The organism is Litchfieldella rifensis, from assembly GCF_042646605.1.
In the GTDB taxonomy this organism is placed as follows: domain Bacteria; phylum Pseudomonadota; class Gammaproteobacteria; order Pseudomonadales; family Halomonadaceae; genus Litchfieldella; species Litchfieldella rifensis.
This window is the reverse complement of sequence record NZ_JBHRUG010000017.1, coordinates 1-55,895: the sequence shown is the minus strand read 5'-3', so window position 1 is coordinate 55,895 and position 55,895 is coordinate 1. Positions and strand designations below refer to the sequence as shown.

The following is a 55,895-nucleotide window of genomic DNA, read 5'->3' as shown; positions in this document are numbered from 1 at the left end:
TTGATACTCGGCAAGCGCCGGCGCCACCTGCAGTGCCTGACGACGCCATTGGGAATCGACCGGGCCCACCGGCACCGGGTTGTCGACAGACTCGCCGAAGGTCCACAGTCCTCCGTGCACGCCCGAAGGCAACAGGGTCACCAGCAACTCCAGGGCACTGGCACTGAGCTGATCGGGATCATTGTCCTTCATGCTTCCCGAGACATCGAAGATCACGCGAACATCCGGATGCGAGGAACTTGCTGGCTGCGCAAGCAGCAAGGGAGACGACAACAGCAATAGGCAGCACAGGCCCAACCTCACGATGACGCGCATGGCATCCCCTTACCCGATTACCGGCTCACGGCGTTTACCGGTCGCCGGTTTGTCCGCCCGTCTTGGGGCCCGTTCCTTCTTGGCCCCATTGCCATCATTGTCGCCGCGGCGCCGCCACAACACCCACAAGGCTACGCCGGTCGCCGCTCCGATGGCCACGCCCACCAGTAGAAAGGTCATGGCCGAGGCAAAGGCCCCTCCCTCATGCTGGAGAAAGGAGACCCCCGCCACAACCACTGCCGGCGCCAGGCCGGTATAGAACTCGCCCTCTTCCAGTAACGGCAACGAGAAGCGGGCTGGCATCCACAAGCTTCCGGCCACCATCCCGGTAATCACCAGACGCGGCAAAAACGGCAGGAAACGAATTCCCAGGTAGCCAGTAACCAGTACTACCAGCGACAATAGGACATACGTCAACCAAAGTAACGGTATCGAATCGGAAATCAACATGCATGTCTCCTGGTGCGCGTTTTCAATCACGCCCGTTTTCAGACGAACTTCAATGAATATGGTACACCGCAGCACATGAAAGCACAGCCGCCCAGTGTCAACGCCGCCCCTTCCAGCACCGCGTCGCCCGCCGAGGCCTTCCGCCGCCCGCAAGACCCGGACTGGCACTGGCTGGAGCAACGCGACGACCAACAGGTAGAGGCCTTCCTCAAGGCGGCCAATGCCCAGTTCGATCGCTGGTTCACGCCCCTGGAGCCGCTGGTTGAAACCCTGTATCAGGGACACCTGGCGCGCCGCGAATTGGCCGTCACCGGCCTGCCGACGCCGCTGGATCACTATACCTACTGGAGTGAGACCGCCGCGGACGCCGACTACCCCCGGTGGTGGCGTCACCCCCTTGGCGACCCCTCGGCGGCAACCTGCTTTCTCGATCTCCAGGCGCGGGCCGCCGAGCACCATTATCTCGAACTTGGCGACATGACCATATCGCCCAACGAACAGTGGCTGGCGTGGACCGAAGACACCAATGGCGACGAATACTTCGACCTGTACCTCAAGCACCTGCCCGATGGCGAACCGCGCAAACTACTCGGCGACATCGGGCCGGAGCTGACCTGGGCCGAGGACAATCGCAGCCTGCTGTTGACTCGCTATGATGCGACCCAGCGGCCGGATAGCATCTGGCGACTAAGCATCGACGCCGACCCGGTATCGCCGGTGCTGATGTTCAAAGAGGCCGACCCGGAATTCTGGGTAGGACTGGGCAAGACTCGCTCCCGAGCCTGGCTGGTACTCGAGACCGCCTCCAAGGACACCTCGGAATGTCACTTGGTCCCCGCACAAGCACCGGCGACATTGCCGCGTTGCGTTCGGCCCCGCGAGAACGGCGTGGAATATGCTATCGAGCATCGTCCCGGCTATTTCTATGTGCTGCACAATCGCAAGGCGCCCCACTTCCAGCTCGATATCGCCAGGCAAGACACGCCAGACGACTGGCAACCACTGATCGCCCATCGTCGTGAGCACACCCTGGAAGGCGTAGACGCCTTCGATTGGGGATTGGTGATTACCGAGCGCGACCACAACGAAGCCCAAGTGCACCTACGCGTAATCGAACTCGACGCCGCCCACCGCTTGCTGCGCGATGAGCGACTGCCGCTGCCGGAAGCCCCCTGCAGCCTGATGCTTGGCGATGCGCCGCATTTCGATGAGCGCCGCTTGCGCCTGCGGGAGGAGTCCTTCACCTTGCCGGTGCGCTGGATCGAACATGATCTCGACAGCGGTGAGCGTCGCCTGCTCAAGGTGCAGCCGATCCATGGCGACCTGCAGCCAGAGCAACTCGTCTGCCGACGGCTGTGGGCCACTTCGCACGATGGCGAACGCATTCCCGTCTCGGTGGTGGCGCGTACCGACCTGCTCGGGCAACGGCCGCTACCCACGCTCCTGTATGGTTATGGCGCCTATGGTGAAGTGCTCGACCCCTGGTTCTCGGTGGCACGACTGGAACTCCTGTCACGCGGCGTGGCCTTCGCCGTGGCCCATGTGCGTGGCGGTGGCGACCGCGGCGAGCCGTGGTACCTGGCCGGGAAACTCGAACACAAGGAAAACAGCTTCCGCGATTTTCTCGCCGCTCGCGACGCCCTGGTCGAGGCCGGTCTCGCCGATGACGCACGCATCGCCGCCTATGGTGCCAGCGCTGGCGGCCTGTTGGTGGGTGCCAGCCTCAACCTGGCGCCGCAAGCCTTCTGCGCCGCGGTACTCGACGTCCCCTTCGTCGACGTGTTGCGCACCATGGAAAATCCCGACCTGCCGCTGACCACCGCCGAATACACCGAATGGGGCAATCCCAGCGAGCCCGCGGTACGTCGGCGCCTGCGCGCGTATTCACCGCTGGATAACCTGGCGAATCTTCCCTACCCCAGCGTATTCCTGCAGGGCAGTTGGCATGACTCGCGCGTCCCCTACTGGGAACCCGCCAAGCTTTACGCCCGCCTCTCCGAACTGGCCAGCGCCCGAGGCCCGGCACTGCTGCGAACCGACATGGCTGCCGGGCACGGCGGTGCTTCCGGCCGCTTCAAGGCGTGGCACGACAATGCACGCCAGGACGCCTTCATCCTGTGGGCGCTGGGTCTGGCAGAAACGTGATCGATACGAGGGGGGGAACTCGCCCTAGTCGATAGGCAGGATCGCGATGATATGATCTTCCAACTCGTCGTCGGGAACGTCGCGCTCCGACACGGCATAACTGGCTACGCTGATGCCGGCACGATGCACACTGGCTGGATCGCCGGAAATCAGCGGATGCCACCGCGCCAGCCGACGCCCCTCATGCAGGCGACGATAGGCGCAGGACTTGGGCAACCAGCGAAACTCATCGATACGCTCGGGTGTCAGGCGGATACAGCCCGGCACCTTGGCGAACCGGTTCGCATAATCGCTGCAGCGGCAGCTCCGGGTATCCAGTAACTGGCAGGCGACATCGAGGGTCGCCACCTCACCGCTGTCTTCGTCCTCGAACTTCAGGAGACAGCACTGGCCGCAGCCATCGCACAGCGCCTCCCACTCCTCGTTCGTCAGTTCATCGAGGGAGAAGCGCTCCCAGAAACGCTCACGCATCTCAATAGCGACTCTCGGTCGGCGTCCGATACAAATCCAGCAGATACGCCTCCTTTCCCGGCGGCATCTGCAAGTAGTACCCCTTCTCGTCTATCGATGCCATGACATCCGCTGCCTTGGCCCGCGCCAGCCGCTTGTCCGGGGTCAGAATCAAGGTCATCAAGGACTGGGGCTCGCCGAATCCTTCGAGCAGAGCCTCAGGCACATCCACCAGGCCGTGGCGCTTGTCCACATACAGATACATCTCGTCCTTGCGTGGGCTCTTGAAGATTTCGCACAACAACTTGTCAGCGGCGGTTCGGCTCATGACGTTTCTACCTGTTCAAGGGCCTGCTGCAAGGGGGCTGCCAGCCTCTCACCGCGCCAGCCGCGCGGCAAGGGCAACGAGCGGCGTTCGAGATGCGCGGTGACCACGGCCTCCAGCTCACGCCGCCGCAGCAACAGCTCCGGAGCCACGCCGAGTTGTTCTGCCTCATCGTTGACGACTTGCTTGAGGGCCTTGAGCCGCTTCTTGAAGGGACCGCTCATCGGCGACGGCATTGCCGGCGGCAACTCGTCAGCGTCGAGATGGCGGGCCTCTTTCACCAGGGTCAGCAGGGTATCGCCCTCGCGCTTGACCAAGGGGGGTTTCAGACCCTCGATGGCGGCCAATTCATAACGATTTTCCGGCATTCGCTCGGCAATGGCATACAACAGCTTGTCACTGATCAGCCAACCACGCGGCCGATCCCGCCGTCGCGCCTCGCCCTCGCGCCAGGTCGTCAGGCGCCGGTAGGCCTCGATCTGGCGGGGACCAAGCCGCCATAACTGGCGATGGCGACGGTACCACTGGCCATCGCTATCGTCGTCGCGCCCAGCCTGAGCGAGCAGCTCCTTGCAGTCGGCCTCTAGCCAGTGCAGGCGGCCTCGGGCCTCGAGAGCGTCGCGCTGGGCATGCCAAACTTCCAGCAAATAGATCACGTCCAGCGCTGCATAGCGACATTGCGCCTCGGACAGCGGCCGCTCCAGCCAGTTGGAACGTGTTTCGTCCTTGGGCAGCGTCTCACCGATCCAGTGCTCGACCAGGCGTTGATAGCCCATGGCTGGATCCTCGCCCAATAGTCCCTGGGCGACCTGGGTATCCACCAGGGGCGACACCTGCACGCCGGCCCAGCTGGCAATCACCTCCAGATCCTCGCTGGAAGCATGCAACAGCTTCAAGGGACCGCCAGCGAGCAGGGTACGCAATGCCGGTGTGGCCGCTAGCGCCTGGGGATCGACCAGATACACCGCCCCGCCCGCATACAGCTGCAACAGGGCGGGCACCGGATGAAACGTCGATTCACGGAAGAACTCGGTATCCAGTGCCACGGTCTCGGCCGCAGCCAGCTCGGCGCAGGCAGCATCGAGAGCGGCGGGCGTATCGATCCAATGGATTTCGGGGTCTAAAGACATAGGGGATTCCGGCTAGGGCGAGAAATAATGGCTGAAACGAGCAAGGCAGGATCACTCACCGGTGAAAGGCAGACGGCCATTGAAGGCGCGGCTCAACGTGCCGCCATCGACATATTCGAGCTCGCCACCCATGGGTACCCCATAGGCTAGCCGCGACAGGCGCAGGCGACTGCCCGTCAACTGCATGGCAATGTAATGGGCCGTGGCTTCGCCCTCGACAGTCGGGTTGGTGGCAAGGATCACCTCCTCGATTCCCCCCTCGTCGAGGCGCGCTTCCAATTGGTCGAGGCCGATATCCTCGGGACCGATGCCATCCAGCGGCGACAGGTGCCCATGCAGTACGAAGTACTGTCCCTGATAACCGCCGGCTTCCTCGATCGCCAGCATATCGGCGGGCGATTCCACCACACACAGCAGACGCTCATCACGGCGCGTGCTGCGACATAGCAGGCACAGCTCCTCTTCGGTCAGCGTACGGCAACGCTGGCAATAGCCGACCTCTTCCAGGGCCTCGGCCATGATGTGCGCCAAGCGTCGACCACCCTCACGATCGCGCTCCAGCAGGTGCAATGCCATGCGCTGGGCGGTCTTGGGACCGACCCCGGGCAATACCCGCAGCGACTCAAGCAGGCGGTCGACGAGAGGAGAAAAGCTCATATCCAAGGCTCTGAATGAAAAGTCGGCGAACGATGATCGGACACGGCAAAAAAGCGGACAACCTGCGTCAGTGCCTAGAAGGGCATCTTGAAACCCGGCGGCAGATTGAGCCCGGCGGTCGCCTCTTCCATCTTGGCCCGCGAATTGGCTTCGACCTTGCGCACCGCATCGTTGACCGCGGCGGCCAGCAGGTCTTCGAGCAACTCCTTGTCTTCTTCCATGACGCTGGGATCGATGTCGACACGGCTGACATCATGACGCCCGTTCATGGTCACCTTGATCATGCCCGCACCAGCTTCACCGGTGACCTCGGCACGCGCGACCTCTTCCTGAGCGCGCTGCATCTTTTCCTGCATTTCCTGGGCCTGTTTCATCAGGTTGCCCATTCCACCCTTCATCATGATGTCACCTCGTGGATCGACTTGGAAAGCTTGTGTAAACCGGCTGGACGTCCCTAACCGGCCCGGTTGTGAGGCGTCACGGTGCGCGTGAGCAGGCGGGCACCGAAGGCATGCTGCAATTGTTGGATATGCGGGTCCTCCTGCAACGCTTCAACCGCCTGGGCATGTCGCTCGGCCGTGTGGCGGTCGGCGCGCGCCTTGGGCGTCTCGACTCCGGCCGGCAGTTCGCCATCGACGATCGACAACCGCCGTACGACACCCACACTCGCCAGCGCCTTCTGCACCCGCTCGACATGCACCTCGGCATTCATGGCGGCCTGCGAGGGATCGAGACGCAGCGACAGCAATGTGCCGTCATCCCTATCGACCACACAATGCGCGGCCAGGTTGCGTGTCAGGCCACCCAGTTCCAGGCGTTCGAACAGCTCGAGCCAGGCGGCGTGATCGAACTCGCCCTGTTGGGCCGGCGCTGCAGCAGGCTCGTCGGCTGCTGCCGCAAGGGGTTCGGCAGGCGGCATTGCGGTATCGGGCTGTGGCTCGACCACCGCCCGAGGCTCGGCCTCCTCCGGCATTGCCGGCGTCGGCGGTGATTCCCATGGGGGTGGTTCCTCCGACACGGCGGGCTCGTCAGCGACAGGGGCCACCACCGCCTCAGTGGCGTCTGGCGGCGCCGCTTCCGGAGACGAACCCGGCGCCCCCTCTGCCTCGCCAGACGACGCTCCCCCGCGGGGTGTCGCCTTCAGCGGCAATGGCGTCTGCGCCGGCTTGGGAACGCCCTGAGGGCGGAAGGCCAGCATGCGCAGCAGAGTCATCTCCAGTGCCGTGCGTGCATCCGGCGCATGGTCCATATCGCCACGCCCCTGCAGGCCGATCTGGTAATAGAGCTGAACATCCTCGGCGGTGAAACGCGCGGCCAGCGCCAGTAACGTGTCACGATCGCCGTGGCCATTGTCCAGGGCATCCGGCACCATCTGGGCAACCGCCAGCCGGTGCAGCACGCCAACCAGGTCATCGAGCACCCCGGCAAAGTCCGGACCCTGCTCGGCCAGCGCCGCGACCTCGGCCAACACCCGGCTAGCATCCACCTCGGCCAAGGCCTCGATCAGCGCCAGCAGATGACGATGATCTAGCGTTCCCAGCATCGCCGCCACATCGCGATGGCGTACTTCGCCCTGACCGAAGGCGATGGCCTGATCGGTCAGGCTCATGGCATCGCGCATCGAGCCATCGGCCGCCTTGCCAAGCAGCCACAGGGCACTCTCGTCGAAAGGCACGCTTTCGGCGTTCAGCACCTTGCTCAGGTGCTCGACGATACGCTCCGGCGGCATGTTCTTGAGCGAAAACTGCAAGCAGCGCGACAGCACGGTGACCGGCAACTTCTGCGGATCGGTGGTCGCCAGCAGGAACTTCACATGCGGCGGCGGCTCTTCCAGCGTCTTGAGCAGGGCGTTGAAGCTGTGGGTGGAGAGCATATGCACCTCATCGATGAGGTACACCTTGAAGCGGCCCTGGGTCGGGGCGTACTGCACGTTGTCGAGCAGCTCGCGGGTATCCTCGACCTTGGTGCGCGACGCGGCATCGACCTCGATCAGGTCGACGAAACGGCCGGCGTCGATCGCGCGGCAGCTATCACACTGCCCGCAGGGTGTCGAGGTCACGGCGCTGTCGTCGTCACCCTTGGCCGTGCAGTTCAGGCACTTGGCGAGGATTCGCGCCAGGGTGGTCTTACCCACGCCCCGGGTACCGGTGAACAGATAGGCATGATGCAGCCGTCCCTGGTCGAGCGCATTGACCAGTGCACGCTGGACGTGATCCTGCCCAACCAGTTCATGGAAGGTGCGCGGCCGCCATTTGCGGGCCAGTACCTGATAGCTCATGCAGCGCGGGATCCTTGCAGCGGGATGACAGGCGTCCAGACCGGAGACAAGCCGGCGCCAAACGATAACCCATTATACTAGCGGCTGGGGGCAAGGGCGAAAAGCGGCCACCGGCCTTGCCTGCTTTTTCATGCCCCACCTTCGGCTTGTTCGATGCACTGTCGCACCGCTACCGCCAGCGCGACGGCATTGGCCAGATGGTGGCGAGAGGATCGGCACCGACCCTGCCACCATCTGGCCAAGTCGTTACCGCACAGGAAATAGAGAATAGCAGCCTGACAAAACGAAGTCGCCCGGCACGCGCTGACTTACGCATACTTACCTCCCCGACCACCACAGGGAGAGTCAGCTGAGGCAGGACGCACTACGGGACTATCTGGACGTTGTGGTATTTCCGCGCCAATGAGCGTGGTTCTGGAGAAGGAACAAACCAGAGATTAAAGACAGAGGGAGGATACCTAGAATGGAGGCGGCCCCCGACAGCCACATCCCGGCACACGCATCCACCACTACCGTTGCTCCCTTCCGGGCCTGGCGGGGTTTGCGGTTTCGCGTTGCGGGAGGACCGACGAGGACCACCATCACGATGTCGGCGGGGCGCGATGCCCGCTGCCGAGCCACTCGGCGAACCATTGCGGCAAATGGCTTGTCTCGAGTGCGAGCGCACTATAACAGCGGGCCTCCGCCCTAGCAAGCCCGCCCTCCCCTGGCTGGCCACCCGGGTAGCTACGCTATGCTTAAGGCTGTACGGTTAGTCTAACCAATCATCAATCGGAAGGTGCCACCATGAAAAAGGATCCAAGCAAGGGCTATATCGCCCTGCTCGGCTGGAGCCTGAACGCGGTCGAGGCCGCGGAGAATTTCGACCGGCGCTACGTGGTCGTCGCTCCCGACTGGGCGCAGGAATATTGCGAAACACACGATATTCCCTATGTGTCATGGAATTTCGAACGTCTCAACGACCGTTCCATGGAAATCGCCGAAACACTCAAGGACATGGGGGTGAACGTCGCCATCCCCCTGTTCGAGGAAACCGTGGAGTGGGCCGGCGCCATCAACTCCGTGCTGCTCGACAAACCACGGCTCTATGGCCAGTCGCTGCTGCTGCGTGACAAGGCGCTGATGAAGCGACGTGCCCAGCTCGGCGGGATTCGTGTAGGGATCTTCGAGGAAGCGCATGACCACGGGGATGTGATCCGCTTTCTCAAACGCGTCAACCAGACCCTGCTCAAGCTCGATGGCGACCCCAACGACCCCATCCACCTCAAGGCCTTCGACAAGGCCGGGTGCCTGGGCCATCGGGTGATCCGCACGCCCGACGAGGTGGATACCATCCCCGATGAGGAATTCCCGGTGTTGATGGAGTCGCATCTGGACGGCTGGGAATTCGCCGTGGAAGCCTGGATCCATGACGGCAAGATCCGCTTCCTGAACATTTCCGAGTATGTGACCCTGGGTTATTCGGTGTTCGTACCGGCAACGCCGGAACTGGAGCGATACCGCCCACAGATCACCGCGCAGATCGAGAAGCTGATCAAGGCGTTCGACATCGACTTCGGTTTCATTCACCCCGAATACTTCGTCACCAGCGACGGCGAGATGTACTTCGGCGAGGTCGCCTACCGGCCACCCGGCTTCAAGGTCTTCGAATTGCTCGAACGCGCTTACGGCTTCAACGCCTACCAGGGCCTGATCCTGTCGTTCGACCCCAAGACCACCGAGGAAGAGATCACCACGTTCTTCCCCACGGAAGTCGTCGATGCCAAGGGGCATGCCGGCTGTTTCGGCGTCTATCCGCGCCGGCGTGTGGTCAGTCGCCTGGAAATGCCCGAAGAGACCGAAGATCATCCCTACTTCGAGTCCCACGAGCTGACCCCACCGCTCGAGGAAACCGTCACCAAGCGGACCGCGTTCGGCACCCACTGGGGGTTGCTGTATTTCTTCGGCGACGACCCCCACACGCTGCGCGACCTGCTGAAACATCAGGAAGAACTCGACTTCTATGTATAATCCCCGTTAAGCCCAAGGGGATAAGGAGTCTGCGTGACTATCGAAGACGGCCAACATGGTAACCAGGACAGCAAGCTGGGCATGTTGCTGCCCAAGCTGGACGAGGCCACTGAGATCCTCGCGCAAGCCCAGGATTTCGCCAAGCCGCTCAAGACTCGCCGGGTGCTGGACACCGCCCGGCGTGTCCTGTTGCAGGACGGCGGAGCCGCCGCCCTGCAGGCACGGGCGCCAACGCTGGAGGCGGCGGGCATCTTCCAGGGATCCGACTGGGCCTTTCCGCAGATCCTGATTCCGACGCTGACGACCCACTCGCTGAAGAGCGCCGATGCCGACACCGTAGTGCTCGAAGCCCTGAGCGAGCTGCGCATGCTGGCGGTGGCCAATGGCGACTATATTCACCCGCTGATCTCCGCCGAGCAGGCCCATCACTACCTAACCCAGGTACTGGCCATCAACCTCGAGCTGCTGTTCATGCCACCCAGCGAGGCGGAGCGCGAGACCCAGGGTCGCCTGGCTCAGGTGCCCCGTTCCCTGTTCAAGCATCTGGCCGAGCAAATCGGCTACGAGCATGTCATCGACCGACTGATCGACGAGATCTGGCGCATCCTGCAACAGCGCCCGATTCAGGTCGAACCGGTCAAGCGGATGATCACCCAGATCGCCATCTGCCGAACCAACCCCGACATCGACCTGGGCACCAGCGGCCAGGGCGCGGACCGCCTGATCAGCAGCCTCTACGGCGCGACCCAGGCCTCCCGCGAGGATCCGGGTGTGGATGTCTATCGCGAACGCCTGGAATCGATGGACAGTGGCGCCCTGCAGTACGAGGCCACCGGGTTCGCCCGCGCCATGCACGATACCGGCCTGGTATCGCCCTACCATGCGGTGTTGCTACGTTACCTGCTCGACCACGGCGACCACCTGCTGTCGGAAGCCTTGGGGCTCTCGTCCACCGGTCGTGACTGCCTGCTGTGCTATCGCCAACTGATCCAGGCGCTGATCGAGGAAGCCGTGCATCCCGCCTCGGCCCAGGCGGTCTACGGTCTGGCCTTGATGCTCGAGCGCGGCATTCTCTACCAACCGCCGGTCGCCCCGGCGATGTGGCGCCAGGTTGCCTTGCCACTGTCGGAGTGGTCGCAGCTACGCCTGCGACTCGCCTATGGCGATGCCGTGACTCCCAAGGCCAGGCTGCTGGAAGGCGTGCTATGCATGCTCGGTTTGCCACTGGGCGTGGGCCAGGGCAACAATCCCACCTGCCAGTCGGCACGCGCATTGTCGATGTGGGCCTACAACGACCCCGATTACCTGCTGCAGATGGTGGCCTGGGCGGCCCGCGACGACGAGATCATCATGCACTTCGAGGGCATGCCGCTCTCCTCGATGGCCAGCCTGTCGGGAGTGTCCAAGGAGTTGCCCATGGATCTGGACCCGGTGTCGCTGCTGGTGGTCCCGCATCTCGACCGCATCTATGCCGAGATGGGCCGCCGCTGCATTGGCCGCGAGGGCGACCCGCATCGCTGGGTCAACCCCGAGTTCCATGGCTGGTGGTCCGGGCGCGGCTTTCGCATCAATGTCGATGTCGCCACCGGTCAACTGCACGAACTCGAGGACTTTCTGCGTCATTTCTATGCCAGTTACCACCCCTTCTACAATGGCAATCAGCCACTGATACATCCCCAGCCGGCGGGCATCGCGGTGACCGACAGTGCGGCCCGCTTCATCGGCTGGCATGCCATCACACTGCTGCGGGTCACGCTCGACCCCAGTGATGTCATGCGTGCCTACTTCTTCAACCCCAACAACGACAGCGGCCAGGACTGGGGCGACGGCCTCAAGGTCAGCACCGCCGGCAACGGCGAACGCTTCGGGGAAGCCTCGCTGCCGTTCGAGCAGTTCGCCTCACGACTCTACATCTTCCACTACGACCCGCTGGAACACGGCGAGCTGGCCAACGTGCCACAGGAAGAGCTCGACCGGGTCATCGGCTATGTTCATCGCAGTTGGGGCGCCGACCGGGTCCCCCCCACCGACCTGCAGGCCGATCCCGGCCCGAAACGCTGAGCCACGGCTCAGCGTTTCGGCGACGGCTCGGGACGACGTATGTCGGGATAGCGGCGCTGCAGGTAGCGGGCCCAGAACGGGGCGAACAGCATCAGCGCAATCATGCGCAGAAGGTGGTGAAAGGCGACGAAGATGGGGTCGATTTCCAGCGCCACGGCCAGGATCGCCATCTCGCCGATGCCGCCCGGGGCCAGCGCCAGCAACGCCACGTCACGGGGAACGCCGAGTAACTGGTGAATGAGTTCGGCGAATACCGCCAGCACGCCCAGTGCCACCAACGTTGCCACCACGGCCTGAAACAGATACTTGCCGAAGCGCCCGCGCGACAGGCCCTTGAAACGCGAGCCGATGGCACTGCCCAGCACCCACAGCATCAGGTTCATTCCCCAGTCGGGCAACTGCAGGCTGGCGATATCGAACCCGGAGAGCAGCGCCGTGAAGGCCAGCGGCGCCAACAGCGTCGGGCTGGGCAACTTCAGCAAACGCCCCAAAGGCATGAGCAACGGCAACGCCAACAGCAACCACGGATCCTGCAGCGTCCGCATCACGGCCTCGCCATCCGTGGCCTCGCCCTCATAAGCCCAGAACAGCGGCGGCAGGATCAACACCACCAGCACGATGCGCAGCGACTGGGCGATGGCGATCCGTTGCGGTTCACCTCCACACCTGTCGCCCAACATGATCATCGCCGTCATCGCCCCGGGGGCAGACGCAAACCAGGCGCTTACCGGGTCGAAGCCGCAGCGCCGATACCACGCCACCGCCGCGGACGTGGACACCGCCACCCCGAGCAGGAGAAGCGCCGCCGAAAGCGGCCAGTCGAGCACCCGCTCGGCCAGTCGCGGTGTCACCTGGCTGCCCAGCACCATGCCCAGCACACCCAGGAAGACCTCCCGCAACGGCTCCGGCACCCGCACATCATGGCCACGCGCCGAGGCGATCAGATTCGCCACCAAGGGTCCCAGCATCCATGCCAACGGCATGCCGGTCATCTGGAAGATCACGCCACCCACGGCACCGACCGCCAATGCCCTGCCCAATGCCCATGCCGTGGTGTGGTTCACGCCTCGCTCCTTGATTACCCTGCTAACGGCTTCATTATGCCATGCGGGTCATTCTCTGTCCGGGTGCACCGCCTCCCCCAGCATGACACTGGGCAAATCGCTATAATGCGTCTCTTCGCCGCTACCTGTTCTCCCTTGCGCATGCTTCGACTCGACCAACTGCTCGTCACCCAGGGCCTGGCCCGCTCCCGTACCCGCGCGCAGCGGCTGATCCGCCATGGCCGGGTGAGCCTGGCCGACAGCGGTCGGGTGCTGACCAAGCCCGGCGAGAAATGGCCCGACGACGTGCGCCTGGCGGTGACGGAGGATCCCGAAGAGCGCTACGTGTCCCGCGCCGGGCTCAAGCTCGAGGCATTGTTGGAAAGCCTTACCCTGCGCCTGGACGGCAAAGTGGTGCTGGACGTGGGGCAATCGACGGGGGGCTTCACCGACTGCGCCCTGCGCTTCGGGGCTCGCCACGTGATAGGGGTCGAGGTCGGCCACGCGCAGCTCGATCCCGAGCTGCGTGGCGACCCGCGCGTGACCTGCCTGGAAGGACTCAATGCCCGGGCCATGGCCAACGACGACAGGTTACGCCACGCCCTCGCCGATCATGCTCCCGACGGACTCGACCTCGCGGTGATGGACGTATCCTTCATTTCCCAGACCCTGATCCTGCCTGAGCTGGCACGCCTGCTGCCGCCGGGTGGCGAGCTGCTGTCGTTGATCAAACCGCAATTCGAGGTCGGCCCCGGCAAGGTCAACGAGCGCGGAATCGTCACCGACCCGGCGCTCTACGCCGAGGTCGAGTCGCGGCTCCGCGCCTGCTGCAGCGAGCATGGCCTGACGATTCTCATCTGGCGTGACAGCCCCATCCTCGGTGGTGACGGCAACCGCGAATTCCTGCTTCACGCCCGCCGCCGCTAAGCGGCCTCGTCACGGCAAACGTGCTGCCGCATCACGTCCCGGTGGCGGCAGACGGCCCGGGCTTCGACATCACCTGCACCGCCTGACCCTCGGAATTATGCAGCCACACATCCAACTGGTTGAAGGCCATCTCCACGCCATGCTCGCGGAACAGTTCGTCAATTCTCAAGTTGATTTCATCGACGGCATAAAGCCGGTCGGCCAGGGCATCGACGAAGATGCGCAGCTCAAAGTTCAAGGTGCTCGCCCCATAGCTCATGAAGAACACCTGCGGTTCGGGATCGGCCAGCACCCGCGAGTTCTCGTCGGCAGCCTGGCGCAACAGCCGATGCACCAACGCCAGATTCGAGCCATAGGCCACGCCGATGTTGAGCACCACGCGCGTGACGTTGTCGGTCAGCGACCAGTTGATCAACTGGTCGGTGACGAAGGTCTTGTTGGGGATGATGATCTCCTTGCGGTCGAAATCGATCACCGTGGTGGCACGAATGCGGATACGGCTGACCGTGCCATGCAGGTTGCCCAGGGTGATCGTATCGCCGATACGCACCGGTCGCTCGAAGAGAATGATCAGCCCCGAGACGAAATTGGCGAAGATCTCCTGCAGGCCGAAGCCCAGGCCGACACCCAATGCCGCAACCAGCCATTGCAGCTTGCCCCACGAGACTCCCAGCGTCGCCAGCGCCACTACCACCCCGGTTCCCACGATGGTGTAGGACAATAGCGAGGAAATGGCATAGGCGCTCCCCTGCTTGAGGGTCAGGCGTGACAGCACCATGACTTCCAGCAGGCCCGGCAGGTTGCGCGCCATGATCAGCGTCAGGGCGATGATGACCATGGCGGTAAAGATATCGGCCACGCTCACCGCCGTGGAGAGCATGTCTTCGCCTTCACCGCGCGTCCCCTCCCAGACCGCCACCTGATCGAGATAGCCCAGCACCGCCAGCAAGTCGGCCCACACCAGGTACAGCACCACGCTGAAGCCGAGGAACAGGATCAGCTTGGACAGCCGTAGCGACTGCTGGTTGACCTGCTCCATGTCCAGGGGCGGCTCCTCGACCACTTCCAAGCCCCCTTCCGCCCCTTCCTGCACCTGGGCACGGCGGCGCGCCAGGGCACGACGATAGGCCAGGCGGCGCGCCGCCACCGCCAACCCCCGCACCACCGTGGCCTCGACCAGCACCCATAGCCCCAGCAGATACACCGTGACGATAAAGCGCTCCACCAGACTCAGGGCGGTATATTCATAGCCCAGCGCGATCAGCAGCAACAACATCAATGGCACCGTGGCCAGCGCGAGGCCGAGCAGCAGCCGGAACAGCTTGACACCGAAATAGGGCGTGTGGGCAAGGATCAGGCGCACCATCACCGTGCTCATCGCCACCAGCCCCACGGTCATCAGCAGCAGCGACAACGGGCGCTCAGCCAGGGTGGCACCCGCGTCCTGGGTCAGGCGACTGATCGACAGTACCGGAATCAGTGCCACTCCCAGCCACAGCAATAGCCAGCGCAGCCTCGCCACATAGCCGGCCGGCCAGGTGAAATGCTTGGTCGCCACACCATCGCGGACCAGCAGCCGCCGGCAGAAGGCGATGACCGCCCAGGCCAGCGCCAATTGCCACACCGCTTGCCCCAGCGGCTCGGCAACGCCGTCGCCGCCGAGCACCAGTGCCGTGCCCATGGCCGCCAGTGCCAGCGGGCCCGGTATCGCCAGCAACAGGTTGAGACCGATCGCCAGCGGGGTATGGCGCTGCGAATCGCGCTTGAGCCGCCCGACTTCCGAATGCAGCGTCTGCAACTGCGCCTGGATGCGCCGCCGACATCCCAGCAGGGCGATGGCAAACAGCAGCACCGGCACTCCCCAGCCGGCCGCCGATCGTGGCCACTGCCACAAGCTGGCCATCGACTCTCGCCACTCTCCCTCGATCAGGTGCAGTCGAAACGTGGTCGGCAATTGACGTAGCCAGGACATGTCCAGCGGCCGCCCATTGGCCACCCAGAACAACTGCTCGTCGATGATGGTGCGCAGCTCACGGCTTATCTCCAGCAACTGTTGCTGGTTGAGTTGCAGATCGATCGACGCCGTCAGCAAGTCGCCGTATTCCTGTTCGAGCTGGTCGACCAACTCGCGGCGCGAATGATAGAGACGTTGCAGCGAATCGATCAGTCCCGGCGTGACCTCGACGCCGGCCTCCTCCAGACGCTGGCTGGCGAGTCGCTCGGCATTGCGCAGGCTGTCGCGCTGGCGGCCGAGATCGAACTGCTTGAGGCGCAGGTCGGCAATCTCTTCCTGCAGGTCTCGCCGGGCATCGACCCGCGGCAGAGCCTGCTGCTGCTCACGCAGGATCCGCGACAGCAGCAGGCTGCCGCGAATGGCATCGATCTGCTCGGTGAGGCTGCGCTGCAACTGGCGCACCCGGTCGAGTTCGCTGCGCACTTCGATCCCCTGGCGTACCAACGCATTGGTACGATCAGTGGCCCGCAGCAGTTCCAGGCTCAAATCGCGGTTGATCTGCTGGGCACGCAGGACCACAGGATGCCCGGCGGCGATCAGCGGATCGTCACGGGCGGCGTCGGCGATGGCCTGCTCCGATTGCAGGCGACGCTGGCGGTCGACCACGCTTTGCAACAGCGACAGGCGAGTCTCTTCCTCTTGCAGTTGGCGGTTGAGCAAATCTCGGCGCTGCATGGCCAGTTCACGCAGACGGGTATTTCCGATCAGCTCACGCTGGTGATAACGCAACTCCAGTTCGGCCAATTGCTGCTTCGCGCGCAAGGCCATCATGGCCGGGTCGTCCAGGCGCTTGGATTGACGCTCGGCGTCTTCCAGTTCACGCCGGTGTTGCTCCAGGCGTTGCATGGTCTCGGCGATCGATTGCTGGGCCCGCTCGGGTAACGTCTGGGTGGCGATCAGGCTGGCATTGACCCCTGCCTGCTGATCCTGCAAGCGCTGCAGGGTCATCAACGACTCCTGCTGCCGCGCCTCCAACTCCTCGAGCGGCAAACCGTCCAGGTCTGCCGCCGACAAGGTCGACGGCTGCTCCTCCAGGCGCCACAACTCGCGTTCCAGACGCAGCAGCTCGTCGGGAGCCTGCTGCACCTGTTGCTCCAACTCGGCAAGGCGCTGCTCGAGGGCATCGCGCTCATCGAGGGCGGCCAGCGTCGCCCCCAAGGCTTCCAAGTCGCGCGTTTGTGTTTCGTCCAGCGGCGCTTCGGCGGCCTGCAGCGCCTGAAGCCTTGCCGCTACCTCGCTACGCTCCGGCAAGGGCACCTCTTGTGCCTGCCCCCCCAAGCTCACCGACCACAGCAGCCACGACCCCAGCAGCCACACCGCCCATCGCCGCCATGATCCCGCCCGCCCGTGGCTACCATATGTGCTCATCGTGTCGCTTCTGCCCCATCGCCTCGCCGCCGATCCGCGGCCATGGCGGCGATTGTCAATCCAGCGTGGCGGCTTGGCAATCACTGGAGAGGCTTTTGTCGCAATGATTGACTTAAGCTGGCGGCATGGTAGAAACGGCCTCTGATGATTTTTTCCCTACCAAGGTGGTGTTGCACATGACATCGGCTAAATTCGCCATCCTCTACGGGCTTGTGCTCCTGAGCTTGACACAAGCACCCGGCGTCATGGCAATCGACTCAACCGATCAGGACGATCTGACTCCGGCTGAACGAGAAGCCATTGAAGCGCGCATCGAAGCGTTGACCACCGAGCTGGAAGATCTGCGTGATCAACTGGCGCAGGCCGACGAGGAAGCCCCCAGCAACGCCGTTCTGGAAGAAGCCGAAGAGCGGCGCGAACTCGAGCGTGAATCGAGCCTCAATCCCTTTGCGATCACGGCCTATCGTCGCAATTACTTGATGCCCTGGAGCTACAACGCCAACCCCAATGGCGAGGATTTCCGCGAAATCTCGGGAGACGACGTGGCCGACAACGCCGAGGTCAAGTTCCAGTTCAGTGCCAAATTCAGCCTGGTCGAGGACATGTTCGGCGACAATGGCGACCTATTCTTCGCCTATACCCAGCGGAGCTGGTGGCAGGCCTACAACTCCGATAACTCGGCCCCCTTCCGCGAAACCAACTTCGAACCGGAAGTCTTCGTCAGCTTCGACAACGACCTGACGCTGTTCGGCTGGACCAATACCCAGAACCGGATCGCCTTCAATCATCAGTCCAACGGCAAGTCTGGCGAACTGTCGCGCAGTTGGAACCGGATCTATGCCGAAACCATCTTCCAGCGTGGCGACTGGGCGGTGAGCGTGGCGCCACACTGGCGGGTTCCGGAGTCGGAGGGTGATGACGACAATCCCGACATCGAGCGTTTCATGGGCTATGGCGACATCAGCATCGCCCGGCGCATCAACGACGACCACGAAGCCAGCCTGCTGGTACGAGGGAACCCCAGCGCCGGCAACATGGGCACCCAGCTCGACTATTCCTGGCCGATGTTCGGCAACGTGCGAGGCTATGTACAGTACTACTATGGCTACGGGGAAAGCCTGATCGACTACGATCACCGCAACAATCGCCTGAGCCTGGGCTTCAGCCTGAACCCCCTTTTCTCCGGCAGCCAAGCTCAACGCTGAGATGCCTGCTTGATAGTAAGGCGATGTGGACGCCTGCTATGCTGATGACGTCATTCATCGTCAGAGGAAGACCTAGATGGCAAACCGCAAACCGAGTACCGAAGCCAACACCGAGCAGCTCAAGGCCGATCTGCGACACCTCTCCCATACCGTCGAGGAGCTGGTAAAGGCGACTGCCGACGACTCGCGGAGCAACATCAAGGAAATGCGCGAGCGCGCCCAGCAGCGCCTGCATGATACCCGCGAGCGCCTCGAGGCGCGTGGCGAGAAGCTCTACGGAGAAGCCCGTGACAGCGTTCGCGAACAGGTCGATGCCTGTGATAAATACGTTCACGACAATCCCTGGACCAGCGTCGGTATCGGCGCCATCGTAGGCGTCGTGATCGGCATGCTGATCGGGCGTCGTTGATGAGTGATAGCCAGGGACCGGCGGAGCGCCTGTTCGGTGCCACCAAGCGACTGATCACCAGTTTGATCAGCACCGGCGAGACGCGACTGCGTCTCGCCGTGCTGGAACTGGAAGAGGAACGAGCCCGGCTGATCACGCTGCTGCTGCTGGCGGGGTTGGGCCTGATCCTGCTGTTGCTGGGACTGGCCATGATCACCTTGCTCGTGGTGGTGATCTTCTGGGACAGCAACCGTTTGATGGCCATTGGCATCGCTGCCGGCGTGCTGTTGGGTAGCGGGGCCGGCCTGGTGCTCTGGGTTCGTCGGCTGGCCAGCCGTCCCACGCTCTTGAAGAGCACCCTCAAGCACCTCGCGACCGACCGCGAGATATTGGAGAGGCGCGATGAATCGTGACCGCGCTCCCCGCCTGTCGGCGAGTCAGCAACGTGCCCAGCGCAAGGCCGCACTGGAAATACGCATCGAGCAACAGCGCATCGACATGCTGGTCGCGTCCAATCGCTGGCGCGAAGCCAGCAGCGGCATCGACAGCGCCTGGCACGGCCTGATGCGCTTCAAGGTTCCACTCGCGGCCATCGGCAGTATCGTGCTGCTAAGCAGCGTTCGCCATCCTCGTACGCTACTGCGCAGGGGAAGACGCCTCGCCACTGGCATCCTGCTGTTGCGTCGCGCCCAGCGATTGCTACTGGGACATCGCTGAAGAAGCTTTATCTGATAGACTTTGTCTGAAAAGTCGACGAGCGAAGGCCAGGCCAGGCAAAAATCAGAGAAAAGGCGGAGTTTACGGGTTGTAAATGAGCATTTTGATCTTGATTTTTAACACCGCATGGGCGAGCGCAGGCAGTTTTCAGACAAAGTCCAGGAGCTTTCATGTCAATCGCTATTGCCTTGCACCTACTGGCCTCGACGATCTGGGTCGGCGGCATGTTCTTCGCCTACGTGGCCCTGCGCCCGGTGACCGTCGATCTGCTCGAACCGCCCGTGCGCCTGACACTATGGGCCAGGGTCTTCGAGCGTTTTTTCCCTTGGGTATGGGCCGCCGTCATCCTGTTACTGGGTACCGGGCTGTGGATGACCTTCGCCGTATTCGGCGGCATGGCCACAGTCGGTCTGCATGTGCACCTGATGCTGGCGCTGGGGGTGGTGATGATGCTGATCTTCCTGCATATCTATTTCGCCCCCTACCGCAAGCTCTCCAAAGCGGTGGACACGGAGGACTGGCCGGCCGGCGCAACACAGCTTGGCCAGATTCGCCGGCTGATCGGCATCAACCTGATCCTCGGACTGCTGGTGGTGGTGATCGCCTCCGGCGGGCGCTATCTCATGTAATCGTGGTTGGCTGCACACCTTCCCCATTCACGTGCTTTCTGCCGGCCTGATCTGTGGCTCGCAACGCACAGGGAAGTTGACGGAGTTGGCGATGAAACACAGATCATGAGCATAATCGTGTAGCGTCTTGGCCAACGCGATATCGTCACCGGCACGAATAGTGATACTTGGCTTGAGGACAACGCTGGTGAAGTGTCCGCTGCCGTCATGCATCAGCTCCATTGTGCCGGATGCCTCATCCACATACTCCGTGACCACGATCCTGGCGTCAGCACACAGGTGAAGGTACCACAGCATATGACAGGTGGAGAGGGAGACAACCAGGAGCTCCTCGGGGTTGTAACGCCCGGGATCGCCCTGGAAGGCGGGATCCGCAGACCCCAGCAGCACAGGCTTTCCAGCGATGGTAATCTCATGGTTCCTGGAATAGTCATGGTAGCCGCTCGTGCCGGTACCAACGTTTCCTGTCCACTCGACGCGAATCTCGTAAGCGTGTTCGTTTTCTCCTTTCATCGCTCCGGTGCTCCTGTCACGTTCGTTTTCGTTTGCCAATGCAAAATCGACCACCAACGTCGCCAGCGGTCGCGTTACTGCCTGTGCGTCCAGAGCTCGTACAGTGCTACCGGCTCATGCTCGCCCTTGTCATCCACATGGTAGTGCTCAAATCGATGAAGATCGCCCTGGCCCCTGCCAATCCGTGACATCACAATGCTTGGCCGCAGGCAACGCCCGAGGCCCAGGCCCACTGGAAATTGTAGCCGCCGAGTTCGCCGGTCACGTCGAGCACCTCACCGATGAAGCGCAGTGGCGGCAGGCCGTGCACTTCGAAGGTCTTCGACGAGATCGCACGGGTATCGACGCCGCCCATGGTGACCTCGGCGGTGCGCCAACCCTCGGTGCCGGCCGGCTTGATCCGCCACTGGTTCAAGCGTGCTTGCCATTCGCCGAGCCGGGCATTGGAAAGCTCGGCCAGCAGCGGGTCCTCGCCATACCATTCGCCCAGCGACTGGGCCAGGCGCTTGGGCAGGCGCTCACTCAGCCAGGTGGAAAGCTTGCGCTTGGGGGTTTCGCGGCGCGCGGCCGCCAGCGCATCGAACGCTTCACCGTCGGGAAGCAAGTCGATCTCGAGTTCGTCACCGGGCTGCCAGTAACTGGAAATCTGCAACATCCCCGGGCCGGACAACCCACGGTGGGTGAACAGCATCGGCTCGCGATAGCGCCCGTCACGGCAACTGACGGCGATATCGCAAGCGACCCCGGCCAGGTCAGCGACACGTGCCTTCCAGCTAGAGGTCAGGGTAAAGGGCGCCAGGGCGGCGCGAGTCTCGGTGACCTCGAGCCCGAACTGGCGGGCGATGTCGTAGCCGAAACCGGTGGCGCCCATGGTCGGGATCGACAGCCCTCCCGTGGCGATGACCACGGCTCCCGCCTCGATACGGCCTCGCGAGGTATGCAAGCACATCCCCTCGCCATAACGCTCGAGCGACTCGACCGATGTCTTCAGACGGATCTCGACGCCTGCCCAGTCGCACTCGGTGAGCAGCATGGCGACGATATCCTTGGCCGATTCGGCACAAAACAACTGCCCCGGGGTCTTCTCGACGAACTCGATCGCATGGCGCTCGACCAGCTCGACGAAATGCTCCGGGCGGTAACGCTTCAGCGCCGAGATGCAGAAAGCGGGATTGGCTGAGAAGAAATTGGCGGGAGTGGTGCTGAGATTGGTGAAGTTACAGCGCCCGCCGCCGGACATCAGGATCTTCTTGCCGGCCTTGTTGGCGTGATCCAGCACCAGCACTCGCCGGCCGGCATAGCCGGCCGTGAGCGCGCACATCAGCCCGGCGGCACCGGCGCCGATCACGACCACATCGGGTTGGGGTGTCATGCAGCGTCACCATCGGAATCGTCGCGAAGGGCGGCAATTCTACCAGAGTGGCGGGCATCCACCAGCCGCGCGCATGACAAGAATTCATTCGATACCGCATTGGCAAATGTAGAATTGCCTACTACTATCGAAGTAACGCTTTGTAAAAAAATGGCAGAAAGGGAGGAGATCACGCACATGCTTTTGCATGTTCCAAGTGATCAATCCTGCTTGATATTTCCATCCTAGTGACAAATACTACACAATCAGAAACACAGTGACAACTAAAATAACAAATTCAGGACGTACATGACCAAGCATCCATTGGCTCTACAACACTTAACGCTAATAAAAGAGCAACAAAAATAATAAGTTGCATAAAAACATGAGGGAACCGCGGGGGATCATCTGCATGAAGATTCATGACTATGTGCTTGTTGTGGTTAGAAACCTTCGGGAAACCTGTGATGACGATTACGTGAATGTCCTGCGACAACAGGGTTATCACGTCGAGGTGATCCCGGCCGGGCAGGATCCCATCCCGGTCATGGAAGCCCGCCCCCCCATCGCGGCGTGCTTCCAGTTCGACTATCCCGATCTGCAGGGGCTGGCGGACCTGCGAGAGGCCAAGAAACGCACCTCCTCGATCCCGTTGCTGATGATCACCCAGGCCCATTCCGAGCACCTGGCCGTTTGGGCCTTCCGCGCTCGGGTCTGGGACTACTTCGTCCACCCCATCGACATGCCGCGTTTCCTGGCGGTCTTCGAGACCCTGCGCAGCGTACGCTTGCCAGGCCAGGCGGCCGCGTCCGGCAAGAATGCGCTCGATCTCCAGAACACGATTCCTCCCGAGGCCCGCCTGCGCTGTCCGGCTCCCGGTGGCCAGCAGTCACAGCTCGACCGTGCCCTGGCCTATCTCGATCAGAACCTGCACCGCAAGATCGCGCAGTCGGAAGTCGCCGAGAGCTGTGGGCTGAGCACCTTTCAGTTCAGTCGCCTGTTCAAGCGCCTGACCGGCGACACCTTCCAGGAATACCTGCTACATCGGCGCATTGCCGAGGCCATGCGCCTGCTCGCCAATCCCAAGGTGTCGATCACCGATGTCTGCTTTACCGTGGGCTTTCGCGATCTGTCCTATTTCACCCGCACCTTCCAGCGCTATGTCGGGCAGCCCCCTTCCCGCTACCGGCTGAGCATGGCCGAATCGGCAGCGCAATCATCAAGCAAACCCGCGATACCCACCCCGGCCCCCGGCATGAGCCCCGAGGCCCGCATCGACAAGGCAGAAACGAGCTTAAGCCCTTCCAGTTGATTAAGGTGCTCAGGCTCTTGCCATCATCTCGTGTTGGCTGATTTCGTGAATGTTGGGCCATCGTAGGCAGGCCCCGTCATCTGACGGGGCCTGCCTTCTTCCCGATCCCATCGCCGATCGTTAATCCACCAGCACCGGGATCTCGGCCAGAATCCCGAAATTCTCGCCACCGGTATTCCCCTTGGGCTCATGGTAGGAACAACTGGGCAGGAAATAGATGCTCTTCTGCCGCCAGCCATCATTGTCGAAATAGGCCGGACTGCCATCGCCTCCGTTGATATTGAACTCGTCGACGAAATTGTCCCAGCGCGTTACCCCACTGGGGTCGCTATCGCTCCAGGTACCCGGCGATACGCCGTCACTATCGTCGGGAGGAAGATCCATCTGCCAGGGGGCGTCATCGTCGATCTTGTTGGCCTGATCGACGATCCATACGATATTGAGATTCACCGCCCCAACCAGCGGATTGCTGGGCGCGATACCGCTCTCGCAGTCGACTACCGGCAGCGTCAGACTCCAGGGCTCCTGCTTGTTGGTCTTCTCTACCCAGCAGTCATAGAGTGCCTTGAAAGCGGCCTGGACCTGGCCATTATTGGTGGAAATATCTTCGCCGTAGCGCATCTCGTTGGGGTTGCCATCGCCGCAGATCAACTCCTTGAGCTCGTTGGCATTGGAAGCCCCGCTATCGTCGTGTTCGAAGTTGGTCCAGCCACCGGTCTGGTCGCCTTCGGGGATAAAGCGTCCCACATCACACGAGTAGCTATCGCCATCCGTAATGGCCTGCTTGCACATGGCAATCGGCTGGTCGACATCTTCCGGTCGCAGCGCGCCGGCATAGCCGAGATAGGCCACCCCCCGCGCCTGGACTTCGTAGCCATCGAAGCCGAAGATACGTCCGAAGAAGGCTTCCACCTGTGTCTGCTGTCGAGCGGTAACCACCTCCACGGCATTGATGAAGCTTAGATCGGCATCCAGCTCTGCGGTGGTCCGGTCGAGATCCACCGGATCGACGTCGATATGATTGGGAGTGAAGGTGCGGTCGGCGAAACTCCAGTGTCCACGACGCGCGCTGATCACTTCCACCGAGGAGTTCTGGCTCTGATTGTCCATAGCTGCTTCAATCGCCCAGGCTTCAGCACTTTTGTACACAGGGGGAGAGGCAGTTGGATCGTAAGCCTCGCTTCCGTCATTGACCCGACTCCCATTCTTCACATAGAGAAAGCGAGCGCCGGCCAGGGCACCGGCATCGGCAGCGTTATGTAGCTCGTTGCGCGCCACGTAGAGATTGCCGCCATCCACCGCCAGGGCAGTGAAGGCCAGCAGCATGAAAAGAGCTACCGCCAGCAGCACCATGGAGACACCGCTCTGGCGTCGAGGCGAGCCGAACCGGCCTCGTGAGGTGGTTGCGAGTCGTGTGCTCATGATCATTCCGCCCTCATTACAGTAGTGGAAGACAGCAGCACCTCGCCCTTCTCACCACCAAGATTAGCAATGAACCCTGGTAGCACTAGGTACTGATAGTCGTAGGTGATCGTAACAATCAATCTATGACCGGGCTCGAGAATGTCACCGATGCTATCGGGCCGCTCGATAGTGATCGTCAAAATGGACGGTTCATGGCCAGGCAACGTCTCTCCTAGCGAGATCAGATACTGCTCGGCATAGCTGCGAATTACTTGCTCGATAGCAGCATTCTCGGCTGCTGGATCCCGATCAGCGGGCCGGAACAAAATTCCAGTCCGTGCCCCTTCACGACTAGCATTGGTCAGGGTCGCCTTGTCGAACAGGGCGACGCTGAATTCGATGATGCCGAACAGCAGGAGGAACAGCACGACTGCCGAGATGGCGAACTCCACCAGTTCCGACCCTTTCTGCTTATATAGCGAGCGCCCCATGTTCATTATGTCCCTCTCCCCATCCCTTGACTTAGTTGGCTAACCCGCCATGACGGCGCATCATATTGTCCAGGTTGCGGGCATTCTCGCTGGCCGTGACGTAATAGGCCGGCGACAGGCGCATGGCTTCCTGGAAGAAGTTCATCGCCTGCTCATAGCGCCCTTCGAGCATCGAGATGTAACCGATATCGTTGTAGGCTTCCGCACGGTTACCATTGCGCCCCACCACTTCGATGGCGAAGTCGTAATCGCCTTCGCGGGCATACACCAGTCCCAGGTTGCGCCACGCCAGTTCGTAGCGCGGGTTGGCACTTACCGCTTGGCGCAACGCCTGGCGGGCACCCGGCAAGTCACCGGCCAGATACCGCGAGTACCCCAGGTTATTGAGCACACGCGGCGTACCGGGGCTGATCTCCAATGCCTGGCGGAAATGTTCCGCGGCCTGTTCGTGGTTGCCCTGCATGTCGGCGATCACGCCCAGCGCATTGTGGGCCTGCCAAGGTGCGTTGGCGCGCGCCACGATGGGGCGCAACTGCTGCTCGGCCTGGTCGTGCTGACGCTGTTGCAATAGCACGATGCCAAGCCCGGTCCCGGCGCCGCTATGTTGCGGCTCGAGCTCCAGCGCCCAGCGATAGGCCAGGCTGGCAAGCCGATGGTTGCCGCGCCCATGATGGATGGTGCCGATCCGGTAGAGCGGCTCCGGCTGGGGGCGCTTTTCCAGTTTCAGGCCACGCAGGTACTCGAACAGCGCCCGATCCTCGTCGCCGTCGTTGATCGCGGCCTCGCCGTTGCGATATGCCTCGGCCGGCGATGCGACGGGGAAGGCGGTGCTGTAGGCGGCCGTCGAGCCGCCGTCGTAGAGGGCGCCGTAGGCATCCGAGTCGCCTTGGCGTGAGTTGTTGGTGGCACAACCGCTCAGGGCCACGCCGAACAGCACGGCGCTAAGCAGTAAGGTGGTGCGGTGCTGGTAGGACATGACGGATTCTCCCTGGTACCTTGTTTTGGTAATTGGTTTTGATTCTTGGTTTGCGTTGTTCTCAATTGCCGGTGCCGGCCAACGCCCTCATCGCACCCAGCAGCGGTGGCCCAATGGCGACTAGCATGAAACTTGGCAGCACGCAGAAAATCAGCGGGAACAGCATCTTGGTACTGACCTTGGCGGCCAGCTCCTCGGCCTCCTGGGTGCGCTTGTCGCGCAGCTCCACCGCGTACAGGCGCAGGGTGGTGGCGATGCTGGTGCCGAAGCGCATGCTCTGCAGCAGGGTGGTCACCAGGCCGCGGATATCCTCGACCCCGGTGCGCTCTTCCAGGTCGCGCAGCGCGGCCTTGCTGTCCATGCCGGCGCGGGTCTGCATGCTGAACATGTTCAACTCGTCGGCCAGCTCCGGGTGACTGACCTCGAGATCCCTGGCCACGCGCTGAATGGCGGCACCCAGGCCCAAGCCTGCCTCGGTGCACACCACCAGCAGGTCGAGCGCATCCGGCAGGCCGCGGCGCAGCAGACGCGTGCGTTGCTTCAGGGCTCGCTCCAGCCACAAGGTCGGCAGCAGGTAACCGGCGATCGCCGTGGCCACCAGCAGGATGATGCTGGTGGCAATCGGCACCCGCACAAAGGGAATCACCAACACCAGCAGCAGCAAGGGCGGTAGCACCGTCAATGCCAAGCGGGCGCCGTAGAAGACATTCAAGGCGCCGGGCGAGCGCTTGCCAGCCCGCCGCAGGCGTTGCGCGATGCGATTTCTGACGTCCTCCTGAGTGGGGATCAGACGCTCACCCATCGGTCCCAGCCACTGGCTAAGCCCCGATTCTGAGGCCTTCGCCATGCCACCAGCGTTGGAAGCAGTGGCAGCTTCGGCCTCCAGGCCTCGCAGCCGTCGGCGCAAGGGGTCGGACAGGCCCATCACCAGCAACAACAGGGCGATCATCAGGGCGAAGATGGTCAACCCCAGCAGCATCGCGAAGCCGAGCTGGACCATTTGCGGATCGGCAATCCACTCTTCCAACTGCATCAGCAGCGGGGTCAGTGCGTCCATTTTAGGGCCTCCTCATACATCGATATGCACGATCTTGCGCATCCAGAAGATGCCGATGATCATCATCACGAACGCCGCCATGACCATTTGTCGCCCGGCGGGGTCGCCGATGAGCATGGGAATGAACTTGGGATTGACCAGCGACAGCACTCCGGCGAGCGTGAACGGCAGCAGCGACAGGATCCAGGCGGCCATCTTGCCCTGAGCCGAGAGGGTGCGCAGCTTGCGATGGAAGCGGAAGCGGTCGCGGATCACCGCGGCCAGGCCATCCAGCAGCTCGGCAAGGTTGCCACCGGTCTCCTTCTGGATCAGCACCGAGGTCACGAACACCATCACCGTGACGCTCTCCACGCGGTCGAGCAGGCCGTTCATGGCGGTGCGCACATCGCCGCCATAGTTGATCTCCATAAAGGTGGTACGAAACTCACCGGCAATCGGCTCGGCCATCTCCTCGGCCACCAGCTTCATGGCATCGCTGAACGGGTGCCCGGCACGCAGCGCCCGCGACATGACGATCAGTGCCTCGGGCAGTTGCTCCTCGAACTTGGCCAGGCGCTGGCTACGCGCCCGCAGCAGACGCATGAAGGGGAAGGCGCCGACACCGAGGCCGAGCAGCACCCCGAGCAGGGGATGCGGCAGCAGGTAGAACCCCGCCACCCCGGACATGCCCCCCAGGCACACCGCATACAGCACGATGCGATAGGCCGGCGTCTCCTTGCCGGCCTGCTCGACTAGTCGCTCGAGCCCTTTCATGCCGGGCAACGATTCCAGCGCCCGCTCCAGCGGACCGAGGTCGCGCAGGTACTTCTGCCGAACCAGCGACACCTGCCCCTGGCCCTGTTCGCTGGAGATGGTACGCAGGCGCTTCTTGAGGCGCTTGCGCGCCTGGCGATTCTCGCCGAAGGCCGGCACGATAAAGCTCTGGATCAGCAGGAAGGCGGCGATGAAGACCATGCCGATAAAGATCGCCTGGTCGGAAAGCTCGATGTTCAGGCTGCTCAGCTCCATGGCCGCTGGCCTCCACCGATCTGGAACACCTCGAGCCCCGGGGCCATGCCGCGCCGCTTGAGATGGTCGTAGAAGCCGGGCACCACGCCGGTGGCCGAGTAGTGGCCGATAACGGTGCCCTCCTCATCGATGCCGCTGCGTTCGAAGCGGAAGATCTCCGACATGGTGATGATGTCGCCTTCCTGGCCATTGATCTCCTGCACGCTGACCAGCCGTCGCCTGCCGTCTTCCAGGCGCTCGACCTGCAATACCACGTTGATGGCCGAGGCGATCTGGGCTCGCAGCGCCTTGGCCGGCAGCTGGAAACCGCTCATCGCCACCATGCTCTCGATACGCGTCAGCGCATCGCGCGGCGTGTTGGCGTGGATGGTGGTCAGCGAACCGTCGTGGCCGGTGTTCATGGCCTGCAGCATGTCGAAGGCCTCGCTGCCGCGCACCTCACCGATGATGATGCGGTCCGGACGCATGCGCAGGCTGTTGCGCACCAGGTCGCGCTGGCTCACCTCGCCGCGGCCCTCGATGTTCGGCGGCCGGGTCTCGAGGCGCACCACGTGCGGCTGCTGCAGCTGCAGTTCCGCCGAGTCCTCGATGGTGACGATGCGTTCGCGATGGGGAATGAATCCCGAGAGGATATTGAGCATGGTGGTCTTGCCGGCGCCGGTACCGCCCGATACCAGCACGTTGAGCCGCGACTTGACCACCGCCTCCAGCAACTGGGCGATTTCCGGGTTCAGGGTGCCGATCTCGATCAGGTTGTCGACCGTCAAACGCTCCACGGCGAAGCGCCGGATCGACAGCATCGGCCCGTCGATCGCCAGTGGCGGCACTATCGCATTGACCCGCGAGCCGTCCTTGAGGCGCGCATCGACCATCGGCGAGGACTCGTCGATGCGCCGCCCCACCCCGGAGACGATGCGGTCGATGATGGTCATCAGGTGGCGGTCGCTGTCGAAGCGCAGCGTGGTCTGCTCCAGCTTGCCACTGCGTTCGACGAAGATCGGTGCGGTGCCGTTGACCAGGATGTCCGACACCGACTTGTCGGCCAGCAGCGCTTCCAGCGGCCCCAGGCCGAGTACCTCGTCCTGCAGTTCGGCGACGATGCGCTGGCGCACGCTGGCGTTGAACGGCAGGGACTCCTCCCTCATCATCGATTCGCAGACCTGCTGGATCTGCAGCCGCGCCTCGCGCTCATCGAGAGTGCCCAGCAGCGACAGGTCCAGCACCTTGACCAGCTTGCGGAACAGCGCCTGCTTGCACTCCTGCTCGGCACTGGAGAGCCCTTCCCCGCCATTGCGCGCGTTCTTCAAGCCCCACGACGAGCGAGGCATCTCCGCAGCGCCGTCATTGCCCATGCGTTCGCGTAAGTTCATCGGTGCTTCTCCTTAGTTCCGCCGGGCCCAGCCCAGCAGCGGCCATTTGCTACGGTTGGACGGTCGTGGCTGGGCGTCGTCGTTATCCAGTGAGCTGGCCAGCGCTTCGAGCTTGCGGGTCACCGGTGCCTTACGCGCCAGGTCGCGCAGCGGGCTACCCACATTGATGCTTTGCGTGACCCGGCGAAAATCGTTGGGCAACGTGAGTATCGGGACGCCCGGCAGGGCATCGCGGATATCCGACAACCCCACCGCGTTGCGCTTGTCATAGCGGTTGACGACGACGGTCAGATGCGCGGCCGTCAGCCTCAGCTCATAACGCAGGATGTCACGCAGGCGCCGCGCATCGCGCAGGTGCGCCACGCTCTGCTCCATGACCATCAGCACCCGGTCGGCGCGCTCCAGCACCGTGGCCGTGGGGCCGCTGATCCAGCGCGGCAGGTCGACGACGACATCGTCATAGGCCTGGCCCAGCACCTGGATCAGCAGGTCGATGCGCGATTCCGGCACCTCGCCGATGGTCACCATGTCCTCGGGGGCCGACGCCAGCAGGTCGAGGCCGCTGTCGTGCGTCTGCACATAGCCTTCCAGGGCCACCACATCCAGGCTGTCGGCGGCCTCCAGGGCACGCACCAGGCCATTCTGCGGCGTCAGGTTGAGATACAGCGGCAACGACCCGAACTGCACGTCGAGGTCCATCAGCATGGTGCGTCGGTCGCGGCTGGCCAGGATATGCGCCAGATTGGCGGCCACCACACTGGCCCCCGAGCCACCCTTGGCATTGATCACCGCCGTGAGGCGAGCAACCGGGCGCTGGGGATCGACGACCCGATCGCGGGCCAGTTGGCGAATGAACTGGGTGATCTCGCCATCGTCGATGGGCGGCGAGAAGAAGTCCCGGGCCCCGGCGCGCATGGCGATGCGAATCAGGTCGACATTGCCCTTGGGTCCGACCACCAGCAGCGGCGGACGCTCGCTGGCCGAGCGTTCGCAGAGCGCCGTCAGTTCGGCCTCCCAGTGATCGCTGACCAGCAATACCAGGGCGTCGGGCAGCGGGCACACATCGTGCAGGGGGTCGGCATGGCCGTTGACGATCACCTTGGTGGTGACGTCGATATCCCCCTGGCTGCGCAACAGCGTCTCCAGGAAACCCAGCTCGTCGCGGGCGCGTCCCGCCAATAGAATGTTCAATCGATAACGCATGCCGTTTTCCTACCTGTGATATGCCGGACCCTCACCATGGCGTCCGCAGACGCCTTCGCTCATCGCCTCTCTTATCCTGTGGCGACGGCTAGTCATGGCAGGGCCGGGCTCATGCCCCCCTGGCGAGCACCGCCAGCGGGAAGGCGGTAGGCGCGCATGGCCTCGGCCGCCTTGTCGCCGCTCAACGGTGTGACTTCATCGCCAGGGTTGTAGGTCTGCTGTTCCTTCATATGGCGCACACTGTCGCCATAGGGCGGCAGGTCGGCCCCCGGCTGTGCCGCACAGCCGGCCAGCAGGGTGCCACCCAGCGCCAGCACCGCCAGTTGCCGGAACCAGCGAGGAGCGGCAGGGACAAGCCCGTGGCGTGAACCGCGCGAAGCGAGCGAGAAACGAGTCATAGTGTGATCTCCCAGGTAGCCAGCAACAGGTAGTCAGCATCAGAGGTCATGGCCGAAACGCCCTTCGGTGCCGCCTTCGTCGCGGCTGGACATCAACTCCAGCTCGACACCGGAGGCGTGCCGTGGCGGTGGCTGGTCTTCGGGACCGCGGGCATGGAAGCGACCCAGCAGGTAGAACTCGACGTCGCTGGGCGCCACGAAGGAGCCGGTCGGCAACCGCACCTGCTGGGTATCGAACGATTGCGCCAGCCGCGGGGTAACGAAAATCACCAGTTCGGTCTGCTCCTTGACGAACTCCTGGCTGCGAAACAACGCTCCCAGCACCGGCAATTCACCAAGCCCGGGGAACTTGGAGACGTTCTCGCGCAAGCTCTCGTTGAGCATGCCGGCGATGGCAATGGTCTGCCCGGTCGCGAGCTCCACGGTCGAACTGGCGCTGCGCGTGGACAATGCCGGAACCAGGAACTGCGCGCTTGCCTGGCCGCCCGCCCCGATCTGCAGACTGTTGGCAGATACCAGGTCGGACACCGAGACATCGACCTTGAGATTGATGGCGCCCGAATTCAGCACCACCGGCAGGAAACGCAGGCCGACGCCGAACTCCTTGAACTCGATGGTCACCTGCCCATCGCCCTGCGGCACGGGAATCGGGAATTCGCCGCCGGCCAGGAACTGCGCCTGCTGGCCGGTCAGGGTGGTCAGGTTGGGCTCGGCGAGGATCTTGGCCACCCCGTCGCGATTGGCGGCGTCCAGTACCAGGTTGAGCAGGTAGTCGCCGCGCTGGTAGCTGGCGAAGATACCGGTATCCTCGATCGAGCCCATATTGGGCGCGAACTCCTTGATCACCGGACCGATCGGGGTATTGCCACCGAATACCGGGATCCGGCCATCACCGCCCGGCCCGGTGAACTCGGCATCGGGGAAGGTCGCCCCACCCTTGACCGCCCCGAGGCGCAAGGCGGAGGAACCGACATTGAAGACATTGAAGTTGGCTTCCAGGCGCTTGACCAGCGAGCGCGAGACCTCGGCGACCTTGACGTCGAGCATCACCTGCTGCGCCCCGCCGACCTGCATCAGGTTGAGCACCGTTTCGCCCCCCTCTTCTCCAGCGACGGCGAAGCGGCTGGCCAGGCGCAGGGCGGTCTCCATGCGTTCGGCGCTCGACACCTCGCCGCTGAGCACGATGCTGTCCTGGGCCGAGCGCACCTGGATGTTCTCGTCGGGCAGCATGTCATGCAGGTGGAGCTTGAGGGTGTCCAGGTCATGGGTCACCGCGACGTTGAGCGTGCCCTGTACCCGTTCATTCTGATCCCACAGCACCACATTGGTGGTGCCCAGCGCCTTGCCCAGTACATAGATCTGCCGCGAACCCATCACCACGATATCGGCGATCTCGGGGTTGCCGACCGACACCACCCGTACCGGTCGCGGAAACTCCAGCACCTGAGATTTATTGACCGCTACGGCGACCGCAACCGAGCGCCCTTCATAAGGCATGGCGACACGCCGCTCCAGGGACTGGGCGGCGGCCAACTCTGCCCAGCATAGTGCCAGCAGGATTGCCACCCCCACCTCCAGCCATCTGCCCATGATCCGTTGCCTATTCATTGCGTTCCCCCGCGGATTCTTCTTCGCTATTTCGGTTGTTATCCCCTGCGCTGTCCCTTGCGCTCACTTCCCGATTGCCTCAGTTGCTGACGGTGACCGAGCTCTGCTGGGTACCGCGAATCACATGCACCTGCCGCTGGACAGGAGCTGCCCGGACCGGTCGCGGCTTGGGCGGTTCGGGCTCGGCAACTCCCAGGTTGTCTAGCTGAGCGGTCATGAAATCCTCCTTGCCATCGTCCTTGTCGAGCGGATTGCGCAGCGTCAGTTGGACCTTGCCCTCCTGGGTCGCTTCGACCAGCTTTTCGGCCTGTCGCGGGTCGACCTCGACGGTCACCGCACGTACGATTACCGGACCATCGCGTTCCTGGGAGGCGATCTGGTCCACCGCCAGCACCTTGATATCGCGCAGGATGGTTTTCGAAGAGACGTTGCGGTTGTTGCCTTCCCGCTTGGTCGAAACCACGTCCACGCGATTGCCCGGCAAAAGGAAGCCGGCCACACCCACCACGTCGTCGACACGCAAGCTCATCGCCCGCTTGCCTTGTTCGAGCACCGCGGCCAGGGCACTGCCGCCCAGGTGCTCGGCAACCCGCCCCTCGAGCACGATCTCACCGGGGTAGATCACCTGGTTGCTGACCCGGCCGATCACGCTGTCGACATCCGAGAAGCTGCCCGGGGGCACGGCGTTGGGCGGCAGTTCAAGCAGCCGGATATCCGAGGCCTGGACCGTCTCGCCGAACGGAATCTGCAGCGTTGCCACCACCACCTGCGCCATATCGCTCATGGTGTCGCGCTCGCCGGTCTTGTCCTGCATCCAGTTCTTGGCCAGCAGCGCCGCGCCCGTCGCCATCATCAACGACACACCCAACATCAATACGATGCCTTTCTTTTTCATGATGCCTCCCCCTCGGGGCCACCGAGTTCTCCGAAATAGTTTTGCCAGGCCCACTCCAGGGCCTGACGCGACAGCTGTTCGTGCCCCAGCCCTTGATAACGGAGATAGTCCAGCGCCAGGCCAAGCAGGTCACGCGGGTGGCAAGGCAGTAGCGGCACAGCGAAGCGTGCATGCCACTCGTCAACCAGGAAATTCACCACACCCTCGTCGAAGGCGACGCCCTGCTTCCCACACTCCTGTTGCCAGATAGTCAGGTAGTCGACGCGCTCTAGCGGTTCGAAATGGATCTTGTAGCCGATGCGGCGCAGGAAGGCCGGATCGGCCAATTGCAGAGGATCGAGGTTGGTGGACAGCACCAAGGCCACGTCGAAGGGCACCTGGAAATGCTGGCCGTTGCTCAGGGCCAAGTAGTCGTGACGCTCTTCCAGCGGCACGATCCAGCGGTTGAACAATTCCAGGGGCTGCATGCGCTGACGGCCCAGGTCGTCGATCACCAGCATGCCGTTATTGGCCCGCAACTGGACCGGAGCATGGTGGATGCGGGTCGCCGGGTCGTACTGCACCTCGAGCATGTCCAGGGTCAGCTCGCCGCCGGTGACCACGCAGGGCCGCCGGCAGCGCACATACCGCGGGTCGTGACCCTGTTCGAGATATAGCCGCGCCAGCGGCGAGTCGTCGCTCGCGGCCAGCGGCTCGTGCACCGCGGGATCGAAGCAGCGCAGCGCCTTGCCGGCAACCAGGATGGCGTGAGGGACCAGCACCTCGCCGGGCAGCAGCCGCGACAGGCGGCGGGCGATGAAGCTCTTGCCGGTGCCGGCGTCACCGTAGATGAACATGGCGCGCCCGGAGTGCAGCGCCGGGCCCAGTTGATCGAGCCGCTCTGGGGGGATTACCGTATCGGCGAAGGCCTCATGGACCCGCTGACGGTCGATCCCCACGGCACTCATCGCCTGCTGCGTCGTCAGTCGGGCATAGTCTTCCAGCGGCACCGGCGCCATTCCGCCATAGCCGTCGCGGCTCAGCGCCTCGAGAGCCGCGGCGCGGCCACGGTCAGTCAGCCCGAAGCGCAGCGCGCCATACTCGCCGACACCGCGCACCTCGGCACGCCCCTCGTCACGCAGGAAGTGGCAGATCTCCTCTATTATCGGCCCTGCCAGGGCACTGCCCCGGCTCAGCCGGTGCAGGTCCAGCACGCCATGTTCGTAAAGTTGCTTGGAGAGCAGGTCCGCCAGATACAGCAGATCGAGCCCGGTCTCCGCCACCGTACTCGGCCGCAGCGGCCCGGCCGAAGCCAAGCTCTGGGTGGAAAGTGGTGCGGTAAGACTCGATGTCATGACAAGACTCCTTTACCTGATTCGCCTGCTCACTGTTGTCTTCGTTCTTCTCTGCTCTTCTTTTCTTCCCTCTTCCTTCTTCTTCCTTCTTTTCTTTCCCTAGCTACAATCGCCTTTCTTACCGGGTTTCACTGCTTGTTGCCCACGGTTTACTACTTACGGCTTACAGCTTACGGCTCGCAGCTTTTCTTCTTCCCTCTTCCCTCTTCCCTCTTCCCTCTTCCCTCTTCCCTCTTCCCTCTTCCCTCTTCCCTCTTCCCTCTTACGTCAGCATTCCCGACCACCACGGCCACACCAACACCCCCGTCGTCCCCAGCGCGATCGACACCGCAAAGGGAAACTTCTTGCCCATCACCTCCCCCTCGGCAGGCGCCACATAGAGCGGCCGGCCGGTGGTGACCAGGGTCTTGACCATCAGGCCATAGCGCGCCCAAGGAGAGATAGAATCCTTCGAAAACAGCGCACTGGCGGCAAAGCCCAGGGCGATCACTCCACCGATGAAAATACTGACCAGCGCGGCAATAAAAACGTGATAAGGGCCGAGAAAGGTTCCCACCGCCGCCATCAACTTGACATCGCCGGCACCGGTAAAGCCCAACAGATAACCGGGCAGCAGGATCACCAACCCCACTGCCAGGCCGGAAATGGTGGCCAGGACACCGCCGGAACCTGCCAACACTCCCTGCAGCAGAATCCCTGTTGCGGCCCCGGCCATAACGAGAACATTGGGAACCTTATGCGTACGCAGATCCCAGACCGCTGCACTCCAGATCAGCAACAGCAACAGGCCGGGAATCAGCAAATATTCATGGCGCATAAAGGTTTCCTATTATCCAAATCATGCTGAAATGGACGCCGAGCTTGCCCGGCGCCCGGGACAATCACGGTATTAATTAGCTACTGGAGTACCCAGTGCTCCATCCAAGTTATTAAGGTAAATGCCGACCTTGTCGCCGATAGTGGCGAAAATCGTTGCCCCAACAGCCACGATCAGTCCGCCGACCAATGCCCATTCGACGACCTCGGTCCCTTCTTCCTCGCGCAGGAAGCGCTCGACACCCTTCATCAACTTGTTCATGTCTTGATTCTCCATTGCGTCTTGAGTTGGTTAACCACTTCTTGTCAGAGCCGGCCGGGACCGGCCTGAGCCGACATCCCCGGGAGTCAGCTCCCGAGGTCAGCATCGTAGTTACACTACAGTTACGCTTGGAGGATCTTGCAGCGCTATAGAACTATCTTGCAGCGCGGCAAAAGGCGTGGTGGAGCGGATTGAAGGAAATGGCAGTCGCCGACCGCTTTGTACAATTAGTTACATTATAGGCTGCAAGCAAGGGTCACAGGGGGCGAGGTTAGACCGTAGGGGCGATCAGGAGGGTCCGACCAGGTAGAACTTCTCTCTTTTGTATAACCCCCGTACAGTCGTAAGAAAGGTTCACATTTTTTATCACATTGTCAGGACACTGCCCTCGTTAGCCTAACAAGAGCATGGTGCAAGGATGTACTCATGCCACCGTTTCATCGCCGACCACGAGACATCATGACTCACTCATCCTCTCTTCCGCGCCTTTGGCAGCGTGCGAGTTGCTCGCTGCTCGCCGCTGCCCTGCTGGTTTCCTTGTGGTTGGTGATGCCCGGCGCCCAGGCCCAGGAGCGCACCGCAGTGATCGCCACGCGTGTCGTCACCCAGCCGTGGTCGGATCCGCTCGAGGCGCTGGGCACCCTGCGTGCCGACGAGAGCATGACACTCTCGGCCACCGTCACCGAGATCGTCGCCGAGCTGAATTTCGGCGATGGCGAGGAAGTCGAGGCCGGCCAACTGCTGGTGCGCCTGGAAGACGGCGAGGAGCAGGCCCAGTTGCGCGCCGCGCAGGCGCTGCGCGATGAACGGCGCAATGCGCTGTCGCGTGCCACCCAGTTGCAGGCGCGCAACCTGGGTTCGCGGGCCGATGTCGAGGACAGCCAGGCGCAGTTGCGCCAGGTCGAGGCCGAGATCGAAGAGATCGAGGCGCGCCTGGCCAGCCACCGCTTGCGTGCGCCGTTCGACGGCGTGATCGGCTTTCGCAATATCAGTGCCGGCGCCCTGGTGACTCCAGGCATGGAGCTGCTGACGCTCGACAAGCTCGATGTGGTCAAGCTGGATTTCAGCGTGCCCGAGGTCTACCTGTCGGCGCTGCACCCGGGTTTGCGCCTCACGGCTCGCACCGCCGCCTATCCCGACGCCACCTTCGACGGCGAGATCGCCAGTGTCGGCACCCGGGTCGACCCGGTCAGCCGCAGCGTCTCGGTGCGCGCTGCGTTGCCCAATGAGGACCGGCGCCTGCGTCCCGGCATGCTGATGACCGTGGTGCTGCAGCGCCGACCACGCGAGGCCCTGGTGGTGCCCGAATCGGTGCTGATTCCCAGTGGCGAGCGTCATTATCTGTTCGTGATCGACGAGACCGACGACAACCGCCTGGAGCGACGCCAGGTCCAGGTCGGCGAGCGGCGCACCGGCGAGGTCGAGATCGTCGAGGGCCTGGCAGCCGGGGAACTGGTCGTGCAACACGGCCTGCAACGTGCCCGCGAAGGCGATCGTGTGGCCCTGCTGGGCATTGCCGACGACGAGACCACGGTGCGCGAGATTCTGGAGCGCGGTCGCGGTGAAGAAAATGACCAGGCAAGTCCCGCGCAGGGTGACGTCTGATGACGTTGTCCGACATTTCCGTTCAACGCCCGGTGCTGGCCATGGTCATCGCCGCCTTGATCGTGGCCTTCGGCCTGCTGGCGCTCCAGCGGCTGCCGCTGCAGGAGTATCCCTCCATCGACCCGCCGGTGGTCAGCATCGACACCCGCTACCCGGGGGCGTCGGCCAATGTGGTGGAAACCCGCATCACCCAGGTGATCGAGGACCGTATCTCCGGGATCGAGGGCATCGAGTTGATCACCTCGTCCAGCGAGGACGGGCGCTCGCGCATCGACGTCGAGTTCAACCTGGCGATGGATATCGATGCCGCCGCCAATGACATCCGCGACCGGATCTCGGGGGCTCGGCGCGACCTGCCCGACGAAGCCGAGCCCCCCGAGGTGCAGAAGACCGACAGCAGCGAGGATGTGGTGCTGTGGCTGAGCCTGTCGGGGGAAGGCTATTCGATTCCCGAACTCACCGACTACGCCAACCGCTACCTGGTCGATCGCTTCTCGGTGCAGCCGGGCGTGGCCCGGGTACGGGTCGGCGGCGGCAGCGACTACGCCATGCGCATCTGGCTGGACCGTAACGCCCTGGCGGCGCGCAACCTCACGGTGGGCGATGTGGAAGATGCGCTGCGCGCCGAGAACGTCGAGTTGCCCGGCGGGTCCATCGAGTCCCGGGAGCGCCAGTTCATCGTGCGCCTGCCGCGCAGCTTCGCCACGCCCGCGGACTTCGAGTCGCTGGCGCTGAACCAGGGCAGCGACGGCTACCTGGTACGCCTGGGCGATGTGGCGCGGGTCGAAGTCGGGTCGGTGGAGGACCGTTCGGTATTCCGCGCCAATGGCATCCCCATGGTTGGGTTGGGCATGATGAAGCAGTCCACCGCCAACGTGCTGGAACTCTCGCAAGGTGTGGCCGCCGAGATGGAGCGCGTGCAGGAGACCCTGCCGAACGGCATGAGCCTGCGCATGAACTTCGACTCGTCGGTGTTCGTCTCCGGTGCCATCCAGCAAGTGGTGATCACCCTGTTCATCGCCCTGGGCCTGGTGGTGCTGGTGATCTTCATGTTCCTGGGCAACTTCCGCACCACCCTGGTGCCGGCGGTGACCGTGCCTATCGCGCTGATCGGTTCGTTCATCGCCCTGGCGGTGCTGGGCTTCTCCATCAACCTGCTGACGCTGCTGGCGCTGGTGCTGGCGATCGGCCTGATCGTCGACGATGCCATCGTGGTACTCGAGAACATCAACCGGCGCATGCACGACTACGGCGAAACACCCCTGGTGGCGGCCTTTCGCGGCACGCGCCAGATCGCCTTCGCGGTGATCGCCACCACCCTGGTGTTGATCGCGGTGTTCGTGCCACTGAGCTTCCTGCAGGGCGATATCGGCCGGCTGTTCTCGGAATTCGCCCTGACGCTCGCCGCGGCGGTGGCCATCTCCAGTCTGCTGGCCCTGACGCTGACGCCGATGATGGCCTCGAAGATCCTCAGCCCCGACATGCACGAGGGCCGCCTGGCGCACGCCGTGCAGTGGCTGCTCGATGTCAGCCAGCGCCTGTACCGGGCAATTCTGCTGCGGGTGCTGAAGCTACGCCTGGTGGTACTGGCGGTGTTCCTGGGTTTGGTCAGCGCCACGGCCTGGCTCGCCGAGCGCTTGCCCAACGAGTACACCCCCCAGGAAGACCGCGGCTACTTCTTCATCCTGGTCAGCGGCCCGGAAGGCGCGACCTACGAGTACATCCTCGACTACATGGACGAGATCGAAGCGCGCCTGGCCCCCATGGTCGAGGCCGGCGAGCTCAAGCGCGTCATCGTCCGCGCCCCGCGCGGCTTCGGCAATATCGAGAACTTCAACGACGGCTTCGCGATCGTCAGCCTGGCCGACTGGGGCAGCCGCCGCTCCGCCTGGGAGATCATGGCCGAGGTACGCGACGAACTCAGCAGCCTGCCGGGCATCAATGCCTTTCCGGTAATGCGCCAGGGCTTCGCCCAGCGGGTGGAGAAACCGGTGCAGTTCGTGCTTGGCGGCGGCACCTATGAAGAGCTGGCCCGGTGGCGCGACCAGCTGCTCGAACATGCGCGCGAGAACAACCCGCGCCTGACCGCACTCGACAGCGACTACCATGAGACCCAGCCGCAACTGCGCGTGGATGTCGACTACCAGCGGGCCGCGGCACTGGGGGTGACGGTGACCGAAATCGGTCGCACCCTGGAGTCGCTGCTCGGTGGTCGCAACGTGACACGCTACATGGACGACGGCGAGGAATACGACGTGATTCTCGAAGGCGATCGCGAGGCACAGCGAAGCCCGCGCTCGCTCGACAACATCCAGGTGCGTTCGAGCCGCAGCGGCGCGCTGATCCCCCTGGCCAGCCTGGTGACGCTGACCGATTTCGCCGGGCCCAGCACTCTCAACCGCTTCAACCGGGTGCGCTCGATCACCATCGAGGCCAACCTCGCCGACGGCTACCCGCTGGGCGAGGCGCTGGACTACCTGGAGCGTAGCGCTGCCGAATTGCTGCCCCCCGAAGCCCAGACCGACGTCAATGGCCCCTCCCGCGATTATCAGGAGGCCAGTGGTGCGACGACCTTCCTGCTGGTGATGGGCGCGCTGGTGGTCTTCCTGGTGCTGGCCGCCCAGTTCGAGAGTTTCGTGCACCCGTTCGTGATCATGCTCACCGTGCCCTTGGCCATGAGCGGGGCGCTGCTGGGCCTGTTCGTTACCGGGCAGTCGCTGAACATCTACAGTCAGGTGGGGTTGGTGATGTTGATCGGCCTGGCGGCCAAGAACGGTATCCTGATCGTCGAATTCGCCAACCAGCTCCGCGATCAGGGGCATGCCTTCCATGATGCCTTGGTCGACGCCGCGGTGACTCGCCTGCGGCCGATCCTGATGACCGCCGTGACCACCATGGCCGGTTCGATCCCATTGATCGTCTCCAGCGGCGCCGGTGCCGAGACGCGTCTGGTGATCGGTACCGTGGTCCTGTGTGGGGTCGCCGCGGCGACGCTGTTCACGCTGTTCGTGGTCCCGGTGGCCTACGACCTGCTGGCCCGGCACACCGGTTCGCCAGGCGATGTGCAGCGGCGGCTAGAACGGGAAATGGACGATGATCATATCGCTAATGCCGGTGAGCGGAGTTGACCCGAACCTTAATATTCCGCAGAACTAATGTAGGAGCGGCTTCAGCTGCGATGGATAGATCGCCCGGTCCTCAATATGCCATATAGCTAATATTGGAGCGGCTTTAGCCGCGATAGCCATACCATCCAAGCAGGCCTGACGGCCGGAATCGTCGGAACGCCGCCCGGGCTAAAGCCGCTCCAACACTGCATTGGCAGCCGGAGCATCCCCACCCTGCTATGCTCAGGGAAGGATGTGCTCAAGATCAGGAGAACGAGCGCCATGATCGAACTGCTCCCCCCGGGCGCCGCCCATGTGGTAGCCCTGCGGGCCAGCGGACGGGTCGATGCCGACGACCTGCAGCAGGCCATCGATGCCATCGAGGAGGTCAAGAAGACCCACCCCAGGGTCAGCCTCTATGCCGAGATCGATGAGATGCGCTGGATGACCGTCACGGCGATATTGCGCGACCTCGGCTACGGCCTGACCCAGCTCGGTGACCTACGACACTTCTACCGCGCTGCGGCAGTGACCGATCGGCGCTGGATTCGTCCCATCGCCCGCATCGAGAGTCGTCTGTTCAGGCCATTGGAGGTACGCGTCTTCGCTACCCAGGACAAGGAAGCCGCCAGGGAATGGGTCAGGCATCTCCCTGAGCGCCCCGAGGCAGAATACAGCGGAGCCGCCCCGGGCTGAGAGTCAGAGTCAGCAATCCCCTAAACGATGACCTTCGATGGCGGTGTTCATGGTCATCGCCCCCATCGGGGTCGTCGTTTCCACCCTCATGGTGCCTTCGGCCCGGTCGTGCATGTATTGCATGTCACCGACGATGGTTGCCTCACCGCCCTCGCCCACGCAGGTCATGCGGTAGCTCATGGCGTCGCTGGAGGCATCCTGCTCGAGGATTTCGCACCCCTCCTCTTCCTGGATGAAGGCCGTGTTCGCTTCGTCGATGGCTTCCTGGGTCAGGCATTCGCGATTGGTGGTGGTTTCATCGGGGATCGGGAAATCACCTTCCACCGAGGTACTGCTGGTGAACTCCCACTCGCCGGGCGAGAGGTTGGGGGCCTCGGCTAGCACGGACAGTGGCAAGGCCAGGACAGCGGCGGATATCAGGGTGCGGATCAACATGGTCGTCTCTCCAAGGAGGATGAATGACGCGCCGGTCCTTCAGCCTCCTTAGAGAGTAGCGTAACGCCACAGGGATGGATAACCTCCGAAGACAGCATCGACAGCATACGGAAGGCGACAATGACCGCAACCTACCGCACCCAAGGGCCGCTTATCACCTCACTGCTGGATACCGACTGGTACAAGATCACCATGATGCAGGGGGTTCACCACAAGTATCCCAATGCCAGCGTGACGTGGGAATTTCGCTCCCGAAATGCCGAGGACCTGGAGCCGTATATCGGTGAGATCCGCGAACAGGTCGATCAATTGGCAACGCTTCAGCTGACCAGGGAGGAATCGGCCTTTCTCAGTACGTTCTCCTACATGTCGCCCGACTTCATTCGTTTTCTGGAGCTGTTCCGCTTCCGTCCGGAATATGTCGATGTGTACATGGAGGGAAGTGAGCTGTGCATCGTCATCGATGGCCCCTGGTCCCACAGCATCCTGTTTGAGATCGTGATCCTGGCGATCATCAGCGAGGTGCGCAATCGCGTCCTCTACCCGCGGGTGACCATCGATCAAGCCGTAGCGCAGCTGCGCCACAAGCTCGACACCTTGCGCAACCACTACCCGCCTGAGCAACTGGCGAGCTTCAACTTGGCGGATTTCGGCACACGGCGGCGCCTCTCTCAGCCAGTACAGGAGGCCATCGTCGAGATTCTCGAAAAAGAGTTTCCCGGCCACTTCGTCGGTACCAGCAACGTGGACATCGCCCGCCGCCACGGCATCCCACCCATGGGAACCATGGCGCACGAGTGGGTCATGGCGCACCAGCAACTGGGCAGTCGACTGGTCGACAGCCAGCGCGCCGCGCTGGAAGCCTGGGTTCAGGAGTACCGAGGGGATCTGGGGATTGCGTTGACCGACACCATCACGCTCGACGCCTTCCTGCACGACTTCGATCTGTACTTCGCCAAGCTGTTCGATGGGTTGCGCCATGACAGCGGCGACCCAATGGTGTTCGCCGAGAAATGCATGCGCCATTACCAGAAGCTGGGTATCGACCCCAGGACCAAGACGCTGATCTTCAGCGACGCCCTGACCTTCGACAAGGCGATGAAGATCAAGACTGCCCTGGAAGGCCGAATCAAGACCAGCTTCGGCATCGGCACTAGCCTGACCTGCGACGCGCCCGGCGTTCAGCCGATGAACATCGTCATCAAGATGGTGTCGTGCAATGGCCAGCCGGTCGCCAAGATCTCCGACGAACCGGGCAAGACGATCTGTCGTGATGCGGGCTACGTCAACTATCTGAAGAGCGTTTTCGGAGTAGAGCATTGATGGGGCTCAAAATACGAGCCAGTCAGATTCGGTCTTGAATAAGTCGATCACGGTTTCGGCCAGGACATTGTCCTGGCCTTGTCGCGCTGCACGGAGCCAATCGCCTTGCCTCGGATTACGTCACGAGAGTAGGCGATGCTTCATCCACGACAATACGCTACCAACGCATCAGCAAACGAGTCGGTGGTGCCACTGCCCCCCATATCCGGCGTCACCCGATCCCGCGAACTCTCCAGCACAGCTCGAATGGCAATACGTATCCGGCTGGCTTTCTCAGCCATGTCCAGATAGTCGAGCATATCAGCAGCGGCTAACAGCAGTGCACAAGGATTGGCGACGTTCTTGCCAGCAATGTCCGGGGCAGAACCATGGACCGCTTCGAAAATGGCCGCATCGGAACCGATATTGGCGCCGGGAGCCAGGCCCAACCCACCTACCAGGCCTGCGCAAAGATCCGAGATGATATCTCCGAACAAGTTGGTGGTGACAATGACATCGAACTGATGAGGATTCATGACCAGCTGCATGCAGGCATTATCGACGATCATTTCTTCGAATTCGATCTCGGGATATTCCTGAGCCACCTCGCGCGCCACGTCGAGAAACAAGCCAGAGCTGGTCTTGATGATATTGGCCTTGTGCACCGCAGTGACTTTCTTGCGGCCTTTGCTACGAGCGAGTTCGAAAGCGTAGCGGATGATACGCTCGGATCCTTTGCGTGTAGTACGTATGCTCGCCAGAGCGGTCTGGCCATCCTCGGAAAGAGACTGCCCTTCCGACAAATAGGCACCTTCGGTGTTCTCACGCACCGTGAGAATATCGACATTATCGTAACGCGAGCGAGTTCCGGGAAAACTGATGGCGGGTCGGAGATTGGCATAAAGATCGAAATGGCGGCGCAATTGCACATTGATAGAGGAGAACCCGCCGCCGATCGGTGTCGTTAATGGTCCTTTCAATGCCACACGATGCCTGGCAATGGTCTCAAGCGATGCCGCTGGTATCAGCGTGCCATGCTGTTCAAATGCAACCAGGCCTGCTTCAACAAATTCGTAGTCAAGATTACAGCCAAGGGCATCAAGCACACGAAGTGTCGCATCCATTATCTCAGGGCCGATGCCGTCCCCTTTGATGACAGCGATAGTGTTGCTCATGAACTCCTCCTTATCAGCAAATGAACCACGCCAAATTGGTGGGGGAAAACCGGCGTAACGCCCGGTGGTGATCCACCATGCCGGCAGCAGCGATCAGCCCCCACTCAAGGGGAAACGGAAATTCAGCATCTGCAGGCCACTGAGCTCGATTTCCGATTCTGACGAGAATATCGGATGACCGTTGACACTGACATCGACCACCGCTTCCGCAGCACGGTATCGCACGACAACAGAGGCGGTAGAGCGAGTGCGCAGCGGGGCCAGCCAATCATAGTCGGCACTCACCACCTCCACGGCAGAAAAACCGCTGGAACGCAGCCCTTCTTTAACAGCGTCTTTCACCGCCTCACCGTAGTAGAAAAACAATCCGCCATAGACCATGGCGACAACGATGAGAAGCGATACCAGCTTTTTCATGACAACCGACCCAAGAGATGGCGTGCTACAAGTCGCACGGGCCTAGCTTACACCAGTCAGAGAGCCACCATGCACTGTCGATCTTCAAGCGCAGGTCGGTTGTGTCTAGAACGAGCAACCAGCCGAAAGCCAGCAATAAAAAAGGGGAGTCAAGCTATGCTTGACTCCCCTCTTCATATTCGGTGGCGGAGGGGGAGGGATTCGAACCCTCGAAGCCTTTCGACTTACACACTTTCCAGGCGTGCTCCTTCGACCACTCGGACACCCCTCCGCATTGTCATTCCTTGCAAAATCCGAGAGATGGAGCCCCTCGCTTGTGCGTCAGAACGGCGCATACTCTAACGAGCTAAGCCCGCGATTGCAAGCCGTTTTTCGGAAGGCAGGCGGTTATCTGGCGGGCAGGACGGCGTAATCGCCGCAGGCTTCCAGACACAGGGTTCGGTCGCAATAGAGGCGTTGTACCAGGGTGATGCGTCCCTTGCCGCGGTCGGCAAGCTGCTCGGAAAGACCGGCGGCGGCATACTTGTCCTGGGGTCGGCATTCCAGCCGGTAGTCGCCGCGCACGGGAGCGAGAAAGCGCTGGCTGGCCTCGGTGACCACCACATCCTGCTGGCGGCCTTGGGCACGCAGCCACAGGGTAGTCCAGCTCCAGCCGATCAATGTGCTCTGAGCGGTAAGCGAGCCACCGAAGCCGGTACCCTTGTCGTTGAGGTTGGGAGCAAGTCGCAGCTCCCAGACCAGCATATCGTCCTGCCACGCCATGCCTTCAAGCCCGAGGTGCGGGAGCAGCGGAATCGCCTCTTCGAGCCAGGCCTGGAAGGCCGCCAGGTCATCGCCCTGCTCGGCGTCGGGGAGCGGTAGGCGTGGATGGGGGATACCGGGGCTGCGCATCGCCTGGTCCTCAGTTCCAGCGCTCGATGAAATCTTCGGGGTCACGGCTCGGCAGTGGCTTGTGACGCCCGCCGGGCTGGCCGAGGTACAGGAAGCCGACGATCTCGTCCTCTTCGCCGAGCCCGAGGCCCTTGTGCACCGTGGCGTTGAAGGCGAAATGGCCGGTGCGCCACATCGCCCCCAGCCCTTGGGCATGGGCGGCCAGCATCATGGCATGGGCGGCACAGCCCGCAGAGATCACCTGCTCGAGCTTGGGTACCTTGGGCAGGTCCGGCGTGACCCTGGCGACCACGGCGATGATCATCGGCGCGCGCTTGGGTTTCTTGCGTGCGGCGTCCAGGTATGCGTCGTCGATATGCGGGTCTTCGCGGTACTCGGCCTCGGCAAACAATTCGCCGAGGCGGTCGAGGCCCTCACCCGAGAATTCGATAAAACGCCAGGGCGTCAGTTCCTTGTGGTCCGGGGCACGCAGGGCGGCACGATACAAGGCATCGAGCTGCTCGGCACTGGGAGCCGGCCCCATCAGCTTGCCCATCGAGCTGCGTTCGTGCAGCAGCGTCATCGCATCCATCGAAATCTCCTGACGTTGACTGAGTCGAGAATGTTTCTCAGCTTACCGCAGCCGGTTACTGCCGGGCCAGACGCAACGGCTCGGGGGGCCGCTCGCCGGGGGTGCCGCGCCAGGGGCTGATATCCAGCCCACCGCGCCGCACATAGCGTGCCAGCACCAACAAGCGTTCGGGCCGGGCACGGGCCATTAGATCGGTGAAGATATGCTCCACGCAGTGCTCGTGGAAGTCCTGATGCTGGCGATAGGACACCAGATACTTGAGCAGACCCTCGCGATTCAGGCGTGGGCCGCGGTAATGGATCATCACGCTGCCCCAGTCGGGCTGGCCGGTGACCGGGCAGTTGGACTTGAGGAGATGCGAGTACAGGGTCTCCGCGACGACCTCTTCGCCCACCGTGAGCAACCCAGGGTTGGGCGTATAGTCGTGGATCTCGATATCCAGATCGTCAATGCACTCGCCAGGCAGGCGTCGGGGAGCGAGGCGCTCATCGTCGACACCGAACACTTCGGTGACCACCGGGGCACCCGCTGCCGCGGAAAGATCGCGCTCCAGGGTTTCGATCACCTCGTCGCGGCTGTCGAAGCGAGTCTGATTGAAGCCGTTGAGATACAGCTTCCACGACTTCGACTCGATCAGGTTGGGCGACGAGGCCGGCAAGCGAAAGCGCGCGACCGCCACCACCGGCTTGCCTTTGGGATCGAGCCAGGAGAGCTCGAAGGCATGCCACTCATCCTCGCCCTCGAACGGCAAGGCGTCGTCGCGAATGCCCAGCGGCGCACGATTGACAGCGCGTGCGATGGGGTACAGCAGCCCGGCATCATAATGCTCGGGGTACGCGGACTCACGCCCCAGCGGCGCATTCTGCAAGGTATCGGGTCGTTCAGTCTTCATGATCGTATGCCCTGCCCTCGCTCCAGCATCCACAATGCCACCCCGAACAATACCACGATGAAGGCCAGGATGGCGGCCAGCGCCAGTGCCACCGGAATGTCCGACACGCCAAGGAAGCCGTAACGGAAGACGTTGACCATGTACAGGATGGGGTTGAGCATCGACACCCCCTGCCAGAAGTCGGGTAGCAGCGAGATCGAGTAGAAGACCCCGCCCAGATAGGTCAACGGCGTGAGCACAAAGGTCGGCACGATGGAGATATCGTCGAACTTGTCGGCCAGTAGCGCATTGATGAAGCCACCGATGGAAAACAGCCCGGCGGTGAGCACCACCACGCCGATGGTCAGCAGCGGGTGCGCCACTTCCAGGCGGGAGAAGAACAGCGAGACGAAGGTGACGATCAGCCCCACGCCCAGACCTCGGGCCATGCCGCCCAACAGAAACCCGGTCAGGATCACCCAGTTGGGCATCGGCGAAACCATCATCTCCTCGACGCTACGCTGGAACTTGTTGGAGAAGAACGACGAGGCCACGTTGGAGTAGCTGTTGGTGATCACCGCCATCATGATCAACCCGGGGACGATGAAGTCCATGTAGGTGTAGCCATCCATCTCGCCGATGCGCGAACCGATCAGGTTGCCGAAGATGATGAAGTACATGGTCATGGTGATCGACGGCGGCAACAGGGTCTGCGGCCAGATGCGCGTGAAGCGCTTGATCTCCTTGATTACCAGGGTCCACAAGGCGGTGGCGATCTGCATCGGGCTCATCGGTGCCCTCCCGTTCCGGTATGGGGAGGCGTCGCTTCGGCCGCCGCCTTGTCGCTATCGATCTCCCTAGCCTGCTGGGCACGCGCATTGTCGGCATTGGCGTCCTCCACCATCGACACGAACATTTCCTCCAGACGGTTGGCACGGTTGCGCATCGAAACCACGGAAAAGCCCTGCTCGCTCAGTTGTGTGAAGGCATCGTTGAGTTTCTGGCCACGCTTGACCGAAAGCGCCAGTTGGCTGTTCTCGACCTTGAGGACCTCGAACCCCTCGAGCCGAGGTGCCTCGTCAATGGGTCGCGCCAGGTCGAGCAGGAAGGTTTCGGTATTGAGCTGTGCCAGCAGCTCCCGGACGCTGGTGTTCTGCACGATCTCGCCATGGTTGATGATGGCGATATTGCGACACAGGCTCTCGGCTTCCTCGAGATAGTGGGTGGTGAGGATGATGGTGGTGCCTTCTTCGCGATTGATGCGCCGCATGTAGTCCCACATGCTGCGGCGCAGCTCGATATCGACACCGGCGGTGGGCTCGTCGAGGATCAGCAGCTTGGGCCGGTGCATCAGGGCGCGGGCGATCATCAGGCGCCGCTTCATGCCCCCGGAGAGCATGCGCGCACTGCCCTTGCGCTTGTCCCACAGCCCCAGGTCCTTGAGCAACCGTTCGGCGCGTGGCTTGGCCTCGCGCAGCGGCATGCCGTAATAGCCGGCCTGGGCGTGAATGATGTCCTCGACCTTCTCGAACTGGTTGAAGTTGAATTCCTGGGGCACCACACCGAGGTGATACTTGGCGCGAGCGAAGTCCTGGTCGATATCGATGCCGAATACCGATACCTTGCCGGCGGTCTTCTGCACCAGGGAGCAGACGATTCCCAGAGTGGTGGATTTGCCGGCACCGTTAGGGCCCAACAGAGCGAAGAAGTCGCCTTGAGCGACGTCGAGGTCGATGCCCTTCAAGGCATGGAAGCCGTTGCCATAAACCTTGGTCAGGCCACGAATGGACAGTGCCGGTTCGGCCATCGGATCACCTGTCATCCAGAGTGAAAAAAACGATTAGGACCCTAAAGATGCGGTCGAATGGAAAAAAATCAATGCTCGCGACGAGATCGTCACCGGAACGAGGGGGAGAAATGAAACTTTGGAGCGGGAAACGAGATCGACCGGGCTGGCGCTCCAGCTCGCGACCCTCGACTTACCTCCGCCGAAGTAAAACTTTGGAGCGGGAAACGAGATCGACCGGGCTGGCGTTCCAGCTCGCGACCCTCGACTTACCTCCGCCGAAGTAAAACTTTGGAGCGGGAAACGAGATTCGAACTCGCGACCCTCGCCTTGGCAAGGCGATGCTCTACCACTGAGCTATTCCCGCTTGTCGGAACAAGAACCGACGGCCTGAAGCCTAGTCGGTACCAGAGGCGTAAGTGGCGTCCCATAGGGGGTTCGAACCCCTGTTACCGCCGTGAAAGGGCGGTGTCCTAGGCCACTAGACGAATGGGACACATGAAGCGGAAGTTTGGAGCGGGATAACGTGATCGACTGGGCTGGCACCCCAGCTCGCGACCCGTTGGCCTACTCCCCACCGGAGTGGGTGTTTGGAGCGGGATAACGTGATTCGACCGGGCTGGCGTTCCAGCTCGCGACCCTCACGTTGACCTACTCATCCACCAAACCGGAGTTTGGAGCGGGAAACGAGATTCGAACTCGCGACCCTCGCCTTGGCAAGGCGATGCTCTACCACTGAGCTATTCCCGCGAACACTTTCCGCAAACAACACCTGCTGGTCTTGCCTTTACTGCCTTTCCCTCGGCACGAAGGTGGCGTCCCATAGGGGGTTCGAACCCCTGTTACCGCCGTGAAAGGGCGGTGTCCTAGGCCACTAGACGAATGGGACACATGAAACCGGTATTTGGAGCGGGATAACGTGATTCGACCGGGCTGGCGCTCCAGCTCGTGACCCTCACGTTGGCCTACTCATCCACCAAACCGGAGTTTGGAGCGGGAAACGAGATTCGAACTCGCGACCCTCGCCTTGGCAAGGCGATGCTCTACCACTGAGCTATTCCCGCATGCCGATGCCTGATCGAGAAAGGTGGCGTCCCATAGGGGGTTCGAACCCCTGTTCCCGCCGTGAAAGGGCGGTGTCCTGGACCACTAGACGAATGGGACGCATCGCTTGCCTCGACAAGGTGGCGCGTATGTTACTGAGCGCCCTGAAGGCTGTCAAGCGACCATGCCGAGCGGGATTTTCGAGCCCAGCGGGCTATGCTGGAAATGCCCCCCTGCTTTGTTGTCAGATAGGGGAGTCGGCCAGAAAGCCGGGAATTCCGAGGGACAGTAGCGGAGAAACGCCATGCGCAAGAAAGTCGAGAAAAGCGACGCCGAATGGCGCAGCCAACTCACCCCCGAGCAATATCGTGTCACCCGCGAGAAAGGCACCGAGCGCCCCTTCAGCGGCGACTACCGGGTCAGCGACGAACACGGCATCTACCATTGCGTGTGCTGTCATGCCCCCTTGTTCGAGAACGAGCACAAGTTCGATTCCGGCTGCGGCTGGCCCAGTTTCGACCGGCCACTGGGCAGGGGCTCGGTGGAAGAGCATGCGGACGACTCGCATGGCATGCAGCGTACCGAAGTGGTCTGTGCCCACTGCGATGCTCACCTGGGACACGTGTTTCCCGATGGTCCATCTGAAACGACCGGACGGCGCTATTGCATCAATTCGGTGTCCATTGCCTTCCACCCGGGGGAATGACACCGGCCGTCGCGTCAGCCCTACCGCCAGACTCTCGTGAGCCACCCTACGACGGTCACCCTTCTGTTAAGATGGGTGACCGTTTTCATTGCGTGCAGGAGAAGAGACGATGCTCGGCTGGTTCCCGGGACACATGAACAAGGCGCGCCGCCAGATCAAGGACGCCCTGCCGGAAATCGACGTAGTGCTCGAAGTCCTCGATGCGCGTCTGCCTTACTCCAGCGCCAATCCCATGCTGGCCGAACTGACCGAGCACAAACCGGTGTTGAAGATTCTCTCACGCGCCGACCTGGCCGACCCCGAACGCACTCGGGAATGGGTGGCGCATTTCGACGGCCTGACGGATACTCGTGCGCTGGCGGTGACCACCACCAATGCCCGCGAACTCAAGCGCATCCCCAAGCTGTGCCATGAACTGGCCGGCCAGGTACGCGTCGACCGCGACGTGCGGGTGATGGTGATGGGCATTCCCAATGTCGGCAAGTCGACGCTGATCAACGGCCTGGCCGGACGCAAGATCGCCAAGACCGGCAACGAACCGGCGGTCACCAAGCGCCAGCAGAAGGTGCGCATCGACGGTCGCGTGGCGCTGATCGACACCCCCGGAGTGCTGTGGCCGAAGATCGAGGACCAGGCCAGCGCTTACCGCCTAGCGGCCAGCGGCGCCATTCGCGATACTGCCATCGATTACCTGGACGTGGCAGTGGTGACCGCCGCCGAGCTGGCCAAGCGTTATCCCGATGCCCTGCGCCGCCGTTACAAGTTGTCGGACCTGCCACCCTACGCTGCCCATCCCGATGCCGAGGCGGTGGAGGCCGACGGTCCGCAACGCCTCGACCTGCTGGCCGTGGCCGGTTTCGACGGCACCGCCATCGTCAGGGAGATCGCATCCAAGCGTGGCGGCCTGCGTCCGGGTGGCGAGGTCGACCTGCATCGGGGCGCCGAAGTGCTGCTGCATGAAATGCGCGACGGTAAGCTCGGCCCGGTGACCCTGGAGACGCCCGCGGACATTCCTCCCCCGGCCCCCGACATGGAAGCACCAGCCCCCGACACCGATGACACCCTGCCCCATAACGCTAACTGAGTTGACGGACATTTCATGGACACCCCGACTCCGATCAGGAAATCGCACAAACTCGACAACGTCTGTTATGACATCCGCGGCCCGGTGCTCGACCACGCCAAGCGCCTGGAAGACGAAGGCCAGCGCATCCTGAAGCTCAATATCGGCAATCCGGCACCGTTCGGTTTCGAGGCCCCGGAAGAAATCCTTCAGGACGTGATGCGCAACCTGCCCACCGCCCAGGGCTACTGCGACTCCAAGGGGCTCTATTCGGCACGCAAGGCAGTGATGCAGGAATGCCAGCGCAAGGGCGTGCCCGGGGTCGGCATCGAGGATATCTATATCGGCAACGGCGTCTCCGAGCTGATCGTGATGGCCATGCAGGCGCTGCTCAACGACGGCGACGAGGTGCTGATCCCGGCCCCGGACTACCCACTGTGGACCGCCGCCGCCAACCTGTCCGGCGGTCGCCCGGTACACTACATGTGCGACGAACAAGCCGACTGGGCGCCGGACATGGCCGATATCCGCGCCAAGGTCACCAGCCACACCCGCGCCATCGTGCTGATCAACCCCAACAATCCCACCGGCGCCGTCTACCCACCGGAAGTGATTCGCGAGTTGCTCGAGATCGCCCGCGAACACCACCTGGTGGTGTTCTCCGACGAGATCTACGACAAGATTCTCTACGACGACGTCGAGCACGTCGCCACCGGGGCACTGGCCGGCGACGACCAACTGGTGGTGACCATGAACGGCCTGTCCAAGAGTTACCGCTGTGCCGGCTTCCGCAGCGGTTGGATGATCCTGTCGGGCACGGTCGCCAAGCACCGTGCGGCGGATTTCATCCAGGGCCTCAACATGCTGGCCTCGATGCGGCTGTGTGCCAATGTCCCGGCCCAGCATGCCATTCAGACGGCGCTGGGCGGCTACCAGTCGATCAACGACCTGATCCTGCCCGGCGGCCGCCTGCGCGCCCAGCGCGACATCACCGTCGAGCGGCTCAATGCCATTCCCGGGGTGTCCTGTACCACGCCCAAGGGCGCGCTGTACGCTTTCCCGCGTCTGGATCCCAAGGTCTTCAACATCCATGATGACGAGAAGCTGGTGCTCGATCTGCTGCTGCAGGAGAAGATCCTGCTGGTACAGGGCACTGCCTTCAACTGGCCCGAGCCCGACCATGTGCGCATCGTCACCCTGCCCTGGGCCGAACAACTCGACGATGCCCTGGAGCGCTTCGGCCGCTTCCTGGAGCGTTATCGTCAATGAACGAGCGACGGTGTCGTCATGACTTGAAACCCAATGCGATTGGCCGTATCTAAACATGCAGTTTTGATAATGGGCACTGTGTGCCCGACTACCCTGATTGCGGGAGAGACACCGACATGATGCGAATCATCCTCTTTCTGGCCACCAACCTGGCGGTGATCCTGGTGGCCAGTATTACCCTGCGGTTGTTGGGGGTGGCGCCTTACCTCACCGCGCAGGGCATCAACTTCAACGCCTTGCTGATCTTCTGTTTCGTCTTCGGCATGGCCGGGGCGATGGTGTCGCTGTTCATCTCCAAATGGATGGCCAAGCGCAGTACCGGGACCCAGGTCATCGAACAGCCCAGCAACGCCACCGAAAAGTGGCTGCTCGACACCGTCGAGGAGCTGTCCCGCGAGGCCGGCATCAAAATGCCCGAAGTCGGCATCTTTCCCGCCCAGCAGTCCAACGCCTTCGCTACCGGCTGGAACAAGGACGACGCCCTGGTAGCGGTCTCCGCCGGGCTGCTCAATCGTATGCGCCCGGAAGAGGTGCGCGCGGTACTCGCCCATGAGATCGGCCATGTGTCCAACGGCGACATGGTGACCCTGGCCTTGATTCAAGGCGTGCTCAACACCTTCGTGATGTTCTTCGCCCGCGTCGTCGCCCACCTGGTCGACAACTTCCTGCGCAGCCGCAGCGACGGCGGCGGCCTGGGCTTCATGGGCTACTTCGCGGTAGTGATCGTCGCCGAGATCGTGTTCGGCCTGGTCGCTTCGGCCATCGTCGCCTGGTTCTCACGCTTCCGCGAGTATCGTGCCGATGCCGCCGGCGCCAGGCTCGCCGGCACCGGGGCCATGATCAACGCCCTGGGGCGTCTCAAGGCGGAAACCGAGATGCCGGACCAGATGCCGGAGACCCTGACGGCCTTCGCCATCACCACCGGCCAGACCCGCAAGATCATGGAGCGGCTGTTCGCCAGCCATCCGCCGCTGGACGATCGCATTCGGGCGTTGAAGGAGTCGGCGTATCGGCAGTAAAGGCCACGAGCTTCGAGCCACGAGCTCCGAGCGATTGGTGGAGCCCGTAGCCCGTAGCCCGTAGCCCGTAGCCCGTAGCCCGTAGCCCGTAGCCCGTAGCCCGTAGCCCGTAGCCCGTAGCCCAGCTTGATCGTAACTCGGGGATCGGATTAGCTCATTGTCACCCTGAACCCCGCCGCCGACAGCCAGGGCTCCAGCTCGACGGCCCCGGGCCCGAGGGCGATTTCCAGGGTCGAGAATTCACGGCGCAGTGGATAGTTGGCCCGACAGTAATCGAAGCCGGCCGCCATGCCCAGGCGCTGCCGCTCGCCGGCCAGCGCCATCATGTCGCGGCGAACGTCATAGCACGCACGTACGCATAGCCGCAGCGCTTCCCACACGCCATAACCGGCATCCAGCACCAGGCGCTGCAATGCCGGCGGCGGTGCCAGATCGACGAGATGGTGACGTATCGGCAGGCCGAGATATTGCATCACGGCCTGATAGACCTGCTCGGTGCCACGCATCTTGCCGTCGAGGCTGTGGCCGGCAATATGCGGCGTGGCGATATCGACCTGCTGCCATAGCGCCTCGTCGATCGCCGGCTCGCGTTCCCAGACATCCAGGATGGCGGTGAGATCGGCCCGCTGCGCCAGGCGCTCATGCAGCGCCTCGCCGTCGAGACAGGCGCCACGTCCGGCGTTGAGAAGCACCGTCCCCGGCTGCAGCTGATGGATGCGGGCGGCATCGAGCAGATGATGGGTGGCATGGGGGCCATCGACGACGAGCGGGGTATGCAGGCAGACGATATCCGCCTGCTCGAGCACGGTATCGAGCGACACGAAGCCATCGGCGCCCTCCTTCTCCGCCCTGGGCGGGTCGCACAGCAGGCATTCGACACCCAGCGCCGCGAGGCGTCGATGAAGCCGTCCGCCGACATTGCCGACCCCGACGATGCCCACGCGACGTGCATCGAGTTCCACGCCCTCGCGCTCGCACACCAGCAGCAGGCTGGACAGCACGTAGTCGACCACGGCCTCGGCATTGCAGCCCGGCGCGCTGGCGAAGCCAATGTTCCGGGCGTCCAGGGCCTGCCGATCGACATGGTCGGTACCGATGGTGCAAGTGCCGACGAAATGCAGCCGGCGACTACCGGCCAGCAACGCTTCGTCGACCCATGTGACGGAACGCACGATGAGGATATCGGCATCGGCCACTGCGGTGGCATCGATCTCGCGTCCCGGCAGCCGCCTCAAGGCCCCCAGTTCGCCGAAGAAGGCCTCGGCCAGGGGAATCTGATGATCGATGAGCAAACGCATGGCGGTTCCTCCTGGCAGGTGCTGGCTTGTTCGGCACGCTCAAGCCTTTACAATAGCGCGCACCTTAGCATGTATGAACCATTTCGGTTCACTGTCCACGCAGGAGTCAGTCGCTGTGATCGTTCGCTGGGAGAGTAATCATGATTATGTGCTGGTGCATATCCATCAGGACATGTTCGGCGATTGGATCTTCAGCCGGGCGTGGGGCCAGATCGGCACCCAGTTCGGCGGCCTCAAACACCAGCTCGCCGACGACCACGCCCAGGCGATGATGTGGCTGGAGGACGTAGCGACCATCCAGACCTCCCGCGGTTTTCGTAAGGTGCTCGAGGCCCAGGACGACTCTCCCGAGGGCCGCGACGCAGTGCGCCAGCTATCGCTGCTGGATAATGCCTGAATCAGGCCACCCCCATCGCGACTACGGGCGCTCCTTGTATGTTGACACCATATGAGTTGCTAGAGTTAGGCACCCGTTACCGGGGAGGCCGTCCGCTCCTGGAAGCAGCCTCGTCTGACTTCGTCTGTAGAGG

The 55,895-nt window shown here is 62.7% G+C and carries 53 protein-coding genes, 7 tRNA genes and 1 other RNA gene (1 of these 61 running past the window's edge); 19 read left to right on the top strand and 42 right to left on the bottom strand.

What is annotated here, in order from left to right; translation table 11 throughout:
* A protein-coding gene (locus ACFOEV_RS07360; RefSeq protein ID WP_386772489.1) for a VWA domain-containing protein crosses the window boundary here: on the bottom strand, positions 1-315 show its 5' portion. It extends 1,518 nt beyond the left edge of the window; 315 of the gene's 1,833 nt are visible here — the first part of the coding sequence; its start codon is at positions 313-315; its stop codon lies beyond the left edge, outside the window.
* 9 nt (positions 316-324) lie between these two features.
* Positions 325-765, bottom strand: coding sequence for a hypothetical protein (locus tag ACFOEV_RS07355; protein WP_386772488.1), 441 nt, complete (start codon positions 763-765; stop codon positions 325-327).
* A 75-nt stretch (positions 766-840) separates the two neighbouring features.
* On the opposite strand from ACFOEV_RS07355, the gene ACFOEV_RS07350 reads away from it, so the two are divergent.
* On the top strand, positions 841-2,910 hold the full coding sequence (locus ACFOEV_RS07350) for a S9 family peptidase (RefSeq protein WP_386772487.1): 2,070 nt from the start codon (positions 841-843) through the stop codon (positions 2,908-2,910).
* 24 nt (positions 2,911-2,934) lie between these two features.
* Here the strand turns inward: ACFOEV_RS07350 and ACFOEV_RS07345 are convergent, their stop codons facing one another.
* From ACFOEV_RS07345 to ffs, 7 genes are all read right to left on the bottom strand, one after another.
* Positions 2,935-3,381 carry a YcgN family cysteine cluster protein gene (locus ACFOEV_RS07345; protein ID WP_386772486.1) on the bottom strand — a complete coding sequence of 149 codons (447 nt, stop codon included), beginning with the start codon at positions 3,379-3,381 and terminating at the stop codon, positions 2,935-2,937.
* A 1-nt stretch (position 3,382) separates the two neighbouring features.
* Positions 3,383-3,688, bottom strand: coding sequence for a YcgL domain-containing protein (locus ACFOEV_RS07340; RefSeq protein WP_386772485.1), 306 nt, complete (start codon positions 3,686-3,688; stop codon positions 3,383-3,385).
* Positions 3,685-4,815 (bottom strand): ribonuclease D, encoded by a 1,131-nt coding sequence (rnd, locus tag ACFOEV_RS07335; RefSeq protein ID WP_386772484.1) that lies wholly within the window; start codon positions 4,813-4,815, stop codon positions 3,685-3,687. The genes ACFOEV_RS07340 and rnd overlap by 4 nt, the downstream gene beginning before the upstream one ends.
* A gap of 51 nt (positions 4,816-4,866) precedes the next feature.
* Positions 4,867-5,472, bottom strand: coding sequence for a recombination mediator RecR (recR, locus tag ACFOEV_RS07330; protein ID WP_386772483.1), 606 nt, complete (start codon positions 5,470-5,472; stop codon positions 4,867-4,869).
* Between the two features lie 74 nt (positions 5,473-5,546).
* Entirely contained in the window at positions 5,547-5,873 is a 327-nt protein-coding gene (locus ACFOEV_RS07325; protein WP_386772482.1) for a YbaB/EbfC family nucleoid-associated protein, read from the bottom strand.
* A gap of 53 nt (positions 5,874-5,926) precedes the next feature.
* Positions 5,927-7,750, bottom strand: a complete 1,824-nt coding sequence (gene dnaX, locus ACFOEV_RS07320; protein ID WP_386772481.1) for a DNA polymerase III subunit gamma/tau — start codon at positions 7,748-7,750, stop codon at positions 5,927-5,929.
* 474 nt (positions 7,751-8,224) lie between these two features.
* Positions 8,225-8,321, bottom strand: an RNA gene (gene ffs / locus ACFOEV_RS07315) — signal recognition particle sRNA small type.
* A 215-nt stretch (positions 8,322-8,536) separates the two neighbouring features.
* On the opposite strand from ffs, the gene ACFOEV_RS07310 reads away from it, so the two are divergent.
* Both ACFOEV_RS07310 and ACFOEV_RS07305 read left to right on the top strand, forming a co-directional pair.
* On the top strand, positions 8,537-9,760 hold the full coding sequence (locus ACFOEV_RS07310) for an ATP-grasp domain-containing protein (RefSeq protein ID WP_386772480.1): 1,224 nt from the start codon (positions 8,537-8,539) through the stop codon (positions 9,758-9,760).
* An 81-nt stretch (positions 9,761-9,841) separates the two neighbouring features.
* A complete protein-coding gene (locus tag ACFOEV_RS07305; RefSeq protein WP_386773056.1) occupies positions 9,842-11,821 on the top strand; it encodes a hypothetical protein in 1,980 nt (659 codons plus the stop codon).
* Between the two features lie 8 nt (positions 11,822-11,829).
* On the opposite strand, the gene ACFOEV_RS07300 is transcribed toward ACFOEV_RS07305, so the two are convergent.
* Complete coding sequence (locus ACFOEV_RS07300) at positions 11,830-12,885, bottom strand: AbrB family transcriptional regulator (protein ID WP_386772479.1); 1,056 nt, start codon at positions 12,883-12,885, stop codon at positions 11,830-11,832.
* 141 nt (positions 12,886-13,026) lie between these two features.
* Here ACFOEV_RS07300 and ACFOEV_RS07295 point away from each other — a divergent pair, with 141 nt between their 5' ends.
* Complete coding sequence (locus ACFOEV_RS07295) at positions 13,027-13,791, top strand: TlyA family RNA methyltransferase (RefSeq protein WP_386773054.1); 765 nt, start codon at positions 13,027-13,029, stop codon at positions 13,789-13,791.
* Between the two features lie 31 nt (positions 13,792-13,822).
* Here ACFOEV_RS07295 and mscK read toward each other — a convergent pair whose 3' ends face one another.
* Complete coding sequence (mscK, locus tag ACFOEV_RS07290; RefSeq protein ID WP_386772478.1) at positions 13,823-17,173, bottom strand: mechanosensitive channel MscK; 3,351 nt, start codon at positions 17,171-17,173, stop codon at positions 13,823-13,825.
* 245 nt (positions 17,174-17,418) lie between these two features.
* Here mscK and ACFOEV_RS07285 point away from each other — a divergent pair, with 245 nt between their 5' ends.
* The 5 genes from ACFOEV_RS07285 (at position 17,419) to ACFOEV_RS07265 (ending at position 20,112) form a co-directional block, all read left to right on the top strand.
* Entirely contained in the window at positions 17,419-18,378 is a 960-nt protein-coding gene (locus ACFOEV_RS07285) for a phospholipase A (protein ID WP_386772477.1), read from the top strand.
* 76 nt (positions 18,379-18,454) lie between these two features.
* Positions 18,455-18,787, top strand: a complete 333-nt coding sequence (locus tag ACFOEV_RS07280; RefSeq protein WP_386772476.1) for a DUF883 family protein — start codon at positions 18,455-18,457, stop codon at positions 18,785-18,787.
* Positions 18,787-19,179, top strand: coding sequence for a phage holin family protein (locus ACFOEV_RS07275; protein WP_386772475.1), 393 nt, complete (start codon positions 18,787-18,789; stop codon positions 19,177-19,179). The genes ACFOEV_RS07280 and ACFOEV_RS07275 overlap by 1 nt, the downstream gene beginning before the upstream one ends.
* Complete coding sequence (locus ACFOEV_RS07270) at positions 19,169-19,483, top strand: YqjK family protein (RefSeq protein WP_386772474.1); 315 nt, start codon at positions 19,169-19,171, stop codon at positions 19,481-19,483. Before ACFOEV_RS07275 ends, ACFOEV_RS07270 begins: the two co-directional genes overlap by 11 nt.
* Before the next feature lie 170 nt (positions 19,484-19,653).
* Positions 19,654-20,112 carry a CopD family protein gene (locus ACFOEV_RS07265; protein WP_386772473.1) on the top strand — a complete coding sequence of 153 codons (459 nt, stop codon included), beginning with the start codon at positions 19,654-19,656 and terminating at the stop codon, positions 20,110-20,112.
* A 27-nt stretch (positions 20,113-20,139) separates the two neighbouring features.
* Here ACFOEV_RS07265 and ACFOEV_RS07260 read toward each other — a convergent pair whose 3' ends face one another.
* Entirely contained in the window at positions 20,140-20,625 is a 486-nt protein-coding gene (locus tag ACFOEV_RS07260; protein WP_386772472.1) for an OsmC family protein, read from the bottom strand.
* A gap of 190 nt (positions 20,626-20,815) precedes the next feature.
* Complete coding sequence (locus ACFOEV_RS07255) at positions 20,816-21,997, bottom strand: BaiN/RdsA family NAD(P)/FAD-dependent oxidoreductase (RefSeq protein ID WP_386772471.1); 1,182 nt, start codon at positions 21,995-21,997, stop codon at positions 20,816-20,818.
* Between the two features lie 391 nt (positions 21,998-22,388).
* Between ACFOEV_RS07255 and ACFOEV_RS07250 the strand changes: the two genes are divergently transcribed.
* Positions 22,389-23,288, top strand: a complete 900-nt coding sequence (locus tag ACFOEV_RS07250; RefSeq protein ID WP_386772470.1) for a helix-turn-helix transcriptional regulator — start codon at positions 22,389-22,391, stop codon at positions 23,286-23,288.
* 120 nt (positions 23,289-23,408) lie between these two features.
* Here ACFOEV_RS07250 and ACFOEV_RS07245 read toward each other — a convergent pair whose 3' ends face one another.
* The 13 genes from ACFOEV_RS07245 to ACFOEV_RS07185 form a co-directional block, all read right to left on the bottom strand.
* Complete coding sequence (locus ACFOEV_RS07245; RefSeq protein ID WP_386772469.1) at positions 23,409-24,710, bottom strand: pilus assembly protein TadG-related protein; 1,302 nt, start codon at positions 24,708-24,710, stop codon at positions 23,409-23,411.
* 2 nt (positions 24,711-24,712) lie between these two features.
* Complete coding sequence (locus ACFOEV_RS07240) at positions 24,713-25,189, bottom strand: TadE/TadG family type IV pilus assembly protein (RefSeq protein ID WP_386772468.1); 477 nt, start codon at positions 25,187-25,189, stop codon at positions 24,713-24,715.
* Between the two features lie 25 nt (positions 25,190-25,214).
* A complete protein-coding gene (locus ACFOEV_RS07235; RefSeq protein ID WP_386772467.1) occupies positions 25,215-26,159 on the bottom strand; it encodes a tetratricopeptide repeat protein in 945 nt (314 codons plus the stop codon).
* Positions 26,160-26,220: 61 nt separating this feature from the next.
* Entirely contained in the window at positions 26,221-27,216 is a 996-nt protein-coding gene (locus ACFOEV_RS07230) for a type II secretion system F family protein (protein ID WP_386772466.1), read from the bottom strand.
* A 12-nt stretch (positions 27,217-27,228) separates the two neighbouring features.
* A complete protein-coding gene (locus tag ACFOEV_RS07225) occupies positions 27,229-28,224 on the bottom strand; it encodes a type II secretion system F family protein (RefSeq protein ID WP_386772465.1) in 996 nt (331 codons plus the stop codon).
* The gene (locus ACFOEV_RS07220; RefSeq protein ID WP_386772464.1) at positions 28,215-29,594 is read right to left on the bottom strand and encodes a CpaF family protein; all 1,380 of its coding nucleotides are present in this window, start codon (positions 29,592-29,594) and stop codon (positions 28,215-28,217) included. The genes ACFOEV_RS07225 and ACFOEV_RS07220 overlap by 10 nt, the downstream gene beginning before the upstream one ends.
* 12 nt (positions 29,595-29,606) lie before the next feature.
* Complete coding sequence (locus ACFOEV_RS07215) at positions 29,607-30,797, bottom strand: AAA family ATPase (RefSeq protein ID WP_386772463.1); 1,191 nt, start codon at positions 30,795-30,797, stop codon at positions 29,607-29,609.
* A gap of 92 nt (positions 30,798-30,889) precedes the next feature.
* A complete protein-coding gene (locus tag ACFOEV_RS07210; RefSeq protein ID WP_386772462.1) occupies positions 30,890-31,195 on the bottom strand; it encodes a hypothetical protein in 306 nt (101 codons plus the stop codon).
* A 39-nt stretch (positions 31,196-31,234) separates the two neighbouring features.
* The gene (locus tag ACFOEV_RS07205) at positions 31,235-32,785 is read right to left on the bottom strand and encodes a type II and III secretion system protein family protein (RefSeq protein ID WP_386772461.1); all 1,551 of its coding nucleotides are present in this window, start codon (positions 32,783-32,785) and stop codon (positions 31,235-31,237) included.
* A 97-nt stretch (positions 32,786-32,882) separates the two neighbouring features.
* On the bottom strand, positions 32,883-33,698 hold the full coding sequence (gene cpaB / locus ACFOEV_RS07200; RefSeq protein ID WP_386772460.1) for a Flp pilus assembly protein CpaB: 816 nt from the start codon (positions 33,696-33,698) through the stop codon (positions 32,883-32,885).
* A complete protein-coding gene (locus ACFOEV_RS07195) occupies positions 33,695-35,032 on the bottom strand; it encodes an AAA family ATPase (RefSeq protein ID WP_386772459.1) in 1,338 nt (445 codons plus the stop codon). The genes cpaB and ACFOEV_RS07195 overlap by 4 nt, the downstream gene beginning before the upstream one ends.
* 262 nt (positions 35,033-35,294) lie before the next feature.
* Positions 35,295-35,849 carry an A24 family peptidase gene (locus tag ACFOEV_RS07190; RefSeq protein ID WP_386772458.1) on the bottom strand — a complete coding sequence of 185 codons (555 nt, stop codon included), beginning with the start codon at positions 35,847-35,849 and terminating at the stop codon, positions 35,295-35,297.
* A gap of 72 nt (positions 35,850-35,921) precedes the next feature.
* Positions 35,922-36,110 carry a Flp family type IVb pilin gene (locus ACFOEV_RS07185; RefSeq protein ID WP_386772457.1) on the bottom strand — a complete coding sequence of 63 codons (189 nt, stop codon included), beginning with the start codon at positions 36,108-36,110 and terminating at the stop codon, positions 35,922-35,924.
* Between the two features lie 459 nt (positions 36,111-36,569).
* Here ACFOEV_RS07185 and ACFOEV_RS07180 point away from each other — a divergent pair, with 459 nt between their 5' ends.
* The 3 genes from ACFOEV_RS07180 to ACFOEV_RS07170 all read left to right on the top strand — a co-directional run bounded on the left by ACFOEV_RS07180 (position 36,570) and on the right by ACFOEV_RS07170 (position 41,518).
* Positions 36,570-37,715: an efflux RND transporter periplasmic adaptor subunit gene (locus ACFOEV_RS07180; RefSeq protein ID WP_386772456.1), complete on the top strand. Its 1,146-nt coding sequence runs from the start codon at positions 36,570-36,572 to the stop codon at positions 37,713-37,715.
* Positions 37,715-40,843: an efflux RND transporter permease subunit gene (locus ACFOEV_RS07175; protein WP_386772455.1), complete on the top strand. Its 3,129-nt coding sequence runs from the start codon at positions 37,715-37,717 to the stop codon at positions 40,841-40,843. Before ACFOEV_RS07180 ends, ACFOEV_RS07175 begins: the two co-directional genes overlap by 1 nt.
* Before the next feature lie 261 nt (positions 40,844-41,104).
* Positions 41,105-41,518: a SpoIIAA family protein gene (locus tag ACFOEV_RS07170; RefSeq protein ID WP_386772454.1), complete on the top strand. Its 414-nt coding sequence runs from the start codon at positions 41,105-41,107 to the stop codon at positions 41,516-41,518.
* A 9-nt stretch (positions 41,519-41,527) separates the two neighbouring features.
* Here the strand turns inward: ACFOEV_RS07170 and ACFOEV_RS07165 are convergent, their stop codons facing one another.
* Positions 41,528-41,953 (bottom strand): DUF3617 domain-containing protein, encoded by a 426-nt coding sequence (locus ACFOEV_RS07165; protein ID WP_386772453.1) that lies wholly within the window; start codon positions 41,951-41,953, stop codon positions 41,528-41,530.
* 120 nt (positions 41,954-42,073) lie between these two features.
* Between ACFOEV_RS07165 and pncB the strand changes: the two genes are divergently transcribed.
* The gene (gene pncB, locus ACFOEV_RS07160) at positions 42,074-43,276 is read left to right on the top strand and encodes a nicotinate phosphoribosyltransferase (protein WP_386772452.1); all 1,203 of its coding nucleotides are present in this window, start codon (positions 42,074-42,076) and stop codon (positions 43,274-43,276) included.
* Between the two features lie 140 nt (positions 43,277-43,416).
* Here the strand turns inward: pncB and ACFOEV_RS07155 are convergent, their stop codons facing one another.
* The 14 genes from ACFOEV_RS07155 to ACFOEV_RS07090 all read right to left on the bottom strand — a co-directional run bounded on the left by ACFOEV_RS07155 (position 43,417) and on the right by ACFOEV_RS07090 (position 50,130).
* On the bottom strand, positions 43,417-44,430 hold the full coding sequence (locus ACFOEV_RS07155) for an isocitrate dehydrogenase (protein ID WP_386772451.1): 1,014 nt from the start codon (positions 44,428-44,430) through the stop codon (positions 43,417-43,419).
* A 93-nt stretch (positions 44,431-44,523) separates the two neighbouring features.
* Positions 44,524-44,847, bottom strand: a complete 324-nt coding sequence (locus tag ACFOEV_RS07150) for a hypothetical protein (protein WP_386772450.1) — start codon at positions 44,845-44,847, stop codon at positions 44,524-44,526.
* Between the two features lie 183 nt (positions 44,848-45,030).
* Positions 45,031-45,118, bottom strand: a tRNA-Ser gene (locus ACFOEV_RS07145).
* A gap of 116 nt (positions 45,119-45,234) precedes the next feature.
* A complete protein-coding gene (locus tag ACFOEV_RS07140) occupies positions 45,235-45,738 on the bottom strand; it encodes a YiiD C-terminal domain-containing protein (protein ID WP_386772449.1) in 504 nt (167 codons plus the stop codon).
* Positions 45,739-45,748: 10 nt separating this feature from the next.
* Complete coding sequence (locus tag ACFOEV_RS07135) at positions 45,749-46,309, bottom strand: nitroreductase family protein (RefSeq protein WP_386772448.1); 561 nt, start codon at positions 46,307-46,309, stop codon at positions 45,749-45,751.
* A gap of 55 nt (positions 46,310-46,364) precedes the next feature.
* Complete coding sequence (queF, locus tag ACFOEV_RS07130) at positions 46,365-47,201, bottom strand: NADPH-dependent 7-cyano-7-deazaguanine reductase QueF (protein WP_386772447.1); 837 nt, start codon at positions 47,199-47,201, stop codon at positions 46,365-46,367.
* On the bottom strand, positions 47,198-47,971 hold the full coding sequence (locus tag ACFOEV_RS07125) for an ABC transporter permease (RefSeq protein ID WP_386772446.1): 774 nt from the start codon (positions 47,969-47,971) through the stop codon (positions 47,198-47,200). The genes queF and ACFOEV_RS07125 overlap by 4 nt, the downstream gene beginning before the upstream one ends.
* On the bottom strand, positions 47,968-48,987 hold the full coding sequence (locus ACFOEV_RS07120) for an ABC transporter ATP-binding protein (RefSeq protein ID WP_386772445.1): 1,020 nt from the start codon (positions 48,985-48,987) through the stop codon (positions 47,968-47,970). The genes ACFOEV_RS07125 and ACFOEV_RS07120 overlap by 4 nt, the downstream gene beginning before the upstream one ends.
* Positions 48,988-49,258: 271 nt before the next feature.
* A tRNA-Gly gene (locus tag ACFOEV_RS07115) sits at positions 49,259-49,333 on the bottom strand.
* 53 nt (positions 49,334-49,386) lie between these two features.
* Positions 49,387-49,462, bottom strand: a tRNA-Glu gene (locus ACFOEV_RS07110).
* A gap of 179 nt (positions 49,463-49,641) precedes the next feature.
* Positions 49,642-49,716 (bottom strand) — tRNA-Gly (locus tag ACFOEV_RS07105).
* Between the two features lie 63 nt (positions 49,717-49,779).
* Positions 49,780-49,855 (bottom strand) — tRNA-Glu (locus ACFOEV_RS07100).
* Between the two features lie 100 nt (positions 49,856-49,955).
* A tRNA-Gly gene (locus tag ACFOEV_RS07095) sits at positions 49,956-50,030 on the bottom strand.
* A 24-nt stretch (positions 50,031-50,054) separates the two neighbouring features.
* Positions 50,055-50,130 (bottom strand) — tRNA-Glu (locus tag ACFOEV_RS07090).
* A gap of 184 nt (positions 50,131-50,314) precedes the next feature.
* Between ACFOEV_RS07090 and msrB the strand changes: the two genes are divergently transcribed.
* The 4 genes from msrB to htpX all read left to right on the top strand — a co-directional run bounded on the left by msrB (position 50,315) and on the right by htpX (position 54,067).
* Entirely contained in the window at positions 50,315-50,716 is a 402-nt protein-coding gene (msrB, locus tag ACFOEV_RS07085) for a peptide-methionine (R)-S-oxide reductase MsrB (protein ID WP_386772444.1), read from the top strand.
* Positions 50,717-50,825: 109 nt separating this feature from the next.
* Complete coding sequence (gene ylqF, locus ACFOEV_RS07080; RefSeq protein ID WP_386772443.1) at positions 50,826-51,800, top strand: ribosome biogenesis GTPase YlqF; 975 nt, start codon at positions 50,826-50,828, stop codon at positions 51,798-51,800.
* A 15-nt stretch (positions 51,801-51,815) separates the two neighbouring features.
* The gene (locus tag ACFOEV_RS07075) at positions 51,816-53,048 is read left to right on the top strand and encodes a pyridoxal phosphate-dependent aminotransferase (RefSeq protein ID WP_386772442.1); all 1,233 of its coding nucleotides are present in this window, start codon (positions 51,816-51,818) and stop codon (positions 53,046-53,048) included.
* Positions 53,049-53,164: 116 nt separating this feature from the next.
* Complete coding sequence (htpX, locus tag ACFOEV_RS07070) at positions 53,165-54,067, top strand: protease HtpX (RefSeq protein WP_386772441.1); 903 nt, start codon at positions 53,165-53,167, stop codon at positions 54,065-54,067.
* Positions 54,068-54,216: 149 nt separating this feature from the next.
* Here the strand turns inward: htpX and pdxB are convergent, their stop codons facing one another.
* Positions 54,217-55,365 carry a 4-phosphoerythronate dehydrogenase PdxB gene (gene pdxB, locus ACFOEV_RS07065; RefSeq protein WP_386772440.1) on the bottom strand — a complete coding sequence of 383 codons (1,149 nt, stop codon included), beginning with the start codon at positions 55,363-55,365 and terminating at the stop codon, positions 54,217-54,219.
* Positions 55,366-55,480: 115 nt separating this feature from the next.
* Here pdxB and ACFOEV_RS07060 point away from each other — a divergent pair, with 115 nt between their 5' ends.
* Positions 55,481-55,762, top strand: a complete 282-nt coding sequence (locus tag ACFOEV_RS07060) for a WGR domain-containing protein (protein ID WP_386772439.1) — start codon at positions 55,481-55,483, stop codon at positions 55,760-55,762.
* Positions 55,763-55,895: the final 133 nt, after the last annotated feature.

Excerpts from the sequence above, each read along its gene's own strand:
- ACFOEV_RS07355 (WP_386772488.1), bottom strand. The coding sequence starts at position 765 with ATGTTGATTTCCGATTCGATACCGTTACTTTGGTTGACGTATGTCCTA.
- ACFOEV_RS07350 (WP_386772487.1), top strand. The coding sequence starts at position 841 with ATGAAAGCACAGCCGCCCAGTGTCAACGCCGCCCCTTCCAGCACCGCG.
- ACFOEV_RS07345 (WP_386772486.1), bottom strand. The coding sequence starts at position 3,381 with ATGCGTGAGCGTTTCTGGGAGCGCTTCTCCCTCGATGAACTGACGAAC.
- ACFOEV_RS07340 (WP_386772485.1), bottom strand. The coding sequence starts at position 3,688 with ATGAGCCGAACCGCCGCTGACAAGTTGTTGTGCGAAATCTTCAAGAGC.
- rnd (WP_386772484.1), bottom strand. The coding sequence starts at position 4,815 with ATGTCTTTAGACCCCGAAATCCATTGGATCGATACGCCCGCCGCTCTC.
- recR (WP_386772483.1), bottom strand. The coding sequence starts at position 5,472 with ATGAGCTTTTCTCCTCTCGTCGACCGCCTGCTTGAGTCGCTGCGGGTA.
- ACFOEV_RS07325 (WP_386772482.1), bottom strand. The coding sequence starts at position 5,873 with ATGATGAAGGGTGGAATGGGCAACCTGATGAAACAGGCCCAGGAAATG.
- dnaX (WP_386772481.1), bottom strand. The coding sequence starts at position 7,750 with ATGAGCTATCAGGTACTGGCCCGCAAATGGCGGCCGCGCACCTTCCAT.
- ACFOEV_RS07310 (WP_386772480.1), top strand. The coding sequence starts at position 8,537 with ATGAAAAAGGATCCAAGCAAGGGCTATATCGCCCTGCTCGGCTGGAGC.
- ACFOEV_RS07305 (WP_386773056.1), top strand. The coding sequence starts at position 9,842 with ATGTTGCTGCCCAAGCTGGACGAGGCCACTGAGATCCTCGCGCAAGCC.
- ACFOEV_RS07295 (WP_386773054.1), top strand. The coding sequence starts at position 13,027 with ATGCTTCGACTCGACCAACTGCTCGTCACCCAGGGCCTGGCCCGCTCC.
- mscK (WP_386772478.1), bottom strand. The coding sequence starts at position 17,173 with ATGAGCACATATGGTAGCCACGGGCGGGCGGGATCATGGCGGCGATGG.
- ACFOEV_RS07285 (WP_386772477.1), top strand. The coding sequence starts at position 17,419 with ATGGCAATCGACTCAACCGATCAGGACGATCTGACTCCGGCTGAACGA.
- ACFOEV_RS07280 (WP_386772476.1), top strand. The coding sequence starts at position 18,455 with ATGGCAAACCGCAAACCGAGTACCGAAGCCAACACCGAGCAGCTCAAG.
- ACFOEV_RS07275 (WP_386772475.1), top strand. The coding sequence starts at position 18,787 with ATGAGTGATAGCCAGGGACCGGCGGAGCGCCTGTTCGGTGCCACCAAG.
- ACFOEV_RS07270 (WP_386772474.1), top strand. The coding sequence starts at position 19,169 with ATGAATCGTGACCGCGCTCCCCGCCTGTCGGCGAGTCAGCAACGTGCC.
- ACFOEV_RS07265 (WP_386772473.1), top strand. The coding sequence starts at position 19,654 with ATGTCAATCGCTATTGCCTTGCACCTACTGGCCTCGACGATCTGGGTC.
- ACFOEV_RS07260 (WP_386772472.1), bottom strand. The coding sequence starts at position 20,625 with ATGAAAGGAGAAAACGAACACGCTTACGAGATTCGCGTCGAGTGGACA.
- ACFOEV_RS07255 (WP_386772471.1), bottom strand. The coding sequence starts at position 21,997 with ATGACACCCCAACCCGATGTGGTCGTGATCGGCGCCGGTGCCGCCGGG.
- ACFOEV_RS07250 (WP_386772470.1), top strand. The coding sequence starts at position 22,389 with ATGAAGATTCATGACTATGTGCTTGTTGTGGTTAGAAACCTTCGGGAA.
- ACFOEV_RS07245 (WP_386772469.1), bottom strand. The coding sequence starts at position 24,710 with ATGAGCACACGACTCGCAACCACCTCACGAGGCCGGTTCGGCTCGCCT.
- ACFOEV_RS07240 (WP_386772468.1), bottom strand. The coding sequence starts at position 25,189 with ATGAACATGGGGCGCTCGCTATATAAGCAGAAAGGGTCGGAACTGGTG.
- ACFOEV_RS07235 (WP_386772467.1), bottom strand. The coding sequence starts at position 26,159 with ATGTCCTACCAGCACCGCACCACCTTACTGCTTAGCGCCGTGCTGTTC.
- ACFOEV_RS07230 (WP_386772466.1), bottom strand. The coding sequence starts at position 27,216 with ATGGACGCACTGACCCCGCTGCTGATGCAGTTGGAAGAGTGGATTGCC.
- ACFOEV_RS07225 (WP_386772465.1), bottom strand. The coding sequence starts at position 28,224 with ATGGAGCTGAGCAGCCTGAACATCGAGCTTTCCGACCAGGCGATCTTT.
- ACFOEV_RS07220 (WP_386772464.1), bottom strand. The coding sequence starts at position 29,594 with ATGAACTTACGCGAACGCATGGGCAATGACGGCGCTGCGGAGATGCCT.
- ACFOEV_RS07215 (WP_386772463.1), bottom strand. The coding sequence starts at position 30,797 with ATGCGTTATCGATTGAACATTCTATTGGCGGGACGCGCCCGCGACGAG.
- ACFOEV_RS07210 (WP_386772462.1), bottom strand. The coding sequence starts at position 31,195 with ATGACTCGTTTCTCGCTCGCTTCGCGCGGTTCACGCCACGGGCTTGTC.
- ACFOEV_RS07205 (WP_386772461.1), bottom strand. The coding sequence starts at position 32,785 with ATGGGCAGATGGCTGGAGGTGGGGGTGGCAATCCTGCTGGCACTATGC.
- cpaB (WP_386772460.1), bottom strand. The coding sequence starts at position 33,698 with ATGAAAAAGAAAGGCATCGTATTGATGTTGGGTGTGTCGTTGATGATG.
- ACFOEV_RS07195 (WP_386772459.1), bottom strand. The coding sequence starts at position 35,032 with ATGACATCGAGTCTTACCGCACCACTTTCCACCCAGAGCTTGGCTTCG.
- ACFOEV_RS07190 (WP_386772458.1), bottom strand. The coding sequence starts at position 35,849 with ATGCGCCATGAATATTTGCTGATTCCCGGCCTGTTGCTGTTGCTGATC.
- ACFOEV_RS07185 (WP_386772457.1), bottom strand. The coding sequence starts at position 36,110 with ATGAACAAGTTGATGAAGGGTGTCGAGCGCTTCCTGCGCGAGGAAGAA.
- ACFOEV_RS07180 (WP_386772456.1), top strand. The coding sequence starts at position 36,570 with ATGACTCACTCATCCTCTCTTCCGCGCCTTTGGCAGCGTGCGAGTTGC.
- ACFOEV_RS07175 (WP_386772455.1), top strand. The coding sequence starts at position 37,715 with ATGACGTTGTCCGACATTTCCGTTCAACGCCCGGTGCTGGCCATGGTC.
- ACFOEV_RS07170 (WP_386772454.1), top strand. The coding sequence starts at position 41,105 with ATGATCGAACTGCTCCCCCCGGGCGCCGCCCATGTGGTAGCCCTGCGG.
- ACFOEV_RS07165 (WP_386772453.1), bottom strand. The coding sequence starts at position 41,953 with ATGTTGATCCGCACCCTGATATCCGCCGCTGTCCTGGCCTTGCCACTG.
- pncB (WP_386772452.1), top strand. The coding sequence starts at position 42,074 with ATGACCGCAACCTACCGCACCCAAGGGCCGCTTATCACCTCACTGCTG.
- ACFOEV_RS07155 (WP_386772451.1), bottom strand. The coding sequence starts at position 44,430 with ATGAGCAACACTATCGCTGTCATCAAAGGGGACGGCATCGGCCCTGAG.
- ACFOEV_RS07150 (WP_386772450.1), bottom strand. The coding sequence starts at position 44,847 with ATGAAAAAGCTGGTATCGCTTCTCATCGTTGTCGCCATGGTCTATGGC.
- ACFOEV_RS07140 (WP_386772449.1), bottom strand. The coding sequence starts at position 45,738 with ATGCGCAGCCCCGGTATCCCCCATCCACGCCTACCGCTCCCCGACGCC.
- ACFOEV_RS07135 (WP_386772448.1), bottom strand. The coding sequence starts at position 46,309 with ATGGATGCGATGACGCTGCTGCACGAACGCAGCTCGATGGGCAAGCTG.
- queF (WP_386772447.1), bottom strand. The coding sequence starts at position 47,201 with ATGAAGACTGAACGACCCGATACCTTGCAGAATGCGCCGCTGGGGCGT.
- ACFOEV_RS07125 (WP_386772446.1), bottom strand. The coding sequence starts at position 47,971 with ATGAGCCCGATGCAGATCGCCACCGCCTTGTGGACCCTGGTAATCAAG.
- ACFOEV_RS07120 (WP_386772445.1), bottom strand. The coding sequence starts at position 48,987 with ATGGCCGAACCGGCACTGTCCATTCGTGGCCTGACCAAGGTTTATGGC.
- msrB (WP_386772444.1), top strand. The coding sequence starts at position 50,315 with ATGCGCAAGAAAGTCGAGAAAAGCGACGCCGAATGGCGCAGCCAACTC.
- ylqF (WP_386772443.1), top strand. The coding sequence starts at position 50,826 with ATGCTCGGCTGGTTCCCGGGACACATGAACAAGGCGCGCCGCCAGATC.
- ACFOEV_RS07075 (WP_386772442.1), top strand. The coding sequence starts at position 51,816 with ATGGACACCCCGACTCCGATCAGGAAATCGCACAAACTCGACAACGTC.
- htpX (WP_386772441.1), top strand. The coding sequence starts at position 53,165 with ATGATGCGAATCATCCTCTTTCTGGCCACCAACCTGGCGGTGATCCTG.
- pdxB (WP_386772440.1), bottom strand. The coding sequence starts at position 55,365 with ATGCGTTTGCTCATCGATCATCAGATTCCCCTGGCCGAGGCCTTCTTC.